Source organism: Bowmanella dokdonensis (assembly GCF_017254865.1).
GTDB lineage: Bacteria > Pseudomonadota > Gammaproteobacteria > Enterobacterales > Alteromonadaceae > Bowmanella > Bowmanella dokdonensis.
Genome location: NZ_JAFKCV010000009.1, coordinates 114345 through 171673, shown reverse-complemented (window position 1 = coordinate 171673; position 57329 = coordinate 114345). Strand labels below are relative to the sequence as shown.

Annotated in this window: 54 protein-coding genes (1 of these 54 only partly in view); 22 read left to right on the top strand and 32 right to left on the bottom strand. The window is 54.4% G+C overall.

All coding sequences use genetic code 11. From position 1 onward, the window contains the following. Nucleotides 1–48: 48 nt before the first annotated feature. Together J0A66_RS15630 and J0A66_RS15625 are read left to right on the top strand one after the other, a co-directional pair. A complete protein-coding gene (locus J0A66_RS15630) occupies nucleotides 49–951 on the top strand; it encodes a DUF350 domain-containing protein (protein WP_206574773.1) in 903 nt (300 codons plus the stop codon). Further along, on the top strand, nucleotides 951–1742 hold the full coding sequence (locus J0A66_RS15625) for a potassium channel family protein (protein ID WP_206574772.1): 792 nt from the start codon (nucleotides 951–953) through the stop codon (nucleotides 1740–1742). The genes J0A66_RS15630 and J0A66_RS15625 overlap by 1 nt, the downstream gene beginning before the upstream one ends. On the opposite strand, the gene J0A66_RS15620 is transcribed toward J0A66_RS15625, so the two are convergent. After that, nucleotides 1721–2020 (bottom strand): GIY-YIG nuclease family protein, encoded by a 300-nt coding sequence (locus J0A66_RS15620; RefSeq protein ID WP_206574771.1) that lies wholly within the window; start codon nucleotides 2018–2020, stop codon nucleotides 1721–1723. The genes J0A66_RS15625 and J0A66_RS15620 overlap by 22 nt on opposite strands. A gap of 46 nt (nucleotides 2021–2066) precedes the next feature. On the opposite strand from J0A66_RS15620, the gene trhA reads away from it, so the two are divergent. Continuing rightward, the gene (gene trhA, locus J0A66_RS15615) at nucleotides 2067–2720 is read left to right on the top strand and encodes a PAQR family membrane homeostasis protein TrhA (RefSeq protein WP_206574770.1); all 654 of its coding nucleotides are present in this window, start codon (nucleotides 2067–2069) and stop codon (nucleotides 2718–2720) included. Between the two features lie 19 nt (nucleotides 2721–2739). On the opposite strand, the gene J0A66_RS15610 is transcribed toward trhA, so the two are convergent. From J0A66_RS15610 to J0A66_RS15605, 3 genes are all read right to left on the bottom strand, one after another. Beyond that, nucleotides 2740–2871: a DUF3081 family protein gene (locus tag J0A66_RS15610; protein ID WP_206574769.1), complete on the bottom strand. Its 132-nt coding sequence runs from the start codon at nucleotides 2869–2871 to the stop codon at nucleotides 2740–2742. Nucleotides 2872–2962: 91 nt separating this feature from the next. Then, nucleotides 2963–3094, bottom strand: coding sequence for a hypothetical protein (locus J0A66_RS23600; RefSeq protein ID WP_277603570.1), 132 nt, complete (start codon nucleotides 3092–3094; stop codon nucleotides 2963–2965). Nucleotides 3095–3134: 40 nt separating this feature from the next. After that, nucleotides 3135–3752, bottom strand: coding sequence for an outer membrane beta-barrel protein (locus J0A66_RS15605; protein ID WP_206574768.1), 618 nt, complete (start codon nucleotides 3750–3752; stop codon nucleotides 3135–3137). Nucleotides 3753–3928: 176 nt separating this feature from the next. Here J0A66_RS15605 and J0A66_RS15600 point away from each other — a divergent pair, with 176 nt between their 5' ends. Then, on the top strand, nucleotides 3929–4096 hold the full coding sequence (locus tag J0A66_RS15600; protein WP_206574767.1) for a ribbon-helix-helix protein: 168 nt from the start codon (nucleotides 3929–3931) through the stop codon (nucleotides 4094–4096). A 78-nt stretch (nucleotides 4097–4174) separates the two neighbouring features. Here the strand turns inward: J0A66_RS15600 and J0A66_RS15595 are convergent, their stop codons facing one another. Then, nucleotides 4175–5542 carry a porin gene (locus J0A66_RS15595; protein ID WP_206574766.1) on the bottom strand — a complete coding sequence of 456 codons (1368 nt, stop codon included), beginning with the start codon at nucleotides 5540–5542 and terminating at the stop codon, nucleotides 4175–4177. 5 nt (nucleotides 5543–5547) lie between these two features. Next, nucleotides 5548–7539: a BCCT family transporter gene (locus J0A66_RS15590; protein ID WP_206574765.1), complete on the bottom strand. Its 1992-nt coding sequence runs from the start codon at nucleotides 7537–7539 to the stop codon at nucleotides 5548–5550. Between the two features lie 204 nt (nucleotides 7540–7743). Between J0A66_RS15590 and J0A66_RS15585 the strand changes: the two genes are divergently transcribed. Then, complete coding sequence (locus tag J0A66_RS15585) at nucleotides 7744–8217, top strand: MarR family winged helix-turn-helix transcriptional regulator (RefSeq protein WP_206574764.1); 474 nt, start codon at nucleotides 7744–7746, stop codon at nucleotides 8215–8217. A 71-nt stretch (nucleotides 8218–8288) separates the two neighbouring features. Beyond that, nucleotides 8289–9245: a universal stress protein gene (locus tag J0A66_RS15580; RefSeq protein WP_206574763.1), complete on the top strand. Its 957-nt coding sequence runs from the start codon at nucleotides 8289–8291 to the stop codon at nucleotides 9243–9245. Nucleotides 9246–9276: 31 nt separating this feature from the next. On the opposite strand, the gene acnA is transcribed toward J0A66_RS15580, so the two are convergent. The 4 genes from acnA to phoB form a co-directional block, all read right to left on the bottom strand. Then, nucleotides 9277–11991 carry an aconitate hydratase AcnA gene (gene acnA / locus J0A66_RS15575; protein ID WP_206574762.1) on the bottom strand — a complete coding sequence of 905 codons (2715 nt, stop codon included), beginning with the start codon at nucleotides 11989–11991 and terminating at the stop codon, nucleotides 9277–9279. Between the two features lie 153 nt (nucleotides 11992–12144). Beyond that, entirely contained in the window at nucleotides 12145–13104 is a 960-nt protein-coding gene (locus tag J0A66_RS15570) for a PstS family phosphate ABC transporter substrate-binding protein (protein ID WP_206574761.1), read from the bottom strand. Next, the gene (gene phoR / locus J0A66_RS15565) at nucleotides 13085–14410 is read right to left on the bottom strand and encodes a phosphate regulon sensor histidine kinase PhoR (RefSeq protein WP_206574760.1); all 1326 of its coding nucleotides are present in this window, start codon (nucleotides 14408–14410) and stop codon (nucleotides 13085–13087) included. The genes J0A66_RS15570 and phoR overlap by 20 nt, the downstream gene beginning before the upstream one ends. A gap of 58 nt (nucleotides 14411–14468) precedes the next feature. Then, nucleotides 14469–15158, bottom strand: a complete 690-nt coding sequence (gene phoB, locus J0A66_RS15560) for a phosphate regulon transcriptional regulator PhoB (protein ID WP_206574759.1) — start codon at nucleotides 15156–15158, stop codon at nucleotides 14469–14471. A 225-nt stretch (nucleotides 15159–15383) separates the two neighbouring features. Here phoB and J0A66_RS15555 point away from each other — a divergent pair, with 225 nt between their 5' ends. Both J0A66_RS15555 and rdgC read left to right on the top strand, forming a co-directional pair. Beyond that, nucleotides 15384–17117 carry a sensor histidine kinase gene (locus J0A66_RS15555; protein ID WP_206574758.1) on the top strand — a complete coding sequence of 578 codons (1734 nt, stop codon included), beginning with the start codon at nucleotides 15384–15386 and terminating at the stop codon, nucleotides 17115–17117. 141 nt (nucleotides 17118–17258) lie between these two features. Next, a complete protein-coding gene (gene rdgC, locus J0A66_RS15550) occupies nucleotides 17259–18161 on the top strand; it encodes a recombination-associated protein RdgC (RefSeq protein ID WP_206574757.1) in 903 nt (300 codons plus the stop codon). Nucleotides 18162–18333: 172 nt separating this feature from the next. Here rdgC and J0A66_RS15545 read toward each other — a convergent pair whose 3' ends face one another. Next, nucleotides 18334–19170 carry an HDOD domain-containing protein gene (locus J0A66_RS15545; protein WP_206574756.1) on the bottom strand — a complete coding sequence of 279 codons (837 nt, stop codon included), beginning with the start codon at nucleotides 19168–19170 and terminating at the stop codon, nucleotides 18334–18336. Between the two features lie 289 nt (nucleotides 19171–19459). Between J0A66_RS15545 and J0A66_RS15540 the strand changes: the two genes are divergently transcribed. Then, nucleotides 19460–21136, top strand: coding sequence for a DUF8614 domain-containing protein (locus J0A66_RS15540; protein ID WP_206574755.1), 1677 nt, complete (start codon nucleotides 19460–19462; stop codon nucleotides 21134–21136). Nucleotides 21137–21198: 62 nt separating this feature from the next. Here the strand turns inward: J0A66_RS15540 and J0A66_RS15535 are convergent, their stop codons facing one another. The 4 genes from J0A66_RS15535 to folB are packed head-to-tail and all read right to left on the bottom strand — an operon-like array spanning nucleotide 21199 to nucleotide 23247. Beyond that, on the bottom strand, nucleotides 21199–21564 hold the full coding sequence (locus tag J0A66_RS15535; protein WP_206574754.1) for a histidine triad nucleotide-binding protein: 366 nt from the start codon (nucleotides 21562–21564) through the stop codon (nucleotides 21199–21201). Between the two features lie 35 nt (nucleotides 21565–21599). Continuing rightward, nucleotides 21600–22400 (bottom strand): undecaprenyl-diphosphate phosphatase, encoded by an 801-nt coding sequence (locus J0A66_RS15530; protein WP_206574753.1) that lies wholly within the window; start codon nucleotides 22398–22400, stop codon nucleotides 21600–21602. Beyond that, a complete protein-coding gene (folK, locus tag J0A66_RS15525; protein WP_206574752.1) occupies nucleotides 22387–22893 on the bottom strand; it encodes a 2-amino-4-hydroxy-6-hydroxymethyldihydropteridine diphosphokinase in 507 nt (168 codons plus the stop codon). Before folK ends, J0A66_RS15530 begins: the two co-directional genes overlap by 14 nt. Beyond that, a complete protein-coding gene (gene folB, locus J0A66_RS15520; protein ID WP_206574751.1) occupies nucleotides 22894–23247 on the bottom strand; it encodes a dihydroneopterin aldolase in 354 nt (117 codons plus the stop codon). A gap of 188 nt (nucleotides 23248–23435) precedes the next feature. On the opposite strand from folB, the gene plsY reads away from it, so the two are divergent. Beyond that, nucleotides 23436–24038, top strand: a complete 603-nt coding sequence (gene plsY, locus J0A66_RS15515) for a glycerol-3-phosphate 1-O-acyltransferase PlsY (RefSeq protein WP_206574750.1) — start codon at nucleotides 23436–23438, stop codon at nucleotides 24036–24038. A gap of 56 nt (nucleotides 24039–24094) precedes the next feature. On the opposite strand, the gene tsaD is transcribed toward plsY, so the two are convergent. Beyond that, a complete protein-coding gene (tsaD, locus tag J0A66_RS15510; RefSeq protein WP_206574749.1) occupies nucleotides 24095–25108 on the bottom strand; it encodes a tRNA (adenosine(37)-N6)-threonylcarbamoyltransferase complex transferase subunit TsaD in 1014 nt (337 codons plus the stop codon). A 212-nt stretch (nucleotides 25109–25320) separates the two neighbouring features. On the opposite strand from tsaD, the gene rpsU reads away from it, so the two are divergent. The 5 genes from rpsU (at nucleotide 25321) to J0A66_RS15485 (ending at nucleotide 30617) form a co-directional block, all read left to right on the top strand. Then, entirely contained in the window at nucleotides 25321–25536 is a 216-nt protein-coding gene (gene rpsU, locus J0A66_RS15505; protein ID WP_062481949.1) for a 30S ribosomal protein S21, read from the top strand. A gap of 74 nt (nucleotides 25537–25610) precedes the next feature. Continuing rightward, nucleotides 25611–26054: a GatB/YqeY domain-containing protein gene (locus J0A66_RS15500; RefSeq protein WP_206574748.1), complete on the top strand. Its 444-nt coding sequence runs from the start codon at nucleotides 25611–25613 to the stop codon at nucleotides 26052–26054. A gap of 72 nt (nucleotides 26055–26126) precedes the next feature. Then, on the top strand, nucleotides 26127–27893 hold the full coding sequence (gene dnaG, locus J0A66_RS15495; RefSeq protein ID WP_206574747.1) for a DNA primase: 1767 nt from the start codon (nucleotides 26127–26129) through the stop codon (nucleotides 27891–27893). A 132-nt stretch (nucleotides 27894–28025) separates the two neighbouring features. After that, on the top strand, nucleotides 28026–29867 hold the full coding sequence (gene rpoD / locus J0A66_RS15490) for an RNA polymerase sigma factor RpoD (RefSeq protein WP_206574746.1): 1842 nt from the start codon (nucleotides 28026–28028) through the stop codon (nucleotides 29865–29867). Nucleotides 29868–30185: 318 nt separating this feature from the next. After that, complete coding sequence (locus J0A66_RS15485) at nucleotides 30186–30617, top strand: hypothetical protein (protein WP_206574745.1); 432 nt, start codon at nucleotides 30186–30188, stop codon at nucleotides 30615–30617. A gap of 48 nt (nucleotides 30618–30665) precedes the next feature. Here J0A66_RS15485 and J0A66_RS15480 read toward each other — a convergent pair whose 3' ends face one another. After that, nucleotides 30666–33776 (bottom strand): efflux RND transporter permease subunit, encoded by a 3111-nt coding sequence (locus tag J0A66_RS15480; RefSeq protein WP_206574744.1) that lies wholly within the window; start codon nucleotides 33774–33776, stop codon nucleotides 30666–30668. Between the two features lie 3 nt (nucleotides 33777–33779). Beyond that, on the bottom strand, nucleotides 33780–34829 hold the full coding sequence (locus J0A66_RS15475) for an efflux RND transporter periplasmic adaptor subunit (RefSeq protein WP_206574743.1): 1050 nt from the start codon (nucleotides 34827–34829) through the stop codon (nucleotides 33780–33782). A gap of 165 nt (nucleotides 34830–34994) precedes the next feature. Here J0A66_RS15475 and J0A66_RS15470 point away from each other — a divergent pair, with 165 nt between their 5' ends. Further along, nucleotides 34995–35492 carry an NUDIX hydrolase gene (locus J0A66_RS15470; protein ID WP_241264236.1) on the top strand — a complete coding sequence of 166 codons (498 nt, stop codon included), beginning with the start codon at nucleotides 34995–34997 and terminating at the stop codon, nucleotides 35490–35492. Between the two features lie 312 nt (nucleotides 35493–35804). On the opposite strand, the gene J0A66_RS15465 is transcribed toward J0A66_RS15470, so the two are convergent. The 7 genes from J0A66_RS15465 to nudF all read right to left on the bottom strand — a co-directional run bounded on the left by J0A66_RS15465 (nucleotide 35805) and on the right by nudF (nucleotide 42533). Continuing rightward, nucleotides 35805–36677 (bottom strand): mechanosensitive ion channel family protein, encoded by an 873-nt coding sequence (locus tag J0A66_RS15465; protein WP_241264235.1) that lies wholly within the window; start codon nucleotides 36675–36677, stop codon nucleotides 35805–35807. A gap of 96 nt (nucleotides 36678–36773) precedes the next feature. Further along, nucleotides 36774–38054 carry a YfiM family lipoprotein gene (locus J0A66_RS15460; protein ID WP_206574742.1) on the bottom strand — a complete coding sequence of 427 codons (1281 nt, stop codon included), beginning with the start codon at nucleotides 38052–38054 and terminating at the stop codon, nucleotides 36774–36776. After that, on the bottom strand, nucleotides 38047–39945 hold the full coding sequence (gene parE, locus J0A66_RS15455) for a DNA topoisomerase IV subunit B (protein WP_206574741.1): 1899 nt from the start codon (nucleotides 39943–39945) through the stop codon (nucleotides 38047–38049). Before parE ends, J0A66_RS15460 begins: the two co-directional genes overlap by 8 nt. Nucleotides 39946–40033: 88 nt before the next feature. Beyond that, nucleotides 40034–40678, bottom strand: a complete 645-nt coding sequence (locus tag J0A66_RS15450) for a YqiA/YcfP family alpha/beta fold hydrolase (RefSeq protein WP_206574740.1) — start codon at nucleotides 40676–40678, stop codon at nucleotides 40034–40036. 16 nt (nucleotides 40679–40694) lie between these two features. Further along, nucleotides 40695–41468, bottom strand: coding sequence for a metallophosphoesterase family protein (locus J0A66_RS15445; RefSeq protein WP_206574739.1), 774 nt, complete (start codon nucleotides 41466–41468; stop codon nucleotides 40695–40697). Next, nucleotides 41465–41920 (bottom strand): DUF1249 domain-containing protein, encoded by a 456-nt coding sequence (locus J0A66_RS15440; RefSeq protein WP_338143902.1) that lies wholly within the window; start codon nucleotides 41918–41920, stop codon nucleotides 41465–41467. Before J0A66_RS15440 ends, J0A66_RS15445 begins: the two co-directional genes overlap by 4 nt. Next, entirely contained in the window at nucleotides 41913–42533 is a 621-nt protein-coding gene (gene nudF, locus J0A66_RS15435) for an ADP-ribose diphosphatase (RefSeq protein ID WP_206574738.1), read from the bottom strand. Before nudF ends, J0A66_RS15440 begins: the two co-directional genes overlap by 8 nt. 232 nt (nucleotides 42534–42765) lie before the next feature. On the opposite strand from nudF, the gene tolC reads away from it, so the two are divergent. The 3 genes from tolC (at nucleotide 42766) to J0A66_RS15420 (ending at nucleotide 46345) form a co-directional block, all read left to right on the top strand. Continuing rightward, the gene (gene tolC / locus J0A66_RS15430; RefSeq protein ID WP_206574737.1) at nucleotides 42766–44070 is read left to right on the top strand and encodes an outer membrane channel protein TolC; all 1305 of its coding nucleotides are present in this window, start codon (nucleotides 42766–42768) and stop codon (nucleotides 44068–44070) included. Between the two features lie 191 nt (nucleotides 44071–44261). After that, nucleotides 44262–45305 (top strand): LacI family DNA-binding transcriptional regulator, encoded by a 1044-nt coding sequence (locus J0A66_RS15425; RefSeq protein WP_206574736.1) that lies wholly within the window; start codon nucleotides 44262–44264, stop codon nucleotides 45303–45305. After that, a complete protein-coding gene (locus tag J0A66_RS15420; protein ID WP_206574735.1) occupies nucleotides 45302–46345 on the top strand; it encodes an MBL fold metallo-hydrolase in 1044 nt (347 codons plus the stop codon). The genes J0A66_RS15425 and J0A66_RS15420 overlap by 4 nt, the downstream gene beginning before the upstream one ends. A gap of 38 nt (nucleotides 46346–46383) precedes the next feature. Here J0A66_RS15420 and J0A66_RS15415 read toward each other — a convergent pair whose 3' ends face one another. Together J0A66_RS15415 and J0A66_RS15410 are read right to left on the bottom strand one after the other, a co-directional pair. Then, the gene (locus tag J0A66_RS15415) at nucleotides 46384–46794 is read right to left on the bottom strand and encodes a PH domain-containing protein (protein ID WP_338143903.1); all 411 of its coding nucleotides are present in this window, start codon (nucleotides 46792–46794) and stop codon (nucleotides 46384–46386) included. 147 nt (nucleotides 46795–46941) lie between these two features. Beyond that, nucleotides 46942–47430, bottom strand: coding sequence for an FKBP-type peptidyl-prolyl cis-trans isomerase (locus J0A66_RS15410; protein WP_206574733.1), 489 nt, complete (start codon nucleotides 47428–47430; stop codon nucleotides 46942–46944). A gap of 186 nt (nucleotides 47431–47616) precedes the next feature. On the opposite strand from J0A66_RS15410, the gene J0A66_RS15405 reads away from it, so the two are divergent. The 3 genes from J0A66_RS15405 to J0A66_RS15395 are packed head-to-tail and all read left to right on the top strand — an operon-like array spanning nucleotide 47617 to nucleotide 51784. Next, a complete protein-coding gene (locus tag J0A66_RS15405) occupies nucleotides 47617–48285 on the top strand; it encodes a hypothetical protein (protein WP_206574732.1) in 669 nt (222 codons plus the stop codon). Between the two features lie 29 nt (nucleotides 48286–48314). After that, nucleotides 48315–50174 (top strand): TIGR00341 family protein, encoded by a 1860-nt coding sequence (locus J0A66_RS15400; protein ID WP_206574731.1) that lies wholly within the window; start codon nucleotides 48315–48317, stop codon nucleotides 50172–50174. Between the two features lie 14 nt (nucleotides 50175–50188). Next, nucleotides 50189–51784 (top strand): L-lactate permease, encoded by a 1596-nt coding sequence (locus J0A66_RS15395; RefSeq protein WP_206574730.1) that lies wholly within the window; start codon nucleotides 50189–50191, stop codon nucleotides 51782–51784. A gap of 60 nt (nucleotides 51785–51844) precedes the next feature. Here the strand turns inward: J0A66_RS15395 and J0A66_RS15390 are convergent, their stop codons facing one another. The 5 genes from J0A66_RS15390 to J0A66_RS15370 all read right to left on the bottom strand — a co-directional run. After that, on the bottom strand, nucleotides 51845–52240 hold the full coding sequence (locus J0A66_RS15390; protein WP_206574729.1) for a DUF3718 domain-containing protein: 396 nt from the start codon (nucleotides 52238–52240) through the stop codon (nucleotides 51845–51847). A gap of 251 nt (nucleotides 52241–52491) precedes the next feature. Then, on the bottom strand, nucleotides 52492–54192 hold the full coding sequence (locus J0A66_RS15385; RefSeq protein WP_206574728.1) for an alpha-amylase family glycosyl hydrolase: 1701 nt from the start codon (nucleotides 54190–54192) through the stop codon (nucleotides 52492–52494). After that, on the bottom strand, nucleotides 54193–55695 hold the full coding sequence (locus J0A66_RS15380) for an MFS transporter (protein WP_439098875.1): 1503 nt from the start codon (nucleotides 55693–55695) through the stop codon (nucleotides 54193–54195). It abuts the gene before it with no gap. A gap of 199 nt (nucleotides 55696–55894) precedes the next feature. Further along, nucleotides 55895–56755, bottom strand: a complete 861-nt coding sequence (locus J0A66_RS15375) for an alpha/beta hydrolase (protein ID WP_206574727.1) — start codon at nucleotides 56753–56755, stop codon at nucleotides 55895–55897. Nucleotides 56756–56764: 9 nt separating this feature from the next. Beyond that, a protein-coding gene (locus J0A66_RS15370) for an alpha-amylase family protein (protein WP_206574726.1) crosses the window boundary here: on the bottom strand, nucleotides 56765–57329 show its end. Its footprint extends 1334 nt past the window's final position; 565 of the gene's 1899 nt are visible here — the last part of the coding sequence; its start codon lies off the right edge, out of view; the stop codon is at nucleotides 56765–56767.

Below are 57329 nucleotides of genomic sequence, written 5' to 3'. Positions count from 1 at the left end.
TAACCTGCTGAATAATGGCCGTTATTGGTTACCCATCCGGGATACTGCATGGAATCTTTTCTGCTCGGACTGCCCCTGTCCTATTCAACCCTGTTGTATCTTGGTATGGATATGGCCATCGGCCTGTTCCTGTTGGCCATGATGCGCTGGGTCTATGGTTTGTGGACCAAAGTGGACAGCACGGCTCAACTGGCAGAAAAAGACAATTTCGCCTTTGGCATCAGTGTCGCTTCGAGCCTGTTCTCCCTGAGTATTGTGCTCTGGAGCGCGGCAGAGCGTGCCTCGGCCGGTGACTATCTGGACAAGTCCCTGCAGATGATAGTCTATGGGGTGGCAGGCATCCTGTTGATCAAAGTGGGCCGGACCATTCATGACAGGTTGATCCTCAACCGCCTGGACAAGCAGGAGCAGATCCTGAACCGCAATGTCAGCATTGCCCTGGTGGATGGGGCCAGTTCTATCGCCATGGCCATCATAGTACGAAGTGTTCTGCTATGGACCAAAGGCTTTGATTTACAAAGCGGCATCGCCGTATTGACCGGTTTCTTTGTTGCCCTGACCGTTATGTTGGTGACCACCCGGCTGATGGAGCGTCGATTCGCCAGAGACAATCAGAATGACTCCATGCAGGAAGTGCTGGTTCGCGGCCAGGTGGCTCTGGCCATTCAACATGGGGGCAACCTGCTTGGCACAGCGCTAGCCGTGACGGCGGCCAGCCAGTTGCTTTATTACCAGCCCGACGCCTATATCAGCAACCTGATTAACTGGCTGTTCCTGGCCCTGCTCTTTACCCTGTTGACCATCCTGCTGTCACGCATAGCGCAAAAACTTATCCTACGGGGTATTAACCTGGTCCGCGAAGTGGATCAGCAGCATAATGTGGGAGTTGCCAGCATTGAAATGGCTCTGACCATAGGGATGGCGCTATTGCTCACCGGGCTGGTGTCCTGATGGCGTTACCCGGCAAGAAACGCATCAAGATAGGTGCCTTCGATCTGGCCATGATGGTATTGTCCATTGTGGCGGTGCTCAATATCTGTGTGATCATCCTGGCCAGACTGCCACCCGATGTGCGTCATTATCTGGTATTTATGGATACCATTATCTGTTTGTTGTTCCTGACCCATTTCTCCTACAGCCTCGCCACGGCAGATAACCGCAGGGACTATTTCAGAACCCACTGGATAGATCTGCTGGCCAGTATTCCACTGATCGAGCCCTTCCGGATCGCCCGTTTCCTGCAGGTTCTGAGGGTCATCAAGCTGCTCAAACAGACCCGTCATCTGGCGTTTCCTTCGCTGAAGGACAGAATCCAGGCCACTCTTGCCACCATGATGGTGACCCTGGTGCTGCTGATCGGCGCGGCAGGACTGTCTATCTACCTGATAGAGCATGACTTGCCCGGCGCCAACATCAAAAGCGCCGAAGACGCCATATGGTGGAGTCTGGTCACTATTTCCACTGTCGGCTACGGAGACTACTACCCGGTTTCCACTGCAGGACGGCTGGTCAGCATGCTGTTGATTATCAGCGGGGTCAGCCTGTTCGGGGTGATTTCTGGTTATATCGCCTCGTTTTTCATCACCCCGGAGGAAAAGGATCAACTGGCCGTGCAGAATCACCGCATCACCAACCTGCAAAAACAGCTCGATCAGGTGCAGGCGTCACTGGAGCAGATTCACACCTTACTGGCAACTCGTTCCCGGTCGGGGTCGGAGGATCAGGAAAGGGACGGCAAATAGCTGTCGGGTGTTATGAGGGTTCCGGCCACCCACTGGCGTTTTTGATCCTTGGAGAGGGACTTTACCCAGCATTCCAGTCGACTCGCTCCGCTGCGATCCCCCGCCCAGCACTGATAGATAAACGTCAATGGACCTTTACCCTTCAGGGCCTTAGCGGCCCTGGGGCCTCCTTGCTGGTGTTCGGCAAAGCGCCGCTGCGGGTCCGGACTGATGCCCGTGTACCAGTGGCCGAGACGGTTTTCGACAATATACAGATACCATTGTTGTTCAGTTTTCATTGTTTTTCAGTGTACAGTTGTACGCTCAATCACTATACTGGACGTCATGAACGCCCTTCAATCTTCTCCAGCGATCCCTTCCCGCCCTTATACTGTGGCCGAGGAATGGCTTAACTCTGTCAGTCACGGGGTTGGCTTTATCATTGCCATCGTCGGCCTGGTATTTCTGCTGCTGCGCAGCCAGGACAGCCTGTCCATTGCGGCATCGGCCATCTACGGCACTTCGTTATTGCTGATGTTCCTGACTTCCACCATTTATCACGCCGTCAGCCACCATAAACTCAAGGGATTACTGAAACTGTTTGACCATAGTGCAATCTATCTGTTGATAGCGGGCACTTACACCCCCTTTATGCTGCTCAGCGTAGGCGGTTGGATAGGCACCCTGGCGATGGTGTTGATCTGGACCATTGCCGTGGCCGGCGTGCTGTTCAAATGGATAGCCCGCCACCGCTTTCCAAGGTTATCCGTGATGACATACCTGTTGATGGGCTGGCTGGCAATTGCCTTTATCTACCCTCTCTACCAGGCTTTGCCTGGCAGCGGCATGTGGCTTTTGGTGGCCGGGGGCCTGTGCTTCAGCATCGGGGTGCTGTTTTATATTGCCAAACGCTTTCAGTTTACCCATGCCATCTGGCACCTGTTTGTAGTGGCAGGCTGCACCTGCCACTACTTCTCTATTTATTATTTCGTCCTGTGAAAAGCCTTAAGGCGAGGTATCAGGCATAATTCTCCATAATATGACGCAGTTTCTTTTCAAACTGCTCCAGATGTTCGGCCTTTTCATATTCGTAGTGGTACTGATTATGGAAACCGAAGCGTAATTGCACATTGGCATCCTCGATAAACACCTAGAGCACCGAATGGTTAAGGCATGCTCACCAGAGCCTGCCTGAAATTCGCTCAGCCAAGGCGCGGCTGCGCAGGAATATCGTCAATCTTTCAAGCAGTCGTAACGCCGGATGAGCGAATTTCAGGCGGCTCCCACAGGTATGCGTTATCCTCGGCTTTGCCACGGGTACGGATGGTTTCAAATACCGACAGGATGAAGCGACTGTCCAGCTCGTTTTTCACTTGATCCCCCATCTGATCTGTTTGCAGCATCGAAACGAATTCAGAAGTTGTATCGAATACCCAACTGCACAATATTGGTCTGTAAATCGTCCTGACCGCGGATGTGCTGGACTTCGGTGCGAAGATCCAGCGAGTCACTGAGCCGGTAGTCAAAGCCCAGGCCAATCACCCCCGCCACCGCAGTATCATCGACACTGCAGGCCAGAGCACTGGTACCACCGCTAAGCACAATCTCAGTGGTATCGCCCTGCTCACAGCTTTGCGAGGCAGCGATAATACTCTGACTCTGCACTTTAACGCTCATTACACCCACCCGGTAGAAAAGCGTCCCGACCCGGGAAGAAGCCTTACCCAGCAGCGCCAGATACAAGGCGTCGCCCTTGAACTCACTGCTGTCATCGCTACCCAGGTTTTGCTCTGAGGCGGCCTGTGCCTCTTCATCCAGCAACTGCTGAAAACCCAACTCCACGAGCCATTGGCGGTCCAGTTCATAACCCATGGCAAAACTGTATCCCACTCCCTTGTTACTGGCCTGTCCTTGTTCTGCATCTGCATAACCAAGGCTGAACAGACCATACATCTGTTGCTTGGCAGCGATACAGGGTGAAGCGGCGAACAACAGCAACAGCGGCAGTGCTGCGAGGCGTTTTTTATTCATGTGGCAGTGTTCCTTGATGTGAAGTCAACCTGACTCAACAAGTTGGCGTTATCTCTTTAGTCTAGCCCTGCAAGCCAATGTTTTACCAGTAAAAAGCATTGTATACCCTGTAACAAAATTGACATGGTTGGGCAGGGCCGGGACAATTGTAACAGTTAAACCAATGCAGGGTGCCCATGGCCGCCAAACAGAAAAAGAACAAGAAAGACAGCCAACTCCTGATTCGCATCGATAAGGAGACCCGCGATCTGTTTCTGGAGCTCTGCGACAAACAGAATACCAAGGCGGCACGGGAAATCCGCCGCTTTATCCAGGGGTATATCGATTCTCATCAGGGCAAGTAAGTATCGGCTGGCGCCAAAAGCACAGACGGCCCGACCCACTTAGCCGGTAACCCGGACTGCGTGGCAGTCCCCGGCCAGTCAGAAGTAATAACCGAAATTGATATTAAAACGGGTATTGGTTTCGCCGGCCTGCCCAGCCAGGGAGCCGCCGATAAAGGGGTGGTTGCGGGCGGATACCAGGTCGAAATAGGTATATAAGCCACCGGCTGTTACTGCCATGCCCAGCACATTCATAAAGCTGTCCTGACCATCACCTGGCTTACCTGTCATCAGGCTGAAGTTATCGTGAAAACGCAGGTTGGAAACCGGCCCCCACACTACCGGAAGATCATAGGCTACATTGGCCGTATACAGCGTTCCGCTGAGGGGGATGGTGTCAAAAAATCCGTAGGAGCCAACCACTATGCCGTCATTAGCCATCGGCAGGTCATAGTCATAGTGGCTGATCATTCCCATCCACTCCCAGGGCCCATCCTTAAAACGGCCATGCAGGCCCACTGTTTTCTGCTCACCAATGTCATCCTTTTCATCATGTAACTGGCCAGCCTGTGCCGACAAACCCAGTTGCAGGCTGGACTGAGCAGCCATCTGCCAGTTGCGGGCCCCACGTACGGCGAAAGTGTTATGCCTGGCCATGGCCAACGTGGGGGCCTGGTAGATTCCTTCCCCAGGCAGCCTCACGCCCACCGCATCCGGCGCATAACGGGCAGTGCGATCTGAGACATAGCCGTCCACCCCACCTTGCTCGTCCGATTTGTAGAAGCCCAGATCCCACTCCCAGTCCTGACTCCGGTAACGGAAATTCACGCCTGCCTCGGGATTGTCCTCAAGTCCCACATAGAAATTCGAACTAAAAAAGTAATTGTGGGAATTATAAGGCAGGTTCCCAAAGGGCAAATTGATGATGCCCAGTTGAGCCTGCCAGTGCTCACTGAGGTTGTATCCCACATACGCTTTCTGCACTGCATCCATATACTGGAACCAGCGATACTGGGCAGCCAGGATCACATCCCCGATCTGGCCGTTAAAGTCGACGCGGAAAATATCAAAATCCAGATCACCGGTACGGTCACGGTTATCCGCGTCATAGTCCTCGAAAGAATACTGAAAGCGGACCGCGCCACCGATACGAATTGGCGGATTTCGGGCTTCAGAAACCTTTTTTTCCAGGGCTTGCAGCCTTTGAACATCGGGTTTCGATAGCTTGGTCGAGATGTCCGACCCGCGCTCCACGCCCTGCTGTGTCTGTTGTTGTCGCGTCTCCTGCGCTGTTTGCTGTGGCTGAGACTTCAACCGTTTTTCCAGTTCCTCGACCCTGGCTTTGAGCACTTCCATCTGTTGCAGTATCTCTGCAAGTTCCTGTTCGGTAACCTGTTGCGCCCGGGCAGGCAGCCCAAAAGCCAGGAACAGGGCAAGCAGACAGGGAACTGATTTGCACTTATCCATTAAGCTCACCTCAATACATGCAAAAAATGCATATGCTTGTGGTACTGGTCAATAATATCGCCGATGACCGCTTCCCTGGACCAGCCCAGCACATCGTAGTCCTGGCCGCCTTCACCCAGGTGGACTTCGGCCCGGTAATAGAGTTTTTCGTCAGATAGTTTGTCCGGATCCGCCTCCTGATCAGGCTGTACAAAGGCCGGCCTGACGTGGGCCCGCAAGCGGATCTCGTACATGAAGTCCACTTCATCACCATGGATTACCTTCAGGCTGATACGATCTTCCCGGCTCTGGTTTAACTCCACATCCAACTGACGGTTGCGCAGTTCCTCGCTGACCTCCCTGAAGGCGGGGATGGCAACCGTTTTGAGGAAACGTTGACCGACCTCCTGGCTTGGAAAATCCATAATAGTCTGCAACCGTTCACGCCAGTTCTTAGCCCCCATGCTGGCAGTACTCAGTTGCGAGTTTTGCAGTGAGTCACGCTTGTGCACGTCAATACTCAATGCCTTGATCAGGCCGTAGGTGGCAATCAACAGCACAATAGTAAAGGGCAGTGCGCTGGCAATGGCCATGGTCTGCAGTGCGCCCAGCCCCCCGGCCAGCAACAGGACAATGGCCACCACCCCTTCACTGCTTGCCCAGAAGACCCGCTGCCACAGGGCTGTATCGTTACGACCATTTGAACAGAGCATATCCACCACCATGGAGCCGGAATCCGAAGAGGTGACAAAGAACACCACCACCATCAGGGTAGCCAGCAGGGACAGGAAGGAAGAGGCGGGAAACTGCTCCAGAAAGGCAAACAGGGCAATGGCGACGTCTTCCTGTACCATTTCAGCCAGGCTTGCCACTCCCTGATTGAGAATCAGGTCGATGGCTGAATTGCCGAAGAAAGTCATCCACATCAGTGTAAAACCTGTGGGAACCAGCAACACTCCCATCACAAACTCGCGAATGGTTCGTCCCCTGGAGACCCTGGCAATAAACAGGCCGACAAAGGGCGCCCAGGACAACCACCAGCCCCAGTAAAATACTGTCCACCCGCCTATCCAATCCGTCTTCTCATAGGCAAACAGATTGAACGTCTTGTCCACTATGTCTGACAGGTAGGCGCCGGTATTCTGTACATAGGCCTGCAACAAAAATACCGTAGAGCCGGAAAACAACACAAACAACAACAGCAATACTGCCAGCAGCATGTTCAACTCAGACAGCCTGCGTATACCCTTGTCCAGCCCCGTGGTAACCGAGACAACGGCCAACCCGGTAATGCCCACGATTAACAAAACCTGAGGCATGGTTCCCACCGGCAGTTCGAACAGGTAGTTCAGTCCGGCGTTGACCTGAGCCACACCATAACCAAGTGATGTGGCGACGCCGAAAAGGGTGCCGATAACGGCGAAGATATCCACCACATGGCCTATGGGGCCGTAGATCCTCTCTCCTATCATGGGATACAACGCCGAGCGCAGAGTCAGGGGCAGATTGTGCCGGTAAGCAAAAAAAGCCAGGATCAGGGCCACCACCGCATAGATGGCCCAGGCATGTAACCCCCAGTGGAAAAAGGTGATCTTCATAGCTTCCCTGGCGGCCTCCACAGTGGCTGGTTCGCCCACCGGCGGTGCCAGAAAGTGCATCACCGGCTCAGCCACGCCAAAGAACATCAGACCAATGCCCATGCCAGCGGAAAACAGCATGGAAAACCAGGTGATTCGGGTGTAGTCGGGGCTGGCATGATCCGGGCCGAGTTTAATACTGCCGTAGCGGGAAAAACCCAGATACAAAACTGTGATGAGGATGGCAGCCACCGCCAGTACATAAAACCAACTGCCATTGGCAATAATAGCGGACTGTACTGACTGGAAGCTCTCATCCGCCAGCTCGGGGGTCAGTACCGAAAACAGCAGGATCAGCAGAATCATCCCGGCTGCAGGATAGAAAACAAAGGGATTAAGTTTGGCGGGGTTGGGATCCTTAATAGTCGATCCTCCTCTCATTCATTGGATGATCACCGTCCAAAAGGCCGAACTGAGTGATCATTTGAACTACTGAGCATAGGCAAGGGCACAGGGTAGTTCAAATTTCACGAACAATTTCACTAACTTGCACCAGCAATCAAAAACAATACCCCGGTCTTGGCAAGGCCTGGCGTTGGTCCGAATCCGGGACTGGGTTACTATGGATTTCTTTGTGAGGCCCCCATGCACAAACATGACGAACTGCTGATCGCACTGCGTAAGGTCATCCGCGCTATAGATCTGCACAGTAAACAACTTGAACGTACCGCCGGCCTGACCGGCCCACAGTTGATGATCATGCGCAGCATCTCCAGATTCGATGGCGCCATGGTCAGGGAACTGGCCGACGTCAATAACCTGAGTCCGGCGACGGTCACCAGTATTCTCGACAGGCTGGAAATCAAGGGACTGATCAGCCGGGAACGTTCGAGCCAGGACAGACGACGGGTCGGCGTAATGCTTACCGAAGCGGGTAAAGCGTTACTGGCAAAAGCCCCCCAGCCCCTGCAGGAGCATTTTACCCGCTGCTTTGACGAACTGAAGGACTGGGAGCAGAGTCAGTTGGTTTCGGCCATGCAGCGCCTGGCCGACATGATGAATGCACAGGATCTCGACGCCTCCCCCATACTGGATGTACAGGGTCTCAACCCGGACTGATTTCTCCCTACTGTGTGGACAAAGACTACAATTTCCTCAAGTTAATACAACCTGGATAATGGAGCCTTGACATGCTCAACTACAAACATATCCTTTTCCTGTCCGATCCGGAGCAGAATCAGGATGCCTGTTTGCTAAACCTTAAGCGCCTGCATGAAGCCACCGGCGCGACGATCACCCTGCTGCAGGTCCTGCGTCCCCCCACTGTCATTGAATGGCTGACCGAGCAGCAGCATGGCGTTGCTGAAATCCGCCAGAAACTGGAAACGGCTTCCAGGCAGGATCTGCAGTTGTTGGCCGGGGAACTGGAGCGCCAGGGCGCCACTGTCTACACCCGGGTCAAGTTCGGCAAAGCGTATCAGCAAGCCATCGAATTGGTGGAAAAGGAGCATATCGATCTGCTGCTGGTCAATGGTCAGGGCGCTCATGGTCTGCAAGACAGATTGTTCGGTAGCACCGCCATGCATCTTATCCGCAAGTGTCCTTGTGCGGTGCTGGCCGTCAAGCCCCATCACCGGGTGCCTCCCAGCAAACTGCTGGCTGCCGTGGATATCAATCCGTCTGAGGGTTTCGAGTCCAGCCGGCGTTCGCTTAATCCCGCCATACTACAAACGGCTCAGTATTACGCTGGCCTGACCGGGGCCCGGATGCAGGTTATCCAGGCATGGCAGCTGGAAAATGAAGGTTATCTGCAAGTCAGAGGTGGCCTGGATACGGAGGTTCTCGACAGAATGCGCCGGGAACTGAAAAGGGAATACCAGAGCAGACTGAAACATTTTTGCGACGAATATCTGGATCCCCCTGCGCCGGAAAGCGCCCTGCATGTGGTGCATGGGATCGCTGCGTCCGTAATTGCCGAACTGGTGGAACAACAACAGATCGATTTGCTGGTGATGGGCACCGTGAGCCGTGAAGGACTGGTGGGGGTGTTGATCGGCAATACTGCCGAGGAGCTATTACAAACGGTGGATTGTTCCGTGTTGGTGATCAAACCCAAAGGATTTAAAAGTCCGCTGAGTGCCAATTGAAAAAAGGCGCCAACCAGGGCGCCTTACGGGGTTATTCGCCAGCCAGTTTACGCAACACGTAATGCAGAATGCCGCCGTTTTTGTAGTACTGGTACTCATTGGGCGTATCGATGCGGACCCGTGCATCAAACTCTGTTTTTTTGCCCGTACCGCTTAGCGCGGTCACTTTCACACGCTTGTCTGCCGCCTTCACCGCCGGTACTGAATAGGTTTCACTACCATCCAGCTCCAATGAAGCGGCGCTTTGTCCGTCAACAAATTCCAGTGGCAAGATGCCCATACCAATGAGATTGGAGCGGTGAATTCGCTCATAACTCTGCGCAATCACCAGCTTAACCCCCAGGAGGGCCGGTCCTTTGGCCGCCCAGTCACGGGAAGATCCTGTGCCGTATTCCCTTCCGGCCAGGACCACCAACGGAGTACCGTCCTGCTGATACTTCATGGCAGCGTCAAAAATAGACATTTCTTCATCTTCCGGAAAATACGTTGTGCAGCTGCCTTCCGTGCCGGGTGCCAGTTCATTACGTAGTCTGACGTTGGCGAAGGTGCCCCGCATCATTACCTCATGGTTGCCACGCCTGGAGCCATAGGAATTGAAATCCTTGGGCTCGATGTCCTGCTCCTGCAGATAGAGCCCCGCCGGGCTGTCGGGCTTGATGGCGCCCGCCGGCGAAATATGGTCGGTAGTAATGCTGTCGCCCACCTTGACCAGGCAACGGGCTCCTTCGATGGCACTCACCTCGCCAGAGTAGGCAGACAGTTCCTCAAAAAAGGGCGGTTTGCGCACGTAACTGGAATCCGGCCAGGCGTAGCGACTGGATTTCTCAACCTTCAGATTGCGCCAGTTGGCGTCTCCTCTGAACACATCCGCATACTGCTCCTTGAAATTCCTGGCACTGACATTGGCCTTGATGGCCTGCTGAATCTCTTCACTGCTGGGCCACAAATCCTGCAGAAAGATATCATTGCCCTTGCCGTCCTTACCCAATGGCTCATGATAAAAGTCGATATCCATCGTCCCAGCCAGGGCGTAAGCCACCACCAGGGGCGGCGAGGCAAGATAATTGGCCCTGACGTCCGGATGGATGCGCCCCTCGAAGTTACGGTTACCCGACAATACCGAACAAACCAGCAAATTGCCTTCTTTGATTGCCTGACTGATGGGTTGGGGAAGAGGTCCGGCATTGCCGATGCAGGTGGTGCAGCCATAACCCACCAGATAAAATCCCATGGCCTGCAGATCATCCATCAGGCCGGCATTGTTCAGATAGTCGGTGACCACCTGTGAGCCCGGGGCAAGGCTGGTCTTAACCCAGGGCTTGGTTTTCAGGCCCAGTTCCCTTGCATTGCGGGCAAGCAGTCCCGCCGCCAGCATTACAGCCGGATTGGAGGTGTTAGTGCAACTGGTAATCGCGGCGATAACCGTGTCACCATGTTTGAGGAAAAATTCCTCTCCCTTGTAGCTGACCTTAACCTCCCCCTGCTCGGACGCGTCTTCATGACCCACGGCCGTGGAGCCCCCTTCTCCCTCGAAGCTGGCGATGGTTTCGGCTCTTTGCTGGTAATATTCCTCCATCATCCGGTGAAACTGCGCCTTGGTATCGGTCAGGGCCAGCCTGTCCTGAGGACGCTTGGGGCCCGCCACCGACGGCACCAGTGAAGCCAGATCCAGTTCCAGCAGATCGGAGTATTCAGCTTCCGGCGAATCGGCATCATGCCACAGGCCCATCGCCTGCATGTAGGTCCGGATCAGTTCAACCTGAGCTTCGCTACGACCAGTCAGCTTCAGGTAATTGAGGCTTTCCTCATCCACCGGGAAAATACCGCAGGTAGCGCCGTATTCGGGCGCCATATTGGCAATAGTCGCCCTGTCCGCCAGGCTGAGCTGGCTCAGTCCCGGACCGAAGAATTCGACAAATTTGCCCACTACCCCCAGCTTTCTGAGTTGCTGAGTCACTTCCAATACCAGATCCGTGGCGGTAATGCCCTGGGGCATGGAGCCGGTGATTTTCACACCAACCACCTGGGGAATCAGCATGCAGATGGGTTGCCCCAACATCGCCGCCTCGGCTTCAATGCCTCCCACGCCCCAGCCGAGGATACCCAGACCGTTAATCATAGTGGTATGCGAGTCAGTGCCGACCAATGTATCCGGATAGAGTTGGTTGTCCTTTTCAAACACCACCCTGGCCAGGTATTCCAGATTGACCTGGTGGACAATACCGGTACCGGGCGGCACTACCCGGAAGTTATCGAATGCCTGCTGACCCCAGCGCAGAAACTGGTAGCGCTCCTCGTTACGCTCCATCTCGATGGCGGTATTCTTCTCGAATGAGTCTGATGTCCCATACACATCGACCATCACCGAATGGTCAATCACCAGTTCCACCGGGGAAAGGGGATTGATCCTTTCAGCGTCCTTCCCCAGGTCCTGCATGGCGTCGCGCATGGCAGCCAAATCAACAATGGCCGGCACGCCGGTAAAGTCCTGCAACAACACTCTGGCGGGAACAAAGGAGATTTCCTTGTCAGGTTCGGACCCGGACTGCCATGTCACCAGGGCTTCAATATCCTGGTCGGAAACGAAGTCCTGATCTGCATGCCTGAGCAGATTTTCCAGCAAAATCTTCAGGCTATAGGGCAAACGGGACAGAGAATACTTTTTGTCCAGCTTGTCGAAGGGAAAGTATTGATAAGACTTTCCCTCATGCTCGAGGGTTGCCTGCTTGGCATAGGTTGATGACATAGTGCCTCCTTCGCTATTGGATTTGACCTGCAGCCTCATAGGGTATGGAGTTGGGATGCGGATTCGAATTTCAAGTCAAAGCATAGCCCAAGGACAGGGAGCTTGACCGATGGATTGAGCGGGAAAAGCCGGCCAACGGACCCGGCATAACAGTCAGTCCTGCTCGACACCTAAACTTCTCAGTTGCTGCCGGATCAGCCGCTTAGGAATGGGAATAAAGCCATCACGCCGGACCAATTCCTGCCCGGCAGGTGAAAGAATAAAGCGGATAAATTCCCTTTCCAGCAGCGGCAGGGGTTGTTGTGGTGGCTTGTTGACCACCAGATAGAGAAAACGGGACAGAGGATAGTCCCCCGCCGCTATGTTCTCCAGCGTGGGGGCCACATAGTCATCTCCACGTCTTGCGATGGACAAAGCCCTCACCCCGGCGGTCTTGTAGCCGAAACCTGCATAGCCCAGCGCGCCCTCAGAATAAGCCACGGACTGAACCACTGAAGCTGACCCGGGCTGTTCGTTAACCGTCGCCAGAAAGTCCCCCTGGCAAAGCGCTTCCTTCTTAAACAGCCCATAGGTACCCGATACAGAGTTTCGCCCGAACAAGCGAATCTTTCGCTGCTGCCATTGCTGTTGCAGGCCCAACTGGTGCCAGAACTGTATCGGCTCAGGCGCACCGCAGTAGCGGGTAACGGAAAATATCGCATCGATCTGCTGCAGGTTCAGGCCGGCGACGGGATTATGCAGATCGACAAACAAAGCGATGGCGTCGATAGCGACCTTCAGCACCGTAGGTTGGTAACCATGGACTTTGCTGAAATAGGCCACCTCGCTGTCCTTGAGCTCCCGACTCATGGGGCCCAGATTTGCCGTGCCCTCCGTCAGCGCCGAGGGCGCAGTGGAGGAACCCGAGGCCTGGATCTGGAATGCCACATGCGGATAGAGTTGTTTGAACTCCTCAGCCCAGAACGTCATCAGGTTGCCCAGAGTGTCCGAGCCAACGGAGGTCACGGTACCGGCCACGCCAGGCTGGCGACGATATTCCTCAGCAGTAGCCGGCATCAAGTTGCCAATAAGGCACAGCAACAAAACCAGTTGGCTAATTCTGATTACTGGCATGACTGTCCACCACTGTCAGTTCTGGAGAAAAATGAAAGGAGAAGCGGCTGCCCTGCCCTACCTCGCTGTCTATCTCGAGCTTGGAATTGTGATGGGTCAGTACGTGCTTGACGATAGCCAAACCCAGTCCAGACCCCCCTGTCTTGCGTGAGCGGGCCTTGTCCACCCGGTAAAAGCGCTCGGTCAGGCGGGATAGGTGCCGCTCGGCAATCCCCTCTCCATTGTCCTGCACGAAGAACTCCGCCCTTTTCTTATCCAGTCGCCATCCCACCTGAATAACGCCGTTGGCCGGCGTGTAATGGATAGCGTTAAATATCAGATTGGAAAAAGCACTACGCAGCTCGGTCTCAATACCGAATACCCGCAAACCGCTATCCACAGTAAATTCGATCTTGTGTTGCTTTTCCTGATTCAGGGTCCTGGCTTCTATTTTAATCGCCGACAACAGTGTGGGCACATCGACGATTTTTTCATACACCCGCTCTGCACTGGCTTCGATACGGGACAGGATCAGCAACTGCTCAATCAGGCTCTGCATACGGCGGGTCTGGGCAGTCATCTCGGTAAAGGCTTTGCCCATGAACGCAGGTGGATAGGCGGTCATGTCGGCATTGAACATCTCAAGATAGCCGTTGAGAACCGTCAGGGGAGTGCGCAATTCATGGGACACATTAGCGACAAAGTCTTTACGCATTTCCTCCAACTGTGTCACCCGGGTCACATCCCTGGCCACCAGCAGCAGATGCTTGTCACCATAAGGCATAATACGGTATTCGAGGATCTTCTCGATATTGGTCGGTGAGGTGACTTCAATGGGGTAACTGAATTCTCCCTGGTGAAAGAACTCCACAAACTGGGGATGGCGGATCAGGTTGTCTATTCGCCTCCCAGCGTCCTCAGGCCAGCACAGGCCCAATTCAATTCTGGCGAGGCGATTGCACCAGGAAATACAGCCATCGGCATCCACCACCACAGCCGCATCGGGCAACGCTTCGGCCCCTTCGCGGAAACGCTTGACCAGCGCCCCCAACTCCTTGCGCTTGTTACGGTTGCGCCGCTGCAGGTAGTAGATCCCTTCATAGATCTGCTCCCACACCCCACGGGCCTTTGGCGGCGTCATCTTCTTACTGTGCCAGAGCCAGCGATTAAGCCGGTAAAGATTCCAGTAATGAAGGGCCAGTAACAGCAGGGTCGCAATGGTCAGGGTAACCGGCAGGCCATCCAGATAAAGACCCAGCAGGATGACCAGCAGAAAGTAGAGCGTCAGCCTGCCAAGGGTCTTTAACCAGGAATAGGGATAATACATGAAGTGGCTTGTCGCCTCCGCTTGCCAGCGCGCCTGATGATCATGTCATTCAGTGCTCTTAAACTTTAGTGGAGAACCGGTATCCCGCCCCTCGTACGGTTTGAATCATAGCATCATGACCGTGACGGGAAATAGCCTTACGCAGACGGCGTATATGCACGTCCACTGTGCGGTCTTCGACATACACATTGGTGCCCCAGACATTATCCAGCAACAGCTCCCTGCTGTAGACCCTTTCGGCGTGGGTCATGAAAAAATGCAACAGCTTGAACTCCGTCGGGCCCATGTCCAGCGGATCGTCATTGGCGGTCACCCTATGGGAAACCGGATCCAGAATCAGGCCGTTGAATTCTATGGGTTCGTCACCGGATGTAGGCGTGACACGGCGGATAACCGCCTTCATCCTGGCCACCAGTTCCTTGGGTGAGAAGGGTTTGGTCACATAGTCGTCTGCACCTGCATCCAGACCACGCACCTTGTCATCCTCCTCACCTCTGGCGGTCAACATAATAATGGGAATATCCCGGGTATGCTCATGTTGCTTAAGCTTCTTGGCGAGCTGCACGCCACTGCCGCCGGGCAACATCCAGTCAAGCAAAATCAAATCCGGATAAGGCTCCTTCACCTGCTCCAGTGCCACATCATAATCTTCCGCTTCCAGGGCTTCGAAACCGGACTGTTCCAGCACGAATTTGACCATTTCACGGATGGGGGCTTCGTCTTCTACCAGCAAGACTCTCTTCGACATGGGTTTAACCTTCTTCATGTAGTCGCCCGCAATTATTGGTGGTCTGTGTGACAGTTTTATTAAAGCCAGTTGACGGGCTGATAATAAAAAATGCTAAACCTTTGTGAATCATCATAATTTTAACCGCTAATAATTGCCAGCCCGACCCTGGCGCCTCTTGTTTAATAGCAGGATTGCGCATATTCTTGATTTTACTGAAGCAGGCAGGTATCAGGGCCATTTTCAATGTCAAAGGTTAAAACGGGGCTGTCGAAAAAGCTTTTGACTCGGGTCCTCTCAGTCTACTTCATCCTGACCCTGATCGTGACCGTTGGCCAGATTTTCACCGAATACCTCAACGCAAAGAATCATATTGAGAGTGAGCTGCAGACACTGAAGAACACCTTCAGCACCAGTCTGACCCGCGCTATCTGGGAATTAAATACCCCCCAGGCCATTTCCATAGCCGAAGGTCTGATGGAACTGCCCATTGTCGATGGTGTGCAGATCCGGGATGAAAATGCCAATTACATCGCCGATTTCGGCAGAACCAATAAGCAACCCATGGAGCCGGTGACCACCGGGGTGATGCGCGACCATGCCGGTGGCACTTTTGGTTACAGTTTCCCGCTGATTTTTGAATTTTCCGGCCGCACGTCCCAGGTCGGCGACGTCACCCTCTATTCCAGCTTCGAGATTATTTTTGGTCGTATTGAGGTCGGGGTATTTTTCCTCATTGGTAACGCCTTTATTAAAACTGCGTTCTTGATCTTCTTATTTCTGAACGCTTTCCGCCGCATGCTGACCGATCCACTGACCGAACTGACCGATCAGATCAGCAAGTTCGATATCGGCCGGCTGGAACAATCCAAACTGCATGTGCGATTTGAGGATGACAACGAGCTCAAGGTCCTGCAGGACGCCTACAACAATCTCATTGATGATCTGATTATCTTTCAGGACAGGCTGCACCACGCACAGGGAGAACTGCGCACAGCCAATGAAAAACTCGATGAGCAGAACATCTCCCTGGAGCAGGAGGTGGCGCGAAAGACAGCCTCCCTGAGCAAGATTATGTTGGACCTGGAACAACAGAAAGACGAACTATTGCATCACCAAAAAGAACTGCGTCAGGAAAATGAAGGGCGTCGACAGGTAGAAGAAGAACTCCGCAAGAAGAATCGCGAGTTGGCCGAGTCCATGAAAACCCTGCAACTGGCCAAAGATCAACTGGTGGAATCTGAACGTATGGCCTCCCTCGGTGGTCTGGTCGCCGGTATCGCCCATGATGTAAACACACCGCTGGGGGTGGGGGTCACCGCGGCCAGCTTCCTGCAGGAACGCCTCAAAGGGCTGCAACAGGCCTTTGACGACAAGACACTGACCTCCAAGACCATGAGCACCTTTTTAAGCGAAGGCCAGCAGACCGCCACCTTGCTGCTGACCAACCTTAACCGGGCTTCGGACCTGATTGCCAGTTTCAAGCAGGTGGCTGTGGACCAAACCAGTGAAGCGGAACGGGAATTTAATCTCAAGGAATACCTGCAGGAAATCATCCAGTCCCTGGCCCCCAGTTTTAAGAAGACCCAGCACAAAATTGAACTTGACTGTCCGGATGACCTGATTGTGCGTTGTGCGCCGGGCGTCATCGCGCAAATTTTCACCAACATGATTATGAACTCATTGATTCATGGCTTTGAGAACAAAAAATCCGGCCAGATTAAAATCAAGGTCAGCCGCCGCGACAGTGACATTTGTATCGATTATCAGGATAACGGCAAGGGGCTGCCCGCTCACCTGCTGAGCAAGCTGTTCGAAGCCTTCTTTACCACCCGGCGTGGACGCGGCGGCAGTGGGCTGGGTACACATATCATGTATAACCTGGTCACCCAGGCCTTAAGCGGTCAGATTGAAGCCAGTTCAGAGGAAGGCAAAGGCCTTCGTTACCAGGTGCAGTTTCCTGCCCGCCGGGGTGAATAACTCCGGTCCCCGTTCGATTTGTCTTCTCAGGTAACGCAGGTAAAAGGTGACTGATAATTCACCGGTCAGGCAGGCAGATGACTGACATCCCCGCCCTTCCCTGTTACTCTTGCCAACCTTTTGACTTCGCCGGAATCTCCCATGTGGTTTAAGAACCTGAAAGCTTACCAATTGACCCAGTCACTGGAGTTCACACCTGAAGATCTGCACGAAAAACTCAGCGAAGCGGTGTTTCGTCCCTGTGGCAACCAGGATCTGGCCACTATGGGTTGGACCGCGCCGCTCAGACAGAGTGAGCAACTGGTGCATGCGGCCGATGGCCGGTTGCTGTTATGCCTGAAAAAACAGGAACGCCTGCTGCCTTCGGCTGTGGTCAACGCCGAGTTGGACAACAAGGTTGAGCAGATTGAACGGGAAACGGGCGCGCCGGTAGGCAAGAAGGCCAAATCCGATCTCAAACAGGAGATCATGCACCAATTGCTGCCCAAGGCGTTTACCAAAGACGGTTTCACCTGGGGATTTATCTCTCCCCGGGATAACCTGGTGGTATTGGATGCCGGGTCGGACGGCAAGGCCGAAACCTTTCTGGCGCACCTGCGCAAATCCATCGGCTCACTGCCGGTCATTCCCCTGGCAAGGCGCAGCCTGGCGGCGGATCTGACCAGTTGGCTGAAGGGTGAACAGTTGCCAAGTGGTTTTGAGCTGCTTGAGGAAGCTGAACTCAAGTCTCCTAACGAAGATGGCGCCGTCATACGTTGCAAGAATCAGCCACTGGATGCCGAAGAGATTCAGTTGCACCTGGAGTCGGGCAAGCTGGTGCAAAAAATAGGGGTGGGCTGGGATGAAACCCTCACCGCTCTGCTACAGGAAGACATGACCATCAAACGCCTGAAGTTCAGCGATGTGCTCAAAGAGCAGAACGAGGATATTCCCAAGGATCAGCAGCTGGCCCGTCTGGATGCAGACTTCTGTTTGATGTCTGCCGAGGCAGTGCGCTTTATCCAGGCCCTGGATCAGGCCTTTGGCTTGTCAGATCAGGCCTGAACCGGCCAGGGCATTTGAGCTGTGCTGCTGATTATTTCCTGCATCACCCCGTATGGAAGAATTGCTTCCTGAAAAATGTCCTGTCTGAGCCTGCGTTCCTTCTGACATCGACCCAAACCAAACAAGCCCGGCAATTGCCGGGCTTGTACATCATACCAATCTGATTAACCTGTCAGGCAAAGACCTGTTTGGCGGTGTTGCGCATTTCCTGGAACTCATCCGAATCCAGTTTTTTCAGGTCGTCAACAATCCCCTTCTGCTGGCAGATGTTCATTACCGCATCCTTTTGCAAACCTGGCTCACCGGCCAGCACTATGCCCATACGCACAAAATCGATATAGGCCACCTGTTCAGGAAGGTACTTAAGATTGCGCCAGCCTTCAGCGACCCGCACCAGGTCCTCATTAAAACCCCACTCGCGCAGTATGATGCCGCCGATGCGACCGGATAGCTTGCTGACAGCCACATTCAGAAAAGTCGGATTGGCGAACACATCGTCGTGCCGCTCGGCTTCGGTAAAGATGGGCAGTACACCGATATTGTGTACCAGCGCTGCCAGTGTCATGGCATCCATATTCAGGCGTTTTTGTTTGGTTTGCGCCGTATGCATTTGCAGCAAAGCCATGGAATTGGCCACCACCTCTACGGTCTTTTCCCATACCCGATTAATATGTTCACGAACAATTTCGTTCTTGGACACGAACAATTGCTCCATGGCCAGGGCAGTTGCGACATTCTTTATCTGCCGCAGGCCGATCCGGGTCACGGCCTGATTGACCGTTTCCACTTTTACCGCCCTGCCCATATAAGCGCTGTTGGCTATCTTGATCATCCTGGCGCTGAGTGCAGGATCCTGAGCGATGACATCGGCCATTTTATTCAGGTTGGATTCCGGATCGTCCGCTGTCCTGCGCACTTTAAGGGCAATGGCCGGCAGGGTAGGCAATACCAGTGTGTCGTTGGTGATTTTCTCGACAAGGATCGTCAACAAGGCATTTTCTGTGGACATTTTCCAACCTTAGTCAGATGAATTTTTATACGGGAAGAATAGCATAGCCCCGGATTGTGGAATGAAGTAGAACACTTCTGAAACGCCTCAAGTATCAACCAAAAGCATTTAAAGTAAAAGCACCCTATGATGACAATTAGCTGTTTCTGCTGGTTAAATCGACGATGCAGGCTTTTTCTCCTTACAGTATCATGACGGCTGCATTGGTACTCTCGTAGACTGAGGGTGAGATACGGCAATAAGTTCCACCCATAAATATGCCCATGACAAATATAAAAAAGGATACCTGATGAACTATTCCAAACTGACCCTATCCGTGGCCTTGTCCTGTGGCCTGCTGATGGCCTGTTCAGAGCCCGCCCCCCTGACTCAGACGCCAGCCAAACAGGAACAGACTGCAGGGCCGAAGCTGGTGGAAGGCATGGAGTCCCGCCTGGACATTTATCATCCTGTAGACCTCACTGCCGATCTGTCCGACCTGTCAGATCGCCAGAAACAAATGATTGGATATTTGATTGAAGCATCCAGGATTATGGACGACCTGTTCTGGAAGCAGGCGTTCGGCGGCAATAAGCAGGAATTTCTGGCATCCCTGGAGCGCAGCGACATCAGGGACTTTGCCGATATCAACTATGGCCCCTGGGACAGACTGAACGGCGACAAGCCGTTTCTGACCGGGTTTGCTGAAAAGCCCCCGGGCGCTCAGTTTTACCCGGCCGATATGAGCAAGGCCGAATTTGAAGCCGCAGAGTTCGACAATAAAACGGGCCTGTATTCCATGGTGGTGCGTAACCCCGATGGAAGCCTTAAGGCCATCCCTTACTCGGAGTATTTCAAATCAGAACTGACTGATGCTGCGGCCCTGCTGAGAAAAGCATCGACTCTCGCCGAAGATGAGAGCTTTGCCGGTTATCTGAATATGCGGGCGGATGCTCTGCTGAGCGATAACTATCAACCCTCGGATATGGCCTGGATGGAAATGAAGAGTAATCCCATTGAGTTGGTCATAGGTCCCATTGAGACCTATGAAGACCAGTTATATGGCTACCGTGCGGCGTTTGAATCTTATGTGTTGTTAAAGGATCTGGCCTGGAGTGAGCGGCTGGCCAAATATGCTGCCTTCCTGCCCGAACTGCAAAAAGGCCTGCCGGTGGAGGACGCCTACAAGCAGGAAATGCCCGGTGCCAACGCCGATCTGAATGCGTACGATGTTATCTATTATGCCGGGCATTCCAATGCTGGCAGCAAAACCATCGCCATCAACCTGCCCAACGACGAACAGGTTCAGTTGGAGAAAGGTACCCGCCGGCTGCAACTGAAAAATGCCATGCGGGCAAAATTCGACCACATCCTGATGCCCATCGCCGACCTGTTGATGGTGCCTGAACAGCGTGGGCATATTACCTTCGACGCCTTCTTTGCCAATACCATGTTCCACGAAGTGGCCCATGGCCTTGGGATCAAGAATACCCTGAACGGAAGCGGCACTGTGCGCGAAGCCCTGAAGGAACATGCCTCTGCATTGGAGGAAGGTAAGGCCGACATCCTGGGGCTGTATATGGTGCAGCAACTGCTGGAAAAAGGAGAGATTACCGAAGGCACGCTGGAGGACTATTATGTGACCTTTATGGCCGGTATCTTCCGTTCCGTCCGCTTTGGCGCCTCCAGCGCCCATGGTAAGGCCAACATGATTCGTTTTAATTTTTTCAAGGAGCATGGCGCTTTCAGTCGCAATGAGCAGGGCCTGTACGAGGTGAACATGGACAAGATGCAGTCAGCCGTGGATGCGTTATCCAATAAAATCCTTACCCTGCAGGGGGATGGGGATTACCAGGGCGTGGCAACACTGGTCGAGGAAAAAGGCCTGATCGGCGAAGAGCTTGCCGCTGATCTGGCCCGTCTGACTGAGGCAGATATCCCGGTGGACATTACCTTTAAGCAGGGTAAGGATGTATTGGGACTGTAATTTGAGTGACAAGCAACAAGTGACGGGAAAATGTTACCCGTCACTTGTTACCCGTCACATATTCAAGCTGTTTTCTGTTTATCCTGGTAAGGGGGCCAGCCAAACGGCTTGCCTGCCAGGACATGCAGGTGAATATGGTAAACGGTCTGGCCTCCATAGGGGTTGCAGTTCATTACCGCCCGATAGCCTTCTTCGGCAAAGCCCATCTCCTTGGCCAGCTTGGCAGCAACCAGGTACAGATGCCCGACCAACTCCCGGTCACTTTCTTCCATATCATTGATGGTGGCAATGGGCTTTTTCGGGATAACCAGAAAGTGCACCGGCGCCTGGGGATTAATGTCCCTGAATGCCAGCGACAGGTCATCTTCATGGATGATGTCTGCCGGGATCTCGCGATTAATGATCTTGCTGAACAGGGTTTCTGCCATAACGGGGCTCCTTGTTATATTGCTCAGAAATCTGGTTAGAGAAACACAAATGCCAGTAGCACTGCACCAAGAATCAAACGATAGATGACAAACGGCAACATGCCAATTCGTCCTATCCAGGCCAGGAATAACTTAATACAGGCATAGGCGGCAAAAAAGGAAAACAGGGCGCCGTAAAACATGGCCTGCCAGTCTACCGGGTCAGCACTTTCCAGCAGATCCAGCGTCAGCAACAGACCGGCACCGAGTATGGTCGGGATCGACAGCAGGAAAGAAAAACGGGCTGCGCTTTCCCTGTCCAGGCCCATCATCAACCCGGCTGTCATGGTGATGCCCGAACGTGAGGTGCCGGGAATCAGGGCCAGAGCCTGAGCCAATCCCACAAACAAGGCACTCTTCCAGGTAAGCTCATACAGGCCCTTATGCTGGCGGGCTTTTACGTCCGCGTACCAGAGCAGAAGACCAAACAGAATGGTAGTGATACCAATGACCAACGCCGAACGGGCGTAGGTTTCTATAAAGGCTTTTCCTGCAAACCCCGCGATAACAGCCGGGATGGTGGCAAGAATCACCCACCAGGCCAGCCGACTGTCCTGAGACTGGCCGCCACCCACCACAGAGCCGCTCCAGGCGACAAGCATCCTGATGATTTCCTGGCGAAAATAAATCATTACCGCCAACAGGCTGCCCAGATGCACCGCCACATCAAACGCCAGGCCCTGGTTAGTCCAGCCAAACAAGGCAGATGGCAGGATCAGATGACCGGAACTGGAAATGGGCAGAAACTCGGTAATACCCTGTATCAGGGCCAGCACTATCACTTCAATCAGGGTCATATTTGGGCTTCCAGGTAAAATCAATGGGTGTCAGGGTCTGGCTCTGTTTATCGAACTGCTGCCACAGACTGGCCAGAGAGTCACCCGTCTGCGGGTGAATAAAGGTGGGAGCCAGTTCAGACAGGGGCCACAGCACAAAGGCGTTATACAGTATCTCTTCCCGTGGCAGGACCACGGGTGCGCGGGTAACCAGCGCATCGTATAACAACAAATCCAGATCCAGGGTCCGGGGGGCAAACTTCTTGTCGCCGGGGCGTCTGCCGTTGGCAGACTCGATACCCTTCAACAGGACCAGAACCTGTTCTAGGGCCAGCTTTGTATGCCCCTTGATCACCATATTGTAAAAGGGGCTGCCGTCAAAACCTATTGCTTCGCTTTCAAAAAGTCGGGACAGGGTCAGCGGATTGAAATATCTGTGTAATGCATCCAACCCGGAACGGGTGTGAATCTCCCGGTCGACATTGGAACCCAGGCTGATATAGACAGTGGCCATCTAGCTGCGGCGCCGGCTGATTTCCACCGCCACATTGCTGGCGTTGGGCAGAATATCGGGTTTGCTCATTTTCAGCCTGGCTGCCTGGACGGGAAAGTCCCTGAACAATGCATCCAGCATGGCCAGGGTCAGGGCTTCAAGCAGCTCAAAATCAGATTCCAAAGCCACTTTTTCCAGCAACCCGGCCACCTTGGCATAGTCAATGGTGTCGTTCACGTCATCAGTCCGGGCAGCGATCCCCAGGTCGGTTTCCAGGCACAGATCGATCAGGAGTGGGCGGGGTGCCTTGCGCTCCCATTCATACACCCCAATCAGGGAGTGAACTTTAAGCCCTTCGATGTAAATTTTATCCATAAGATGTCAGGCCAGTTGAATGGATGAGAAAAGACAGGATTTCAGGTACCCTATGCCTGTCTTTGGCCCGGCACTTTTTGATTCAAAGCAAAAGTGCCTGAACGGATACAGATAATGCCAGCAACCCACAATGCCAGACAAGGCCGGGCCAAGGCGGGCAAGTTTACACAAGGGATCGCACAAAGCAAATGACAGCCTTAATCATACTGATGATAGCCCTCGCTTATCTGGCCGGCTCCGTATCCAGCGCCGTGCTTGTATGTCGTCTGTTTTCCCTTCCCGACCCCCGCACCCAGGGCTCCGGCAATCCCGGCGCGACCAATGTCTATCGTCTCGGGGGCCGTTTTCCCGCCATCCTGACCCTGGTATGTGACGTGCTAAAGGGCACCATTCCGGTTTGGGGCAGTTATTTCCTGGGGATTGAGCCCTTCTATCTGGGAATTATCGCCATCGCCGCCTGTCTGGGTCATATCTATCCGCTGTTTTTCGGTTTTAAGGGTGGCAAGGCCGTCGCAACGGCCCTAGGCGCCATGTTGCCCATCGGTCTGGACCTGTCCGGTTTGTTGATTCTGACCTGGATCGCGACCGTTTTTATCAGTGGGTATTCCTCCCTGGCAGCCCTGGTAACAGTCGGTCTTGCCCCGGTTTTCACTTGGTTTATCAAGCCGTTATATACTATTCCCGTCACGATGCTGGCGATCCTGATTATCGGCCGCCATCGCAGCAATATTGTCCGGCTTATCAAGGGTAAGGAAGGGCGAATCTGGGACAAGGGCAAGACACTGGAGTGATGAACAGAACAACTTGACCCTAGGTTAAATCAAGTTGTTCTGCCGCCTGCCAATTACTACACCGGTACCAGCGACTCCAGCGGCCACCGGGGCCTGGCCTTGGCGCTCAGGGCTTCGTGCTGCCCCGCCTTCAATCTTTGCAGACCGGCATAGGCGATCATGGCGCCGTTGTCGGTACAAAATTCCAGTCGCGGATAAAACACCTGGCCGCCGGATTTTTTCATCAACTGTGCCAGCGCTTCACGCAGCGACGTATTGGCACTGACTCCCCCGGCAATCACCAGCCGTTTGAGTCCGGTCTGCTCCAGTGCGCGTCGGCACTTGATCACCAGGGTATCCACTACGGCCTGCTGAAACGCCCTGGCAATGTCGGCTCGGGTCTGCTGGTCCTGGCCCTGATCCCGTATGGTGTTGGCCGCAAAGGTCTTCAGGCCGCTGAAACTGAAGTCCAGGCCAGGCCTGTCTGTCATAGGTCTTGGAAAAACAAAGCGACCCGCTTCGCCGGACTCGGCCAGTCTGGCCAGCAGGGGACCGCCGGGATAATCCAGCCCCAAGAGTTTGGCGGTCTTGTCGAAGGCTTCTCCTGCTGCATCGTCCACGGATTCCCCCAGGGTTTCGTAACGGCCAATGCCTTCCACCCTGACCAACATGGTGTGGCCGCCTGAGACCAATAAGGCCACGAAGGGAAACTCAGGGGCCGGATCATCGAGCATGGGAGCAAGCAGGTGCCCTTCCATATGATGCACCCCCACCGCCGGTACCCCCCAGGCATAAGCCAGGCTGCGTCCCACCGAGGAACCCACCAATAGGGCCCCTACCAGACCCGGCCCCTGGGTAAAAGCCACCCCATCTATCTGTCCCGCACTGGTGTGGGCATCCAGCAGCGCTTTTTGAATCAAAGGCACCAGCTTACGCACATGGTCGCGGGAGGCGAGTTCCGGCACTACGCCGCCATAGTCAGCATGTAGTTTCACCTGACTGTAGAGTTCATGGGACAACAGCCCCATTTCATCATCATAAATAGCCACTCCTGTCTCATCACAGGAAGTTTCAATGCCCAACACCCGCATAGCAATTATCCGCAAAGCCGAAACTGGCGCGATTCTAACCGCATCGGGAAGATTTCTCCACGCAAGGACGGCGATTTACAAAAAGACTCATAATTAAAGCCTTTACCGGCCTTTACAATCACTGAGGATATGATTAAAATTCCGCACCATTTTTAACCATGCCGGTCATTTTTCGAGCTGGTAACAAGCAGTTATTTTGAGGTGAGATTTTAATGCCAATTGTTAAAGTTAAAGAAAACGAGCCGTTTGACGTAGCTCTGCGCCGTTTCAAGCGTTCTTGTGAAAAGGCTGGAGTCCTGTCTGAGGTTCGTCGTCGTGAGTTCTTCGAGAAGCCAACCTGGGAACGTAAGCGCAAGAAAGCCGCTGCCAAAAAACGTCACCTGAAAAAGCTGGCTCGCGAAAACGCACGCCGCATCAAGCTTTACTAAGATCTCACCAAAGGCGCTGTGATGCGCCTTTCGTTTTTCAGATCCTGCCCGATTCAATCGCCGAGTGCATATCCATGAGTTTGATTGACACGCTAAAAGACGCCCAGAAAGACGCAATGCGCGCCAAGGACAAAGTTCGCCTGGGTGCCATTCGTATGGCGTTGGCCGAGGTCAAACAAAAGGAAGTCGACACCAGGCAGATCGTGACTGACGAAGAGGTGATCGCCATCCTTACCAAGATGGTGAAGCAACGAAAAGATGCCCATAGCCAGTTTGAAGCGGCCGGTCGTCAGGATCTGGCCGACAACGAAGCGGCGGAGATTGAAGTGCTGCAGGACTTTTTGCCCAGGCCGCTGAGCGAAGAGGAATTACAGTCACTGATCGAACAGGCCATGCAGGAAACCGGTGCTTCGAGCATGCAGGACATGGGGAAAGTCATGAATTGGCTGAAACCCCAGGTCCAGGGCCGCACCGACATGGGACAGCTAAGCGGCAAGATTAAGGCCCGGTTGAGCTGAAGCCCAATTCCCTGTTTCGTTTTGTGCCAGGTCCATGGCATGATTCCATTCTGATATTTCATTGTTGAACCCATGGCAGGATTGATCCCGCGCGACTTTATCGACGATCTGCTGGCCCGCACCGACATTGTCGAGTTGGTGGACAGCCGTGTCAGATTGAAAAAAGCCGGGCGCAATTATCAGGCCTGCTGCCCTTTTCATAACGAAAAAAGCCCATCCTTTACCGTCAGCCAGGACAAGCAGTTCTATCATTGTTTCGGTTGTGGTGCCCATGGCAACGCTATCTCATTTTTAATGGAATACGACAGGCTCGAGTTTCCAGAAGCCATCGAAGAGCTTGCCCGTTACCAGGGCCTGGAAGTGCCCAGGGAAGACAATCAGACGCCACAGCAAAGCCGTGAGAAACGTCAGCAACGGGAAAATGACTACGAACTGATGGAGAAAGTCGCCCGCTTTTTTGCCCATCAGTTGAAAAACCACAAAGAGGGTCCTCAAGCCGTGGCGTACCTGAAGGGCCGCGGCCTGTCCGGAGAGGTGGTGAAGCAGTTTGATATCGGCTATGCGCCTTCCGACTGGGATGCGGCATTGAAGACCTTTGGCCGGGACAAAGGGGTTCAACAACAGTTGCTGGACCTGAAAGTCATTACGGAGAATGACAAAGGTCGGCGATTCGACTTCTTCCGCCAGCGCATCATGTTCCCCATACGTGACCGGCGAGGCCGGGTAATAGGTTTTGGGGGAAGGGTGATGGGCGACGGCGGTCCCAAGTACCTCAACTCGCCAGAAACCCGGATCTTCCATAAGGGGCAAGAGCTTTACGGATTCTTCCAGGCCCGTCAGGCCAATCGTAAGCTGGAGCGGCTCATGATAGTGGAGGGCTACATGGACGTGGTGGCCCTGGCCCAGTTCGGCATTGACTACGCAGTGGCCTCTTTGGGTACCGCCACCACAGGGGATCAGATCCAGATGCTGTTTCGCGCTGCTCCCCAACTGGTGTGTTGCTATGACGGGGACAGGGCCGGCCGGGAAGCCGCGTGGCGGGCTCTGGAAAACGCTTTGCCTTATTTGAAGGATGGCGTGGAGATGAAATTCCTGTTTTTGCCTGAAGGAGAAGATCCCGACACCCTGGTGCGCAAGCTCGGCCGCGAGGCTTTCGAGCAGAAGCTGGAAGAGGCCGTGCCCCTGTCGAAGTTTTTCTTCGATAACCTGTTGTCAAGGCACCATACCGGCAGTACAGAAGGCAAGGCCGCACTAAAAGCTGAGGCCTTCCCTTTGCTTGGTCAGATTCAGGGTGAACATCAAAAAGCGCTGCTCGAGCAGGAGCTCAGCCGCTTCACCGGTGAAATGGATCAGCACCAGCGCAACAGGGACATTGCCCGGGCCAACAGCAGTGGAAAGATGCGCAGGACGGACGGCAGCCAGCCACTGAAAAGCAAGTTGTCACCAGTCAGGGTGATGCTCCGTTTGTTGCTGGAGGAGCCAGCCATCGCAGGTCAGTGCCCGGAAGTGGATCTGTCCCTGGTGGACGATTTGAGCCTGCCGGGACTGGAATTGCTGCTGGCGGTGCATGAATACTGTAAACAACAACCCAGCAGGCGCACCCCTCAGGTACTGGAGGCTTTCAGGCAACATGCACAGTCAGCCAGCCTGGCAAAGTTGCTGATAATGGACTTTCCGGTTGATGAGGAAAATCGCCTGAAACTTTACCGAGACAGTTTTGCCAAACTTTTAGATTGGTATTGTGCCAATCGCATCGAACAGCTCTTGTCTAAGTCCAGATTAGGCACCATATCCAAGCTGGAAAAACAGGAGTTGAACAGCCTGATGAAAGCGAACTGACGTTACCTGAACAGCAGGACGACAACCAGGAAATGGGCTAGCGGGCGGTATGCTGAATCTGCTATACTGCCTAATTCTCTGCGCGTCGGTTCAGAACAGATTTAAATCTATTTTTTGAGAAGTGGAAGGTATATGGCGTCGAATAAGCAGTCTCAGATTAAACTCCTCATCGCAAAAGGTAAAGAGCAAGGTTACCTGACCTTCTCTGAAGTCAATGACCACCTCCCACAGGATATCGTCGATTCGGATCAGATCGAAGACATCATCCGCATGATCAATGACATGGGAATTCAGGTGTTTGAGTCCGCCCCGGACTCCGATGAGCTGCTGATGCAGGAGACTTCCACCGATGAGGACGCTGCCGAGGCAGCGGCTCAGGCACTGGCCACTGTCGAGAGTGAAATTGGCCGCACCACCGACCCGGTGCGCATGTACATGCGTGAGATGGGTACGGTAGAGCTGTTGACCCGTGAAGGCGAAATCGATATTGCCAAGCGCATCGAAGAAGGCATTAATCAGGTTCAGTGCTCGGTGGCCGAATACCCTGAAGCCATCACCTATCTTCTGGATCAATGGGATCAGTTCGAGGCAGAAGAGATTCGCCTGAGTGATATCGTCCTTGGCTTTATCGATCCCAATGAAACCGACGTAGCCCCTACGGCAACCCATATCGGCTCCGAATTGTCCCAGGAAGAACTGGACGATGAAGATGACGACGATGATGATGACGATGACGACAGCGAAGACGATGGCGATTCCGGTGTCGATCCTGAGCTGGCCAGGCAGAAATTTTCCCTGCTGCGCGAGCAGTACAACAAAACCCGCGATGCCATTTCCAGCAAAGGCCGGGATCATGCCGATGCCAAGACCGAAATTGCAGCCTTGAGCGAAGTCTTCAAAGAGTTCCGCCTGGTACCCAAGCAATTTGATCGCATGGTCAAAAACATGCGCAACATGATGGACAGGGTGCGTGTGCAGGAACGCATTGTGATGAAGCATTGCGTGATGAACGCCAAAATGCCCAAGAAGGACTTTATCAAGGCGTTCGCCGGTAACGAAACGGACAATGCCTGGCTGGAAAAACTGCTCAGCTCCAAGAAGCCCTATGTGGAGCAACTACTCGAATACAAAGAGGAGCTGGAGCGCTGCATCGCCAAGATGAATCAGGTGGAAGAAGAAACCGGCCTGACCATAGCCGATATCAAGGATATCAACCGTCGCATGAGCATCGGTGAAGCCAAGGCCCGCCGTGCCAAGAAGGAAATGGTGGAAGCCAACCTGCGTCTGGTTATCTCCATCGCCAAGAAATACACCAACCGTGGCCTGCAATTCCTCGATCTGATCCAGGAAGGCAATATCGGTTTGATGAAAGCGGTGGACAAGTTCGAATATCGCCGTGGCTATAAGTTTTCTACCTATGCGACCTGGTGGATTCGTCAGGCCATTACCCGTTCTATTGCGGACCAGGCCCGGACCATTCGTATCCCTGTGCATATGATAGAGACCATCAACAAACTGAACCGTATCAGCCGTCAGATGTTGCAGGAAATGGGCCGTGAACCCACTCCTGAAGAGCTGGCCGAGCGCATGCTGATGCCGGAAGACAAGATCCGTAAGGTGCTGAAGATTGCCAAGGAGCCAATCTCGATGGAGACCCCCATCGGTGATGATGAAGATTCACATCTGGGTGACTTTATCGAGGATAACACCATCATCCAACCACTGGATTCCGCCACCTCGGGCAGCCTGAAGAGCGCCACCCAGGAAGTCCTGGCCGGGCTGACTGCCCGTGAGGCCAAAGTATTGCGGATGCGTTTCGGTATCGACATGAATACCGACCATACGCTTGAGGAGGTGGGCAAGCAGTTTGACGTGACCCGTGAGCGTATCCGTCAGATTGAGGCCAAGGCCCTGCGCAAGTTGCGCCATCCTAGCCGCTCCGAACAGCTTCGAAGCTTCCTCGACGAACAGTAACCAAATAAGCCGGCTGACAACGCCGGCTTTTTCTTATCTCAAACCGATCAATCTTTCGGACCGGTGGCTACCCATTTGACTGCCTGCTTTGCCAAAGCCAGAGTCGCTTACTAACCTAGAAGACAGCTCCCCTGCTCGCGAATAAGGCATATGTGGTGGTTTTCACAGCCCTGTGCCTTTGAACGGATGGGATATTAAGAAGGACAGGCTTGTACCGGGAGTGGATTTTTACTCAATTCTGGATAGCTGTGCCGATACACAAACAGAGGTGGTGGTTATCGGATGCTGTTCCAAGTATCAGGTTTGAGGAATCAGGTTATGTCTTATCGAAATATTGAATGCTTAATGATCAATGCACTGGAGTGGGTCGAACAGTGGGATCCCATGAAAGGGGGCAGCTTTAACCGGACATCTGCCGACGGTGGGGAAGTCAGTCTGAGCGTCGGTGACATTCAGCATGACGGCCTCTTTTACCGGGCACTAAAGATCAGGCAGGTCACCATTCCCTCCCAGAAGCGTGAAAACGGCCTCTACTCCTTTTTTGTTCACCGACTGGAAGACACTGCTTACGACTTTGGCGCCATCTGGCACGAAACAGTGGACTGTCGCATTCTTATTGACAGGCATATTCGCTACAAGCTGCATCGGCGCGGGAAATCCTTCTTCAAGATTACCGGCTCCCCACATCCCAGAAGCCTGACTTGTGGGATGAGCTGGCTGCACGCCATACCCATGCGCACGTTTCAGTGAGTGAATCCCAGGCCTGACGGCCTGGGATTAAGAGCTATACCAACCGGATTAGTCCAGTTCTCCTTTTCTGTAGGGTATCTGTTCTTCCAGTTCTTCCAGCTTATGGGTTAACTGCATGGGTGAACCTGTGTGTCTGGCCAGCCAGTAGTAGGCAGTGGGCACCACAAACAGCGTCATAAAGGTTGCCACGATCACACCGGCGAAGATCACCATGCCAATGACCATGCGACTCTCAGAGCCAGGTCCGCTTGCCAATACCAGGGGCAACGAACTGAACACTGTGGTAAAACCCGTCATCACTATGGGTCGCAGGCGTTGTCTGGCCGCCTGCTTCAATGCCGTTTCAAACTCCATGCCCACATCCCTGAGCTGATTGGCAAATTCGACAATCAGGATACCGTTCTTGGCCGCCAGGCCGATCAGCATCACCATGCCTATCTGACTGTAGATATTGATCGACATACCGAACAGATACAGACCGGCAAACGCCCCAAGCAGAGCCAGAGGAACGGTCAGCATGATCACCAGGGGATGTATCCAGCTTTCAAACTGGGCCGCCAGCACCAGATAAGTGACTGCCAAAGCCATGGCGAAAATAAAGAGTATCGAACTGCCGGATTCCTGAAACAACTGGGACTCTCCCCGATAGTCCACGGCAATGGTTTCATGGACTTCTTCATCCACCACCTTGTTGAGGAAAGCCAGCGCCTCTCCCAGGGTATACCCATCGGCCAGGTTGGCGCTGATGGTGATGGCGCGCATCCGGTTGTAGCGGTTCAGCGTCGAGGAAGAGGCACTCTCCTCGAATGTCAGCAGGTTATCCAGAGGGATCAGTTTGTTGCTGCGCTGTGAACGCACATACAGGTTATCTATGCTCTGTGGACTGCGATAGTCGGCTTTGTTGCCCTCCATAATCACATAATATTCCTGGCCTCGGTCGAGGTAGGTGGATACCCGCCGCTGTCCGAGCATGGTTTCCAGGGTACGCCCGATATCACCGATGGAAACGCCAAGGTCGGCGGCCCGGTCCCGGTTTATCTTCACCAGAAGCTGGGGCCAGGTCTCCTTGTAGTCACTGTCGATACGAACCAGGCCCGGATTTTCCGCAGCCCGTTTCATCACGATATCCCTGGCGGTGACCAGTTCCTCATAGGTGTTCCCCTTGAGCACAAACTGTACCGGTCGGCCCAGACCCCGTCCGCCAATGCTGCTGCGCATAATGGCAAACGCCCTGACATCGGGAATGTCGGATATCTTGGCGCTGATCTCATCCATCAGTTCGAAAGTGGATCGCGTACGCTGATCCCAGCCAACTGTGCCGACGATGGCAATGCCGGCCGACCCACCAAAACCAGGCGTTCTGACCAGCACCCTGTCTACCTCGTTCTTATCGATATAGGGCAACAATATCTGTTCAATCTTGGTGATATTACGGCTGTTACTCTCAAAACTGGCTCCCTCGGCAGCCTGCATCAGGATAAAGAAATTTCCCCTGTCCTCCTTGGGAACAAACTCACTGGGTATTTTCTGGCTCAGTCCATACAGGGCGACCAGACTGATCAGGATCAACAGGGCGCTGACCCAGGGTTGGTGCAGGCTTTTGCCCAATGACTGAAAGTAGCGGCTCTCCACCCTGGAAAATCCGCGGTCAATCATACGTCCGAACCAACTGCCACGTTCCCGTTTTACCAGGATCTTGGAGCACATCATGGGAGAGAGGGTCAGGGCGGTAAAACTGGAGAAGGCCACTGCCGCGGCAATGGCGATGGAAAACTCGGTGAACAGGCGTCCGATGTTGCCCTGTAAAAATACCAGCGGCAAAAACACGGCAATCAACACCAAGGTGGTGGCAATGACGGCAAAGCCCACTTCCCTGGCACCACGATAGGCCGCCAGTAGCGGCGGCTCGCCCATTTCCACCCGGCGATAGATGTTTTCCAGTACCACGATGGCGTCATCCACCACCAGGCCTATGGCCAGCACCAGCGCCAGCAGGGTCAGCAGGTTAATGGAAAAATCCAGGCTGTAGAGCACCATAAATGCCGCTACCAGCGAGATGGGCACCGTCACGGCCGGAATCAGGGTTGCCCTGACATTACCCAGAAACAGATAGATAACGATCACCACCATCACCATGGCAATGGCCAGGGTCTCATAGACCTCGTTAATGGAGTCTTCGATAAACACCGAGGAATCATAACTGGGCACGATAAAGATATTGGCCGGCAGATTGCGCTCTATGTCCTCGATGGCCTCACGGGCGGCTCTTGCCACATCCAGGGTGTTGGCCTTGGACTGCTTGATAATGCCAAGGCCTATCATATTCACGCCATTGCCACGAAACTCGGTTTCGTCGTCCTCAGCGGCGAGCTCTACCCGGGCCACCTCTCCCAGGCGCACCAGGTATCCGTCTTCACCAGCTTTGATAGTCAAATCGGCAAAGTCGCGGGGGGTGAGGAAGCTACGAGCCACCCTGACCTCAAAATCACGCTCGTCGGATTCTATGACCCCAGCCGGTAACTCTACGTTTTCGGAGCGAATAACCTGCTCAATGTCGGTGACGGTGATATTGCGGGCCGCCATAGCATTGCGGTCCAGCCAGACTTTCATGGCATAGGTGCGACCACCGCCAATCTGCACCCTGGCAACGCCATCGACTATGGCCAGCCTGTCGACCACGTATCGGTCGGCGTAATCGGTCAACTCCATCACCGACATGCTGTCACTGCGCAGGTTATACCAGACCACGGCGTCTTCATCCGAATCCGACTTGAACACCTCCGGCGGATCGGCCTGCTCAGGCAGATTATTCAGGGCCCGGCTGACCCGTTCCCGCACATCGTTGGCTGCCGCGTCGATGTCCCGGTAGAGTTCAAACTCGATACTGATGGACGAACGGCCGTTCCGGCTGCTGGAGCTGATATTCTTGATCCCTTCAATACCGCTAATCCGGTCTTCCAGCAATTGGGTAATCCGGCTTTCGACTATGGTGGCCGAGGCGCCGGGATAGTTGGTGTTGATAGAGACAATCGGGGAATCCACATCCGGATATTCCCGCAGGGACAGCATGCTGACCGCCACCACGCCGAACACAATCAGCAGCAGATTAATAACGGATGCAAAGACGGGACGTTTTACGGACAGATCAGACAGCAACATGGCTTATTGCTCCAGCACTTTGACTGCAACGCCATCACTGAGTTTTAGCGTGCCTTCCACCACCACCAGGTCACCCTCTTCGATACCGGAAAGAATCTGCGCCAGACCCGGTTTGCGTCGGCCTACCCTGACTTCAACCTGGCGGGCCTTGTCATCTTCCACCACATAAACGAACTGTTTATCCTGAACCGGGGTCAGGGCCCCTTCCGGCAGGACCAATGTATTGAGCACCTGCTTCTGCAAGTTAATTTGCAGCAACATGCCGGGCCTAAGCTTGTAACCCGGGTTGTCAATCAGCGCTCTCACCTGCACTGAGCGGGTAACAGGATCGATTCTGGAATCGATACTCATGATCTTACCGCGAAACGTCTGTCCCGGATAAGCCACTGTCCTGGCCACCACCAGTTGTTCGGTAGCCACATCAGGCAGGTGGGCTTCTGAGATACTGAAATCGACTTTCACCTGTTCCAGATCATCCAGGGTGGTAATCACGTCGCCCGGCCGTACCAATGCGCCTTTGCTGATGCGCCTGATCCCCAGCTTACCGGCGAAAGGGGCACGGATTTCCAGTTCGGCCAACTGCGCATTGGCCACTTCCAGCTGCGCCGCCAATGCATCAACCCTGGCATCCTGGGCATCCAGTAACTGAGCTGAGGTGGCGTTTTCCCTGGCCAGGTCCCGGTAACGCATCAACTGGCGCTTGGCCTCCTGCAGGTTGACTTCCAGTTCATTGACCCTGGCCCGCTCTTCACGGTTGTTGAGGCTGACCAGCAACTGACCCTTTTCCACCAGATCACCATCGTCAAAGGCCACCCGGTCGACTATCTCACTCTCCAGGGCGGTGATCTCCACGGCCTCATTGGCCCGGGCCGTGCCCAGCGCCTCGATTATCACGGCAAATTCCTGTTTACTTGCCGGCAGGACGGTCACCGGGATGACTGGCATTGTCCTCGCTTGCTGCTCCTGTGATTCGCTGCTGTACAGGTAGACCGTCAGGCCGGTGACCAGCACCAGCAGGATTAACACGGGGGACAGATAGAATGTCTTCTTCATAAATGCCAGATGCCTCTAGTTAGTCTCGTTTGCCCGCCCCGTGTAAAAAAACAGGGGAGAGCAAAATTGTTACCCTACCCAGTATGGCCACGGAGCTAGTGATTGACACACTTTCCCCCATCGTCCTTAATAGGCTACCGTCACAACCAACGAAACATTGAAAACTTGCGAATAAGAATAATTGTTGCCTGCAGCCTTGTCCTGCTGGCCTGTACGGTGGAACCGCCGGCCCAGCCCATGTGCAGGGTCAATGAACAAGCCAGAGAGGCTACCCCTGGAAATGCAGCCTGCCTAATCAAAATCGACAAGTGGCTGGTTACAATAGGCCACCGACATTCGGGCCGGCTGGACCTGCCGGGGGGCTTATCCAACGGGGACGAAAGCGCCCAATGCACGGCCCACAGGGAGACCTGGGAAGAGACCGGCTTCAACGTTGAGGTGGGGGAATACCTCGGCCGGAATGCTGAAGGCTTTCGCTTCTATCAGTGCCAGTTGCAGGGAAATTTTGGTAAGGAATTCATGGAATTCCCCGTCCCTGAATGGGCAAGCTCAGAAGTCAGCAGTATTCAGTTGACCGACCCTTACGAGATACAACTTCAGGACTGGCGCTTCGAAGATGAGCTGTTGCAGATCCGCGCCCTGTTCAATCAGATAGAGCCTTAGGAAGGCTTTTCATCCTCTCAGATGCTGATTCCTGTCAAACAATAGATTTTTACGATAGTTTGTTGAAAGTTTTGTGGCTTTCTCAAATAAATTAATTGAAGTGTTGTGAAAAATAAAAACTATCTTACTGAAAAAAATAACATTTCTCTTAGAAAGAGCTACTCAATAAGGCCTGTCGGGAACTCGTCAAGCTGGGTGAGAAATAACCAACATGGAAATTTTCTTTCCACAAAGAGTCCGCATTAGTGATTCTGACTATTGTTTTTACCAGCTTGATACAAATTGTTACTCCTGAGCTCCAACAGGCCCGGTTCAGCTCTTGCCTACGCTCGGTTTTCCGCCTGCGCCGGTCAGTAATTGTTTCTTTTCATACCATAGCCGCATAAAGTCCCGGGTAATTTTCTGTTCGATGTCAATGACCTGATCGGTGGGGCAAAACACCTTGATGTGGGTCTCCGTATCGCCCAGATGATTGGTCGTAATACGGACTTCAGGATCCGGGCCGGCTATCGCCACATCCAGACGTTTCTGGATCAAACTGTTGTATCGTTGCGCCACCTCATGAAAATGCTCACAGTGCTGTTTGGCAAGCGCCAGCAGCTCATCCTGAATGGCAAACACATTGATGCTCTGGTCCCTGACCAGGGTGAAACTGTGGCTCGAATAGCGCTTGAGGAAATTGAGGTTTTTAACCACCTGGGTCATGAGCATATTGTTTGGCAGGTTCAGGGTCTTACCTGAGTATTCGTAGCTTGTCATATCCACTTCCAGCAGGGTCAGGGTAAACCAGTCCGACTCCATGACTTCGCCGCAATAATCCCCCACCTGCACCCAGTCGCCCACCCGAAACATCCGCGAACTGGTGGCATAGACGAAACCCGTCACACATTGAATAAACTCCCGGGTCGCCAGCACGATAGCCACCATAAAGGCCGCGATAGACAAAGCCAGGTGCTGGATTTCGGCCGACCAGAGCAACAGCAGAAAGATCACCACGGCCAGGTTGACGATGTTCTTTACCGCATTCACCACATGGCGTTTGTCTTCGGCGCGACGTTTGGCCCGCCTGCGGATGGCGCGTACAATCAGACGTCTGATGGTCAGAAACACCAGGATAAGCAGGATCGACATCACGAGCTTCTGCTCGAACATGAAGGTCAGTGTCCTATCCAGCCAGATTTCCAATTGCTTTTCTCCTTTGTGTTAGGTTGCTGAAACTATCGCCGTTCCTCTTCCTGTCAGCCCGACGATTTGCAGTAAAAGACGGATCATCCGTCTCTGTCAGCGATAGATTGGCAATGCCTGAATGGTCTGCTCGATGGCCTTCACCTGGGCCTGGTAGGCTGGGCTGTCAACCTTATCAAAGGCGGCCTGGAAGTCGTCCTTGCTCAGCCCCTCAGGAAGGTGATGCACAGGGGGAAAGTAGGCTGATTCGTCCGTTACCCCCGCCAGCCGGTGCGCCATCTCCGCTGCACCCGGCTCACCGGTTGACCGCAGGGCCAATTGAATGCCTGCCATATCGGCAGCCAGATCGGCAAAACTGAAGCCACTGCCGCCCCTGGCCCTGTCCATCAGCTCCTTGAATTCACCGATTGCCAGGCTGATTCCCTGCTCTGACAGCAACTTGATGGCAGCCGAATAGATAAAATGCAACGCAAGATCTTCCCGGCCTGCCAGTTGCAGTGGCACATTAGAGGTTGGAATCACCCCCACCTCGTCCCGCAACCCGGAAATAAAATGGGCAAATCTATAGTTACCCGCATAGATGGCAAGCGCCAGCAAAGCCGCCTCATTTTCCCTGACCGGTTCGGCGCCCTGGCTGATGGCCTCCACGACTCTTGTAAACAGGCCATTCAGGTAGGGGGTCAATCGCTGATGGTCGGGCTGGGCAGCCAGCCAGGTCAGATGTCCGGCAATCCTGTTGACCTGTTGCTCGTCTTCCAGGGAGAGGGCTTCCCTGGGGATGCTTTTGAGCCGCGACAACAGGTCCGCCATGGGCGACAAGTGAACAGTCAGGCTCTGCCCGTTCATCTCTACCCTGTCGATACGTGTCAGCAATTCTTCGCCAATATCCGTGCCCAGCCGCCAGTCAACCAACCAGGTCAATAACTTGGTGAAGAGTGCATCCGGGACACTAAGACTACCCAACTGCAGCCCCCCCAGTGATAACCCCGGACCCGGGAACAGTTCCGCCTTGATATTCAGATAAGCGCCCAGGGGGTTATCCGGAAGCTGGATGCTCAGTACCAACAGGCTCAGTTCCTGATGCAGATTCACTTGGCCCTGTACAGCAGGCCAGGCCCGTTGAAGCAGACCAACCAGGCTCCCCATCTGCTCCTCAGTCAGGGTCACTGTCTGTTTTCTGTGGCTTCTGGCATGGAGATTCTTGATCTGCGGCAAGAGTCCACTGAGGGTCTCAGCCCTGTCTACCTGCTCGGCGCTGTCGGCCCTTACCCAGGCCTGGTCCTGCACCGTCAGAAATACCAGTGCCACGCCGGCTGCCAGCAGCAAGGAAAGCAGTAACAGGGCTAAAAGGGAAAGTCGCCGGAAAAAATCAGACATCGATGATGGCCAGATTACCTTTGCTTTCCAACCAATCCTTGCGATCAGCTGAGCGTTTCTTGGCCAGCAGCATGTCCATCAGTTCCAGGGTATGCTGGTCGTCATCGACGGTCAGTTGAACAAGACGGCGGGTATTGGGATCCATGGTGGTCTCCCGCAGTTGCAGGGGATTCATCTCGCCCAACCCCTTGAATCGCTGCACATTCACCTTGCCGCGTTTGTTTTCGGCGTCGATCCTGTCCAGGACTCCCTGTTTCTCACCTTCGTCCAGGGCATAGTAAACCTCCTTGCCCACATCGATACGAAACAGCGGCGGCATGGCCACATAGACGTGGCCCTGGTTCACCAGGGCGCGGAAATGACGGATAAACAGGGCACACAGCAAGGTGGCAATATGCAGACCATCCGAATCGGCGTCTGCCAGGATGCAGACCTTACCGTAACGCAGGCCGGACAGATCGCTCGAATCCGGATCGATCCCCAGCGCCACGGAAATATCGTGGATCTCCTGAGAGCCCAGTACCTGGCTGGACTCCACCTCCCAGGTATTGAGGATCTTACCGCGCAGGGGCATCACCGCCTGGAATTCCCTGTCCCTGGCCTGTTTGGCCGAGCCCCCTGCCGAATCCCCTTCCACCAGGAAAAGCTCCGAGCGACTGTTGTCCTGAGTAGAACAATCGGTGAGCTTGCCGGGCAACGCCGGCCCCTGGGTCACTTTCTTGCGTTCCACCTTCTTGATTTGGCGCAAGCGGCGCTGGGCATTGTTGATGCACATCTCCGCCAGTTGCTCGGCAATGTCCGTATGCTGGTTCAGCCACAGGCTGAAGGCATCCTTGACCACGCCTGACACAAAGGCCGCGGCCTGACGTGAGGACAGCCTTTCCTTGGTCTGCCCGGCAAACTGGGGATCCTGCATTTTGGTGGACAGAATATAGCTGCATCTGTCCCAGATATCCTCAGGCGTCAGCTTGATGCCTCTGGGCATCAGGTTGCGAAACTCACAGAATTCGCGCATGGACTCCAGCAGGCCCTGGCGCAGACCATTCACATGGGTGCCTCCCTGGACCGTCGGGATCAGGTTCACATAGCTTTCGGTCAGCAGCTCGCCACCTTCCGGCAGCCAGATCACCGCCCAGTCGGCAGCCTCATGGTTGCCGGCAAAACTGCCCACAAACGGGCTGTTCTGGGGAATACTGACACTCTCGCCCACTGACTGGAACAGATAATCTTTCAGGCCGTCTTCGTAATGCCATTCGTGAGACTGTTGAGAGACTTTATCTTCGAAGCGAATGCGCAGCCCCGGGCACAGTACCGCCTTGGCGCGCAAAATATGCAGCAGCTTGCTGACGCCGAACCTGGGCGAATCGAAATACTGTGGATCGGGCCAGAACCTTACCCGGGTGCCGGTATTACGTTTACCACAACTGTCGATGACCGCCAGCTCTTCCACTTTGTCACCATTGGCAAAGGCCATCTGGTAAACCTGACCGTCCCGACGGATGGTCACCTCCACCCTGGTGGAAAGGGCATTGACCACAGAAATCCCAACCCCGTGCAACCCCCCGGAGAACTGGTAATTCTTATTGGAAAATTTGCCGCCCGCATGCAGCTTGGTCATGATCAGCTCCACCCCTGATATGCCATGCTCGGGGTGGATGTCCACCGGCATACCGCGGCCGTCATCGATGACCTCAAGGGACTGATCTTCGTGCAGTATGACTTTGATGCTGCTGGCATGCCCGGCCAGAGCTTCGTCGACGCTGTTGTCAATGACCTCCTGGCTCAGATGGTTCGGCCTGGTGGTGTCCGTGTACATACCCGGACGACGTTTGACCGGGTCCAGACCACTTAAGACCTCAATGGCTTCGGCGTTATAGCTTTGATTCGACATGCTGCTTCTTTGAATTGGGGTTGATGTCGCACAGATTATCCGGCCGGGATCTATTCGGGACGGGTTCTGTTGTTTTGTTTGGATGTTATCAACTCATGTGGTGCCCGGCAATTATCTCCCCACCCGCCCTGTTTGTCGCCTGCTTTTGCGGCCCGAACAAAAACGTCACCAGTTCCGGCAGATACCGGTCAAAACCGGTAAAGGCATGATTACCGCCTGGTTCGACGGTCAGCCGTCCCCCGGCATAACGCTTTGCTGCCAGACGGTAATCTAGGGTTTCGTCACCTTCTTGCAACAATACCCAGAACCGGTCCGGCTCTGTTGGTCTACCCAGTGAGAGTGCCTGCAATTCCTCCACATGGGGCGGTCCAAGGACAAACTTTTCTTTGGTGTAAGGATTTTGATGTTCGCCCAGCCAGTCGCACAGCAGAAGGTGGGGATCCACGGCAGGGTTAACCAACACCCCTTTGCCGCCAAACTCGTTGACCAGATGGGTGACCAGAAAGCCGCCCATGGAGCTGCCGATAAAGCCCAGATAGGTATCCTGATAGCGCTTCACCAGCTCTCTGGCCTGAGCCAGAGCCGCCGCGGGGAAATTGGCCAGTTGGGGTACTTCAAGGCGAATATGCGGATACTGGCTTGCCAGGTACTGCCTGACCTGGGTCGCCTTGACGGACTGAGGTGAACTGAGAAAACCGTGCAGGTAGATCAGAACAGGTTGTGCTTTTTTCATCGTTGCGCCCGATTGACTATGGCCAGAAAGAGGCTGCATCCAGTCTTTCCACCCGGGTTTCAAAAGTGCCGTCGGCGGAAAGCTCCAGGAGCCGCAGACCCGCCGTTTCATCGGCCAGACTGAAATACTCAGACTGTTGCCACTGCCAGCAGGTCGAAGGACAGGCCAGGATTGCCGTCTGGCCAACCTGCCAGCGCAAGTCCGCATGCACATGACCATGCAAAACCAGCCTGATGCCCTGCTGTCGCTCCAGCAGGGCGAGAAAATCCTCACTGTTGGTCCAGGGATGGTTGTCCAGCCAACTGTTGCAGGGCTTGGGGTGATGGTGTACCGCCACCAGATGAAACAGGTCGGGCCGCCTCATGATATGTTGTTCAAGCCTGCTCAACTGAGGTTCCCCCACGCGCCCAAGGGTTCCCTCATGCTGACTGTTCAGTCCATGCAGACACCAATTCCCCATCACAACCGGTTCATCTAACCAGGTCATGTGACGGGAAAACAGCTCTTCAAACAGAGTTGGCTCATCGTGGTTGCCAGGCACTATATCCAGAGGTGCAGAAACCCCGGACGCCAGCCATAGCCCCTGCAGGTGCAGGTAGCTCTGGCGACTCAGATCGCTGCTAAGATCCCCGGTCAACAGCACCCGGTCCGGAGCAAAACGTGCAGCCATACTGAGGACGGATTTCAGGCTCTGGTAAGGGTTGATATCCCCATGGCTTTGGGTGTCGACATCGGCAAACAGATGGCAGTCGGTGATTTGCACCAGACGCAACGGTTTGACCTGGGTCATGGTGGCGAATCTTCACTGACAGATGATTGAGAACGCTGTTTCAGGCAAAATCCCAGCCACTCTGAGAGGAAATGATTTACCAGTTCTTTCTCGTTTTTCTGATGCATCAGGCGGTTTGGGTAAGGGTAACTTGGACGGAACCTGCCCATATGCTGAAAACCCAGTACTTCAGCCATCCTGGCATCATGGTACAAGCGGACCTGCATGACAGGTTGCAGATAGCCGGGCAAGGCGTCAGACAACTGGCGCATTTCCAGGGTTGTGGTGTAGGGCTCGCACAACTGCACGGCAATACCAAAGCTCATCCCCTGTCCGGCAGCAAAACGATACTCGAGACTTTCCTGATCCAACTCGGGCAGCAGTTGCAGCAGACGGCCGTAATTGGCCGAGCAGATGGCCTGCAGGCTGGCCAGTCGGGGCACATATTTTTTCAATAATCTGTGTTCAGTCACACCAGTTCTCAATCACTTTGGCTTTGTTCATCGCAAACCACTGCAGGGAAATTACCGTGGCTGCATTATCTATCTGTCCGGCCTGCAGCATTTTCAGAGCCTGACTGGCTGGCATCCTGTGCACCCTTATATCTTCCGCTTCCTCATCCAGGCCATGAATACCGCCAGCCTGGCTGGCATCACATTCGCCCACATACAGATACAGCCTCTCTGTGGTTCCTCCCGGACTCGACAGATAACTGAGCATGGGATAAAGCCGGCCTATCTGCAATCCCGCTTCTTCCAAAGACTCGCGACGGCACACATCTTCCGCCTCTTCCCCCGGCTCAATAATGCCGGCAACGCATTCGTACAGCCAGGGATGCGGGGTGGTTGCCATGGCCCCCACCCGGTATTGCTCGATCAATACTACCTCATCCAGTGCCGGATCATAAGGCAGGACAGCCACCGCGTGACCTCGCTCAAAGATTTCCCTTTGCAGTGGCTCACTCCAGCCGCCGGCAAATAATCTGTGCCTGAGACGGTACTTGAGCAGGGTAAAAAAACCCTGATACAGGGATTGACGTTCGAGTATTTCCACATCGGCATGATCAAATTGTTGCATCTTTGTCATTGGCTTCACTGTACTGACTTCGTCTATTCACTTAGCATAAAGCCTCCAAACGTCGCTTGCCATCGCTACAACCCTTTCCAGGTGCTACTGACCGAATAGGTGAATTAATATTCTGTTACACTTGGACACTCGGTGTTACCCTAAATAGGTTACAGTTAGCGCTTGATTTACTTAGACTTTGCCGTACTGGATAAGACCAAATAATCGGTACATTCTTTTGTTAGGAACACACATGAAAAAATCACTTCTGTCTTTGCTTGTGGGTTTTAGCGTGACCACACAAGCCTTTGCAGATGATCTCTACCAGGTATATCAACAAGCCCTGCAGAAAGATCCTGTTCTCCTGGCCGCCAAGGCCCGTCGTGATGCTGCGCATTCTTCCATTGGCCTGAGCCGCGCCAGCCTGCTGCCGCAAATCGACCTGTCGCTGGGTGCTGAGTTTGGCCGGGGCGATGGCCCTGACACCGATTCCAACAACGCCACCTTGTCCCTGAGTCAATCCATCTATGATCACAGCTACTGGCAGCAACTGGACCGGGCCGAACTGGTGGCCACCCAGGCCGATGCCAACTATGCCCTTACCTACCAGAGCCTGATCGTACGAACTGCCAGCGCCTATTTTACCGTATTGCAGGCCCTGGATGACCTGGAGTTTGCCCAGGCAGAAAAACGTGCCATCGAGCGGCAGTTGGAGCAGACCAAACAACGTTTTGCCGTGGGTCTGACGGCCATTACCGATGTGCATGAGGCCCAGTCACTGTATGACAATGCGGTAGCCCGTGAAATTACCGCCCAGAATGACGTTGAAATCAGCCGTGAAGCCCTGCGCGAAATCACCGGCCAGTACCACAGCAATCTGGCCGTATTGAATACTCAAAGCTTCAGCACCAATCCACCCTCTCCTGCCAATGTTGAGGGCTGGTTGAAAATTGCCGATGACCGCAATCTGGATCTGACCATTGCCAAACTGGGCGTTGATATCGCCAGGGAAGATATTGAGATTGCCAAGGCCGGTCATTATCCCACCGCCGGGCTGAGTGCCAGTCTGTCCTCATCAGATGTGGAAGAAGACGGTATCAGCATGGATGACAGGATTAATACCAGCAGCATAGGTATCAGCATCAATGTGCCTATTTATTCCGGTGGCTTTACCAGTGCCAATACCGAGGTGGCCCGCAACACCTTTATCGCCACCAGTGAGGAACGCGAGCAGGTATACCGGGGCGTGGTACGCAGCGTGCGGTCCAACTACTACGATGTCACTGCCTTTATTTCACGCATCAAGGCCCTGGAGCAGGCTGTGGTGTCTGCCGAAAGCGCTCTGAAAGCCACCGAAGCCGGTTTTGAGGTGGGCACCCGAACCATAGTGGACGTGCTCAACAGCACCAGTAACCTCTATGATGCCAGACGCAACCTGTCCATCACCCGTTATCAGTACATCCTGAGCAATCTGAACCTGGAACTGGCAGCCGGCACACTGGATGAGGAAGATATTCAGGGCATCAATCGTGGCCTGAAACCTCCCGCCACTTCCTGATTTTTGGTCACTTCAAAGCCCCTGCTCCAGGGGCTTTTTACATTTTACAATAAACAAATCTGACTGCCCCCTCAGCCTGAGGCGGGGCGGAAAGTGAAGTATCCGTAGCATTTCCCAATCCCGCCAAGCTGGTGTATAAACGATACAATTCGTTGTTCCTAGGCCTGCCATCCCACTGGCGGGGAGATGTGATGAAAGATAAGGCGACCTCCTTCGATATTGCCCACCTGGCCGGCGTATCGCAATCCACTGTGTCCAGGGCCTTGCGCAACAGTCCCCTGGTTAATCAGGAAACCCGCGACAAGGTGCAGGCCATTGCCCGTGAGCTAAATTACAAGGTGGACAAGAATGCCAGCAGTCTGCGCCAGCAACACAGCCGCACCATCGCCCTGCTGCTGTTCGAGGATCCCACCTCCGACGATTCCATGATTAATCCGTTTTTTCTCTCCATGCTCGGCAGTATCACCAAAGCCTGCGCCCAGGAGGGCTACGACCTGCTGGTTTCCTTTCAGCAGTTTAGTGACGACTGGCACGCAGACTATGAGGACACCAACAAGGCTGATGGCATTATTCTGCTGGGTTATGGCGATTATGTGGACTATCAGGACAAACTGACCAAACTGGAGCAGCAGCAGACGCACTTTGTACGCTGGGGTGCCGTGGACAATGAACATCCTGGCCTGTCCATCGGCTGTGACAACTTTCAGGGGGGATACAAGATCACCCAGCATCTTATTCGTCATGGTCGCAAACATTTTGCCTTTATCGGCGGTGCCGACAGTCACTGCCCGGAGTTTTTTGAACGCTTTAAAGGAATGAGCCATGCCTTGCAACAGGCAGGCGCCGGCAAACCGCCGATACAGATCGATGCCATAACCAAGGAAGACTCGGGTTACCAGGCGGCAACCGAGCTGCTCAGCCGCAATGCTCCCCTCGACGCCATTGTCTGCGCCAGCGATTTGATTGCCATTGGCGTCATGCACGCCTTGCATGACAGCGGCAAGCGGATTCCGGAGGATATTGCGGTGGTGGGCTATGACAATATCCTGGCCGCCAGCTTTACCAACCCCCCCCTGACCACAGTGCATCAAAACACTAAGCTGGCCGGGGAAATGCTGGTCAAAACGCTGGTCAGGATGATTCAGGGGGAGCCCCAACAGGCAGGATTATTACCGGCTGAGCTGGTGATTAGACAATCCTGTGGACGTAAACATGATCAGGACGTCAGCGCATGAAAAAAACGGCCTGGGTGGGACTCGCTTTTCTGTTGATTGGCCCGGCAGCGCTGGCTATCGACATACAAGCTGTAAGTGAAGGGGTCTGGGCTGCTGTGCAACCCGCCCACCGGGCTTCCAATGACAGCAATTCGCTGATAGTAGAAGGGGACACCGGTGTACTGGTGGTGGACAGCCAGGAGAGCAGCGCCGATGTGAAGGAGATCATCCGCTTTATCGGCACCCAGATCGGCAAGCCCGTGGTATACCTGGTCAACACCCACTGGCATGGGGATCATACCCAGGGCAATCATCTCTATCGCCAGGCTTACGGGGACACACTGACCATTATCGGTCACAGTACCCACAGGGAAGATGTGCCCAACCGGGCAGAGAAGCGCATCAGGGAACAAGTGGCCTCCCTGCAGGCGGAATTGCCGGCTGCCTGGCAACGACTGGAGCAGGGGATCAAACGAGACGGCACGGCCATGACCGACCAGGAAAAGCAGACCTTCAGGGATGAACTGCACAGGTATACGGCCTGGGTGGAAGAGCATCAGGGGTTTACTTTTACCCTGGCTGATCATTTTCTGGATTCCCCCCTGGCTATCGAGGAGGCCGGCTTCAATGTTGAAATTCTGCCGGTAAGCGGGCACACCCGCGGCGATTTACTGGTCTACCTGCCTAAACAGGAAATTATCGCCAGCGGCGACATGCTCGATACCCTGCCTTACGCCGGGCACGGCTATCCAAGAAAGTGGCTGGTCAATTTGCAGTCCTTCGACAGCCGGGCTGTTTCTGTGTGGCTGCCGGGCCATGGCGAGATTGCCCGGGATCGCCTCTTACTGGAAAACGTACGCTTCTACCTCAATAACCTGGTGGAACAGGTGAGCCTTTATCTGGATGAGCCCATGCATGTGATCCAGCAAAAGGTCGACCTTTCCGCCAGTCGCCAACGATTGACCGGCGGTGACGCAGGCCGCCAGAGATTTTTCGACCAGGTTCAGAAGGAGGCAGTGGAGCGTGCCTATCTGGAGCTGACCGAATCAGCCTCCCACTGAACAGGCCTTCCTGGCAGCACTGCCCTCTTCCTGTTTACTCATTGATCGGCTACTTCGCTGCCACCGCCGGTCTCCTGCGAGGTCAATTCGTAGCGACCATGCATGCGCAGCGTCAGTTCCTGAATAAATTTTTTTCGATTTCGTGGCGAAATCAGCACCTTGCCCTGCTGACTTTCAATTTCCAGTCGGCGAAGCGACAGCGCAGGGGAAGCCGCCGGGGCATTACTCGGATTGATCTTGCGGATCGCCCGGTAAGGGATCTCCATGCGCAGCAGACCACAACGGATAAACAACTGGTCCTGCAGCAGGCAGTAATAGCAGGGGAAGAGATAGCGTAGAATGAAAGCGGCCCTGATCAGGCCCAACAGGACTGCAGTGGCGCCGATCCAGGCGGACTGGGGCAGAAAATAGAGGCCGATCAGGACGGCAAGGGCCGGACCGGCCAGCACGGATGGCAAAAGCCCTTTGTCCGTCCGCGATGGATAAAGGGAGAGTGGCGTTTTCAATTATGACGGCCCCGTGAAATACAATGGCATTATGACGCTATCGGAGCATGAGGTTCAAGGCGCCGGGCACAGTCAGCGCCCGGCCTGTCATCAATGATGGTGACCGCCCTCGCCATGGGCGTGTCCATGCTCCATTTCCTCCTGCGTGGCGGCCCTGACATCCATGACTTCCAGTTCAAATGTCAACGTCTTGCCGGCCAGAGGATGATTAAGATCCACCGTGGCCATAAACTTGCCCACCTTCTTTATCAGTACCTGCCGCTGACCATGTTCAGTATGCACCAACGCCAGCATACCAGGCTTCCACTTATCCGCACCGGAAAGATGTTTAAGGGATACCCGCTGTTCAGCCCCCTCCTGATATTCACCATAGGCGTCTTTGGGATCCAGGGTCACAGACAGGGTGTCACCGCTTTGCTTCCCGGCCATGGCCTCTTCCAGGGCAGGCATGATATTACCATGGCCATGCAGGTAGGCTACGGGATGTCCCTCATCGTCCCGACTGCTGTCGACCACGTCGCCACTTTGTTCTTTGACCTGATAATGAAATTGTACGACTGCGTTTTCGCTGATTTGCATGGATAGTTTCTCTGTAGATTCCAGTTGGCGGGAAATTACCACAAGTCATTTATCCGTGCCGCAAAATCTTCGCAGCATGACCCCCTCCTGATACTGTCCCTCGTCGTGCCCCCACATAAGGTAAGTCGTGGATCACAGAATTTTTGCCTCTCAACTTTTGCACCAGTAATAGTTGGGAGGGGTATTATGCTAGGCTTCATTGAAAATTCCGCTACCGGTGCACTGTCCATGCAAAGACTCTGTAAGCCTCTGGCTTTTCTGCTGATAATTTTAAGTAACGGCTTACAGGCCCATGACTACCATGGGGTTCACGGCATGGTAATATTCACCGGACAACAAGCCCTGTATGCCTCCCACTTGCCTCTTTACCATCCTCCCCATGATTACCAGATTCTCTATCGCATTCGTCTGGTCGGAACCGACCCCAAGCAGGTACAGAGTAAACTGGCCACTCACAGTTTGCTTACACTCAAGCCCACCCCCTTCGATCTGAATCGCCTGATCCGTAAGGAATCGTTCAGTCAGACGGCGACACTCTATGATGGACATTTTGAAAGGGACGGCGAGCCGCTGGGCGAGGTTACTGTACATTTCGAACAGGCGCTGTTGGTGGAAAGGCTGGATCCATCAATCGGCCAGCAGAACCAGTATATGGTGGTCAGTCAGGATGAGGACCATTTTTTGTTGCACCGGATCGCCTCCCGACCCAGCTTTGACCATATTGTTTATTTGGCCGCGCCCCTCAAAGAGCCCCCTCAGCTTACAGATGGCAGTGCGGAGACTGTTCGGCAACAATTAGTCAGACAATTACCCGACAGTCAGCAACTGTACTGGGAAACCACAGATTTCAAATAGTCATTTTGTCCATTATTCCAGGAATTCCAATGAACCAAGCTTTTCTGCTTCACGACGGCACCCTGAATCTGGATCCACTGCTGGAGGCTTTCCCGGACCTGCATGCACTGAGATTTGGCCAGGATCCCCTGCCAGACAATGCCGCCAGGGTTCTGGTCTATCTGAACGACGAAAACATCAAGCAGGTATGGGCAGAGGTACAAAGCAGGGACTGGGAGCTGGGACTGCTGCCTCATCCTGAGAGCAAATATGCCGCCAGGGCGTTTTCAGCACCGGGAGGCAAAATTCCTGAATTGATCGCCCAGTTACTGGAGGCCAAACCCGTGGCCATCGACAGCCTGAGTTGCAACGGCACACCGGTATTCTCCAGCATTATCATCGGCGAACTGCTGGTATTCAATCTCAAGGATACCTCCCATGCACTGTCCCGCTGGCATGCCCTGACCACCATGGTGGCCAGGTTTCGTCAATTGCAATTGCATGCCTATGAACTGATGACAGCCACCGAACAACGCCTGCAGGTGGCGCTGCTGGGCATGATGCTGATGGAACAGAACCACAAGCCCATGTTTGGCCGGGGGCTGCAGGACATTCTGGACGCCGGTGACCGGCGCCTTTCCCTGGTCGCAGTGGCACCGCGCAGCGTCACCGCATTTTTGTGGTTGCTGTTAAAGTTCCTGTTCAGTGGCAGATTCAGCAGCCGAAACCTGCCGGACAGTATCGGCGTATTAAGAACACAAAAGCTGACCATCGCCAGTGGCAAAGGCATCAACTATCAGTTGGACGGTATAGCCCTGGGCGCCAAATCCCTGCAGTGTGAAGTACAGGAAAAGTCCGTTCGCATGCTGCAATTGCAGAATCGGGAACGGGGAAACACAGATATCCGCAAAGATCAGATAAGAATGGCCCATCTCCCCTGTGGCTCGGCAGTGATGGAGTTGGCCGACAAGCCCCTGCCCATGTTCCACCATGCCTCGGAGGATGAATTCCGCGAACTGTTCCGGAGTCTGCGGGAAAACGCCATCGCATCACCGGCATTCCTTATGCTGATGGTGCTTAGCGTGCTGCTGGCCGTTACCGGCCTGTTCGCCAACTCGGCGCCTGTGATCATCGGCGCCATGATCCTTGCGCCGTTGATGTCGCCCATTATTTCCCTGGCCATGGGCCTTGCCCGTGCCGATACAGGCCTGGTGCAGAGTGCCAGCAAAACCCTGCTGGGCGGCGTGTCGCTGGCACTGCTCTGCGCCATCCTGGCCACATGGATGATTCCACTCACCACCCTGACCAGTGAAATGCAATCCAGAATGACTCCCACCCTGCTGGACCTGGGGGTGGCGGTCATTTCGGGCATCGCCGGGGCCTATGCCAATGCCAAGGAGGAAGTGGCAAGGAGTCTTGCCGGCGTGGCTATCGCAGTGGCGCTGGTTCCACCGTTGTCTGTGGTGGGAATAGGGTTGGGCTGGGGCGATCTGGCCATGGCAGGCGGGGCCATGCTGTTGTTCACCACCAACCTGGTTGGCATTGCCCTGTCTGCCGCTCTGACGTTTCTGGTGCTGGGGTTTGCGCCTTTTCATCTCGCACGTAAAGGCATGGGGGTCTCACTGGGTTTTCTGGCCATTATCGCCATTCCCCTGTTCCTGTCATTTGACGACCTGGTGGAAAAAAGCCGTATCTACAGGGTACTGCCCCAGGGCAAGGTGCAGTTGCTGGAACAGGAAGTGGAACTGACGCCATTGGATGTGACCCTTGGCCAGTCTCCCAGAATCAGCTACAAACTGGTTTCGCCCACGCAGTTGAACGATCGGCATCTGGATGCCCTGAAACAGATTATTCAGGATAAGATTGAAACCGAGGTTGAGCTGGAAGCCGAACTCAGATTGCGTCGTTAACACCGTTAGAGCTTATGGACGAACTGCAACTTCTCGCCGCCCTCACCCCGGTAATCAGTATTTTTCTGCTGTTGGTCATACTGCGTATGCCCGCTTCCCGGGCCATGCCCCTGAGTCTGGTGATGTGTGCCCTGAGCAGTTTTTATATCTGGAAGGTCGGCATCAGACAGATGGCGGCAGCCGTGCTTGAAGGCTGGATGATTGCCCTGTCCATCCTGTGGATAGTGTTCGGCGCCCTGCTTCTGCTCAATACCCTGAGACAAACCGGCGCCATGCAAACCATCAGAACCGGCTTTATGCGACTCTCCCCAGATCCCAGGGTGCAGGTGATCCTAATCGCCTGGCTATTTGGCAGTTTTCTTGAGGGAGCCGCAGGTTTTGGTACCCCGGCGGCAATCTGTGCACCCTTGCTGGTTGCCCTGGGCTTTCCTGCCCTGGCCGCAGTAGTCGTGGCGTTGGCAGCCAATTCTACCGCGGTGTCATTTGGCGCCGCCGGCACACCTGTCCTGGTCGGTCTGGCTCAGGGCTTGCCTGGCAGCACACATGAGACCCTTACCAGCGTTGCCCTAAAAGCAATCACTTTGGATTTGCTGATTGCCAGCCTGATCCCTTTAATTCTCTGTGTACTGCTGACCCTGTTCTTCGGTGACAGGCGTGATTGGCGTGCAGGCCTGGCCATGTGGCCTCTGGCTCTGGCCAGCGGCTTCAGCTTTACCGTACCAGCCTGGCTGGTGGCCTACTGGCTCGGGCCTGAATTTCCCTCCCTGCTGGGGTCCCTGACAGGTCTGATACTGATGACCTGGCTGGTAAAGCATCACCTGCTGTTGCCGGCCACGCCCTGGCGCTTTTCAGGCCAGACTCTGCCTGAGGAAGCGGCAGATATGCCTTCAATGAGTCTGTTGGCCGCCTGGTCACCCTATCTGCTCGCAGCCTTCTTACTCCTTATCAGCCGCCTGAGCAGTCTGCCATTCAGGGCCCTTTTGCAGTCCTGGTCGTTAAACTGGCCTGCTATTCTGGGCACGGATATCTCAGTGCAGCTACAACCGCTGTATTTACCCGGCACCCTGTTCATGCTGGCGGCCTTATCTGCCCTGTTCATGCAAAAGGCCAGGATGACTGAACTATGGCGGGCCGGGTGCAACAGCCTGCAAACTCTCAAGGCGGCAACGCTGTCGCTGGCAGCGGCGGTGCCCATGGTACGGCTTTTTCTGCACTCTGGTGAAAACCAGGCGGACCTGGCCAGTATGCCGGTAGCCCTTTCCCAATGGCTGGCAGCGATGCTGGCCGACTCCTGGTATCTGGTTGCCACCTTTGTCGGAGCACTGGGCTCCTTTATCGCAGGTTCTGCCACTTTCTCCAATATGATGTTTGCCTCCGTGCAACAGTCGGTAGCCATGCAGGCAGGTCTTGACGAACAGTGGGTGCTGGCACTGCAGATGATCGGGGCCAATGCCGGTAACATGATTTGTGTGGTGAATGTGGTGGCAGCCGCAAGTGTGGTCAAGCTGCAGGGACAGGAAGGCAGGATTATCCGCTATACCCTCTGGCCGATGCTCTATTACTGTCTTGCTGCAGGATTGATGGTGTCCTTGTTATACCAACCGGACTAATCTGCAGCAGATAGTAAAACGCCCGGCAAAGCCGGGCGTTTTATCGGATTATTACTCTGTTTAGTCGATACGAGCCAGCAGTTCCTGGCCGATGGGGCTGGCCATATGACCGTTGGCTTCTGCCCAGGCCTTAAGCGGCATACCGTCTTTCTCGGCGGCTTCCAGATCGGAGCGGCCCATTTTCTTGATCATGTAGGTGCCGGTCTCAACCGAACCATTTTCCATGGCGTAACGGATCAGGCTGTTGCCACCACAGGAGATACCACTGTAGTAGTCGCCCAGACGCAGGCGATAATCATCCTGTACACTACGCATTTTCTTACGCAGCTCTGATTTGTCGTCGTTCTTGACGATGGTGCAGATGTTCTGCAGGGCGTCATTGATATCCGCAAAGCTGGCGGGAGCGAAAGTAAAAGCAGATACCGCACCGAACAGGATTAAGGTAGATTTTTTCATGTTGTTTGCCTCTCTTTAGGTGTCTTGACGGTTAGTAGGCTAACAAATGAACAAATCCCTCTTACAGGCCCTGATTCAGTACCTGATTATACAAAACAATACCTAAAGACCGTTCCGGTATGCTTTTTAAATCCCTGTAGCTCAGAAAACAAGCGGCCTTCAGCGATTCGGGACGCCACAAGAAAAACCGGCCATACAGCCGGTTTTTCTCTCCATCCTGGGTAATAATCCCTTTCTGATCAGCTTGATAGCTATTTGTGCGCCATCAGCAAGCCAAGCTTGCGCTCCAGTTCTGCATGCTTAACCGGCCCCTCCCGGACCCATACCCTGATCCCGTGAGCCGGCACCTGATCCTCAAGATGCTGCCCCGGTTCCAATTCCTGGGTCTCACCACTTTGTGCTTCCTGCCAATGACCGGCCTGCAGATACTGGTCGATGGCAAAAGTGGTGGTTTCGTCACCTTTGTTCAGCAGCACCAGTGCCGTTTGCTCAATCCCCTGGTGCTGCAATACCCGGTAGAAAGCCGCCCGTTGGCCCTCCAACAGTACATTCACCTGCAGCCCCCGCTGCAGGGCCGGCAGTTGCTGTCGCAGCGCCGCGACACGGGCCAGATTCCGGCGGATAGGATGCTCTCTGGCCATTTCGATATTGTCCTGGCCATAGTAGTTACGGTTGCCCTGATGCTCCACCGTACCGCGCATATAGCCCATTTCAGATCCCATGTAGATAACCGGAATGCCCCGGCTGGTGAACAGCCAGTTGTGGGCATCGATAAACCCTTCATCGGTGGCATCCATCCTGGCCATATCATGGTTATCGTAAAAGGTGGTCAGCTCATAAGGGTTGGCATAGGGGCCGTGGGTGAGATGCAGATAGCCTTGCAGTTCGGCAAAACTGCTTGCCGGCTCGGAGAATACTTTGCTGATCGCCTGCTGACCGGGAAAATCCAGCACGCTGATGTTACCGTTTTTCTCCAGGGTATGCTGGGCGATAAAATTGGCGTTGTAGTCGTAGCTTTCACCGAACATAAAAAAGTCCGGATACCTGGCGCGGATCCTGTCACTGAAGGCTTTCCAAAAATGATGGGGGACATGCTTGATGGTATCGATACGAAATGCCGCCGCGCCCTGCTCAATCCAGTAACTGTAGGCATCGACAAAATAATCCAGTACTGCCGGATTGGTGTCGTCCAGATTGGACAATTGCATAATATCCGGCTGGGTATGGAAAAACTGGTGTAATGGATTGGCCGGATCCAGTTGTTCCGGCGCCATATTCTGGTGATCGGCGATCAGCTTCCCCTGCCGATCATATATCTCACCAAACTTGGGCTGGTCCAGCGGCATGCTGAACGACGGAGAGCCATGATTGGTGACAATATCCAGCACCGTCTTAATACCATATTGCTCTTTGAGGGCCCGGGTCAGTTCCCTGTAGTCCAGCCCCTCAGAAGGGTAGTGTTCGTCCACCTGAAAGAAATTCACTCCCCAGTAACCATGGTAACCGGTTTTCCCGCCGTCTTTGAAGGCACCGCCAAATTCGATAGGCTCACCACCGGCAAAGGCCTCATCGGGATTATCCACCACAGGCGTCATCCAGATAGCGGTGAAGCCCATCTCCCGGATAAAGCCGGCGTTGTCCAATACCCCTTTGAAGTCGCCACCCAGATAGCCCACATTGGCCTGACGGCCATCCCCGGCTACCAACGGCAGATCGAAGGTGGGATACTCGCCGCCCTGATCTTCATGGTTGTTCGAGGGATCCCCATCGACAAACCTGTCCGTCATCAGGAAATACACGGCTTCGGCGGCAAAGGGGTGGGTGGTGCCTACATATTCAGGCGTCGGTCCCGCAGTTTGAGACACCAGGGGTTGCGCCTGCTGCTGCACCTGCTGGCAGGACGCGAGGGCTAACAACACGGGCAGAAAGAGCGTTTTCAGGGAAGCGGCCATCTATACCTCCTGGATCTTAACGCGCAGCGTCATCAGCCCTGCGACTAGCATACTCACTCCGCCAATCACCAGTGCATAGACCGGCTGGCCGTCGAAGATGCGGGTGACGAAAAAGCCCAGGATACTGGCGGCCAGGATCTGCGGTATCACGATAAAGAAATTGAAGATCCCCATAAACACGCCCATTTTGGCAGTCGGCAGGGCATTGGACAAAATCGCATAGGGTACCGACAGGATGGATGCCCAGGCAAATCCGACCCCTACCATGGGCAACACCAACCAGGCGGGATCATCGATGTACAGGAATGAAATAAAGCCTAATCCCCCCAGGGCCAGGTTAAACAGGTGGGTGATGCGCAAATTGCTGAATTTGACCATCAGGGGGATGAGAATGGCGGCCAGGATGGACGTTCCGTTATATACGGAGAACAAAACCCCGACCCAGTCGGCGCCCTGATTATATAGCACCGAGCTGGTGTCGGTGGCACCGTAATGGTGGCTGGTCACCGCCGAGGTGGTATAGATCCACATGGCGAACAGGGGAAACCAGGAAAAAAACTGCACTACCGCCAGTTGGCGCATGGCAATGGGCATGCTGAACAGATCGTTGATGACCTGGGAAAAGCCGTTTGCGGTGCGCTCACGCGCCGCCAGCCAGCCGGCAACCAATTGTGCCAGCCCAAAGGCCAGCAGACCGCCGGCCAGTAAATAGAGGTTCTTATCCAGCCGTTCAATATTCTGATGAATCACAAAGCCCAGAATCGTCCCTATTGCCATCCAGGTCAGGCCGCCACGGTTATATTGCCCCGCACTTCGCGAAACGCTGCCGCGTAAAGCCCCCTCCCCTTGCGGTTGGCTGTCCTCAAAAGCGGCCAGTTGATCGGGAGAGTATTCCCGGGTGGACAGTACGGTCCACAACACCGCCAGAAAGAACACTGCACCACCGGCGTAAAAGGCCAGCCTGACAGACTCGGGAACCTGTCCGCTCGGCGCCACATTACTGATATCGAACCAGTTGGTCATCATCCAGGGCAGGGCCGAGGCCACCACAGCCCCAACCCCGATAAAAAAACTCTGCATGGCGTAACCCAGTGCCCGCTGGCGCCTGGGCAACATATCCCCGACAAAGGCGCGGAACGGCTCCATGGACACATTGATGGAGGCATCCATGATCCACAGCATGCCGGCAGCTATCCAAAGGGTGGGGGAATTGGGCATGATAAACAGGGCAAGGCTGGCCGCCAGAGCCCCCCAAAGGAAGAACGGCCGCCGCCGTCCCATCCGTCCCCAGGTTTTATCGCTCCAGTATCCTATGATTGGCTGAACGATAAGGCCGGTGATAGGCGCCGCCACCCACAGCAGGGCCATGTTGTTATAGTCTGCCCCCAGAGTCTGGAAAATCCGGCTGACATTGGCGTTTTGCAGGGCAAAACCAAATTGAATACCCATAAAGCCGAAGCACATGTTCCAGATCTGCCAGAAACTCAGGGCCGGCTTTTGCATCGGCAGGGCCGTCAGGGTCGGCTGATCCTCAAGGGGGGACGCACTTTTTACATTCTGCATGGCATTTTCTCTGACTGGACAATCACAGGGCGACAAACGGGCGCGGCTGATTGTAATCCAGTTGTTAATGGCGACAAGCCTGTGATGTTACAAAATCCCCGCCCTGCCCACGAGCGATTTAGCCCCATTACATACGTATTCAGTGTCCTGCTACTGGACTGCCATCCTGAGATTGCTCAAACAGCCAGAGGATGGCGGTCTTGAAGTGTCTGCGCCAGAACGCTTCATTGTGCTCACCCTGGGGATCCAGCAGGACTTTCATTTGTCCTGCGGCCCCTTTCTCCCCCAGAGTCCGGCTCATGGCCTGGAACTTGCCCACCATCTGTTCTCCTTCTTCGCCGCCCATCAACAGATACAACCTGGCATTCTCCGGTAGCGGGCGTGCCAGGGAGTAATCGAACAGGGACCCGTCCGCTATCCAGTAGGCCGGTGAGAAGATACCGGCCGCCCCGAAGGTTTGCGGATAGCGGTATATCAGATAGTGGGACATCAAGCCGCCCATGGAACTGCCCATCACAACCGTATTCGACCTGTCCGTCAGGGTCCGGTAGCGGCTGTCCACCCAGGGTTTAAGGTCGGCATGGACAAAGGCCGCATATGCCTCTCCCATGGCTTCTCCATATTCTTCAGGCAGCCAGGGGGTGAGCTCGTTGACGCGCTGTTCCCCGCCGTGGTCGATACCCACCACAATCAGCTCCAGGCCCTGGACCGCCAGCTCGTTCAGGGACTCGTCCACACCCCATTCACCCGCATAGGAGGTGGCATCGTCGAACAGATTCTGGCCGTCGTGCATATAGAGTACCGGGTAATGTTTATCGGTCTGGTCGTATCCCGGGGGCAGATAGATCCGCAGGGTCCGGGACTGCTCGATACCCGGGATCCAGATGGCCTGTTCAAGCACCTGCACATTGTCGGTGGCTGAGGGCATGCGGGGCGCTTCGGCCCGCTCACAACCGGATAACAACAGTACCGACAGGATTGCAATACAAGGTTTCAACATGGTCAGTCCTTACAGATGCTGAACTTTCAATACCAGTGACTGATAAGGCGCCAGGCTTACGGTCAGGCTGCCCTCCCCCTTGCCGACCACGAGCTGCCCAGCAACCCGTTCTGCCAGTAAATCCCGCAGTCCATACTGGCCCTGGGTCAGTCCCATACCTGCCAGTACCCCAGCCGGGATCCTCAGTTCCGTCTGCTTACTCTGTTTGTCGAAGTTGGCCACCACTATCACCCTGTGCTGGTCCAGAATCCGTACAAAGCTGTACAGGTTCCCCTCGTATCCCCTTTGTCTGCGATTGACCTGATGCAAGTCGGCAAATTCACCCTGAAAAGCCGGTTCCGTGGAAGCCAGGTTCAGCAATCTGGCGTAGAAATCCCGCAGTGACTTTTCCTCCTGAGTCAGCAGTCCGCCGTCAAACCTGCCACCGTTCATCCAACGTTGGTGCGCCGGGACACCCCAGTAATCGAAGATGCTGGTGCGGGTAGCCTTGCCGAAGCCGGCATCACCTGCAGCCGGTTCGCCCACCTCCTGACCGAAATAGACCAGGTTGGCGCCACCCGCCACCAGGCTACTG

Excerpts from the sequence above, each read along its gene's own strand:
- J0A66_RS15460 (WP_206574742.1), bottom strand. The coding sequence starts at position 38,054 with ATGTCTGATTTTTTCCGGCGACTTTCCCTTTTAGCCCTGTTACTGCTT.
- tsaD (WP_206574749.1), bottom strand. The coding sequence starts at position 25,108 with ATGCGGGTGTTGGGCATTGAAACTTCCTGTGATGAGACAGGAGTGGCT.
- J0A66_RS15500 (WP_206574748.1), top strand. The coding sequence starts at position 25,611 with ATGAGTTTGATTGACACGCTAAAAGACGCCCAGAAAGACGCAATGCGC.
- J0A66_RS15555 (WP_206574758.1), top strand. The coding sequence starts at position 15,384 with ATGTCAAAGGTTAAAACGGGGCTGTCGAAAAAGCTTTTGACTCGGGTC.
- J0A66_RS15475 (WP_206574743.1), bottom strand. The coding sequence starts at position 34,829 with ATGAAGAAGACATTCTATCTGTCCCCCGTGTTAATCCTGCTGGTGCTG.
- J0A66_RS15395 (WP_206574730.1), top strand. The coding sequence starts at position 50,189 with ATGGACGAACTGCAACTTCTCGCCGCCCTCACCCCGGTAATCAGTATT.
- J0A66_RS15410 (WP_206574733.1), bottom strand. The coding sequence starts at position 47,430 with ATGCAAATCAGCGAAAACGCAGTCGTACAATTTCATTATCAGGTCAAA.
- acnA (WP_206574762.1), bottom strand. The coding sequence starts at position 11,991 with ATGTCATCAACCTATGCCAAGCAGGCAACCCTCGAGCATGAGGGAAAG.
- dnaG (WP_206574747.1), top strand. The coding sequence starts at position 26,127 with ATGGCAGGATTGATCCCGCGCGACTTTATCGACGATCTGCTGGCCCGC.
- J0A66_RS15605 (WP_206574768.1), bottom strand. The coding sequence starts at position 3,752 with ATGAATAAAAAACGCCTCGCAGCACTGCCGCTGTTGCTGTTGTTCGCC.
- J0A66_RS15450 (WP_206574740.1), bottom strand. The coding sequence starts at position 40,678 with ATGAAAAAAGCACAACCTGTTCTGATCTACCTGCACGGTTTTCTCAGT.
- nudF (WP_206574738.1), bottom strand. The coding sequence starts at position 42,533 with ATGACAAAGATGCAACAATTTGATCATGCCGATGTGGAAATACTCGAA.
- tolC (WP_206574737.1), top strand. The coding sequence starts at position 42,766 with ATGAAAAAATCACTTCTGTCTTTGCTTGTGGGTTTTAGCGTGACCACA.
- J0A66_RS15600 (WP_206574767.1), top strand. The coding sequence starts at position 3,929 with ATGGCCGCCAAACAGAAAAAGAACAAGAAAGACAGCCAACTCCTGATT.
- J0A66_RS15485 (WP_206574745.1), top strand. The coding sequence starts at position 30,186 with ATGTCTTATCGAAATATTGAATGCTTAATGATCAATGCACTGGAGTGG.
- J0A66_RS15385 (WP_206574728.1), bottom strand. The coding sequence starts at position 54,192 with ATGGCCGCTTCCCTGAAAACGCTCTTTCTGCCCGTGTTGTTAGCCCTC.
- trhA (WP_206574770.1), top strand. The coding sequence starts at position 2,067 with ATGAACGCCCTTCAATCTTCTCCAGCGATCCCTTCCCGCCCTTATACT.
- J0A66_RS15420 (WP_206574735.1), top strand. The coding sequence starts at position 45,302 with ATGAAAAAAACGGCCTGGGTGGGACTCGCTTTTCTGTTGATTGGCCCG.
- parE (WP_206574741.1), bottom strand. The coding sequence starts at position 39,945 with ATGTCGAATCAAAGCTATAACGCCGAAGCCATTGAGGTCTTAAGTGGT.
- J0A66_RS15405 (WP_206574732.1), top strand. The coding sequence starts at position 47,617 with ATGCTAGGCTTCATTGAAAATTCCGCTACCGGTGCACTGTCCATGCAA.
- folB (WP_206574751.1), bottom strand. The coding sequence starts at position 23,247 with ATGGATAAAATTTACATCGAAGGGCTTAAAGTTCACTCCCTGATTGGG.
- J0A66_RS15530 (WP_206574753.1), bottom strand. The coding sequence starts at position 22,400 with ATGACCCTGATTGAAGTGATAGTGCTGGCCCTGATACAGGGTATTACC.
- J0A66_RS15630 (WP_206574773.1), top strand. The coding sequence starts at position 49 with ATGGAATCTTTTCTGCTCGGACTGCCCCTGTCCTATTCAACCCTGTTG.
- J0A66_RS15620 (WP_206574771.1), bottom strand. The coding sequence starts at position 2,020 with ATGAAAACTGAACAACAATGGTATCTGTATATTGTCGAAAACCGTCTC.
- rdgC (WP_206574757.1), top strand. The coding sequence starts at position 17,259 with ATGTGGTTTAAGAACCTGAAAGCTTACCAATTGACCCAGTCACTGGAG.
- J0A66_RS15380 (WP_439098875.1), bottom strand. The coding sequence starts at position 55,695 with ATGCAAAAGCCGGCCCTGAGTTTCTGGCAGATCTGGAACATGTGCTTC.
- J0A66_RS15400 (WP_206574731.1), top strand. The coding sequence starts at position 48,315 with ATGAACCAAGCTTTTCTGCTTCACGACGGCACCCTGAATCTGGATCCA.
- J0A66_RS15585 (WP_206574764.1), top strand. The coding sequence starts at position 7,744 with ATGCACAAACATGACGAACTGCTGATCGCACTGCGTAAGGTCATCCGC.
- rpsU (WP_062481949.1), top strand. The coding sequence starts at position 25,321 with ATGCCAATTGTTAAAGTTAAAGAAAACGAGCCGTTTGACGTAGCTCTG.
- J0A66_RS15625 (WP_206574772.1), top strand. The coding sequence starts at position 951 with ATGGCGTTACCCGGCAAGAAACGCATCAAGATAGGTGCCTTCGATCTG.
- J0A66_RS15445 (WP_206574739.1), bottom strand. The coding sequence starts at position 41,468 with ATGACCCAGGTCAAACCGTTGCGTCTGGTGCAAATCACCGACTGCCAT.
- phoR (WP_206574760.1), bottom strand. The coding sequence starts at position 14,410 with ATGTATTATCCCTATTCCTGGTTAAAGACCCTTGGCAGGCTGACGCTC.
- J0A66_RS15595 (WP_206574766.1), bottom strand. The coding sequence starts at position 5,542 with ATGGATAAGTGCAAATCAGTTCCCTGTCTGCTTGCCCTGTTCCTGGCT.
- J0A66_RS15540 (WP_206574755.1), top strand. The coding sequence starts at position 19,460 with ATGAACTATTCCAAACTGACCCTATCCGTGGCCTTGTCCTGTGGCCTG.
- J0A66_RS15375 (WP_206574727.1), bottom strand. The coding sequence starts at position 56,755 with ATGTTGAAACCTTGTATTGCAATCCTGTCGGTACTGTTGTTATCCGGT.
- J0A66_RS15425 (WP_206574736.1), top strand. The coding sequence starts at position 44,262 with ATGAAAGATAAGGCGACCTCCTTCGATATTGCCCACCTGGCCGGCGTA.
- plsY (WP_206574750.1), top strand. The coding sequence starts at position 23,436 with ATGACAGCCTTAATCATACTGATGATAGCCCTCGCTTATCTGGCCGGC.
- J0A66_RS15580 (WP_206574763.1), top strand. The coding sequence starts at position 8,289 with ATGCTCAACTACAAACATATCCTTTTCCTGTCCGATCCGGAGCAGAAT.
- J0A66_RS15390 (WP_206574729.1), bottom strand. The coding sequence starts at position 52,240 with ATGAAAAAATCTACCTTAATCCTGTTCGGTGCGGTATCTGCTTTTACT.
- J0A66_RS15480 (WP_206574744.1), bottom strand. The coding sequence starts at position 33,776 with ATGTTGCTGTCTGATCTGTCCGTAAAACGTCCCGTCTTTGCATCCGTT.
- rpoD (WP_206574746.1), top strand. The coding sequence starts at position 28,026 with ATGGCGTCGAATAAGCAGTCTCAGATTAAACTCCTCATCGCAAAAGGT.
- folK (WP_206574752.1), bottom strand. The coding sequence starts at position 22,893 with ATGGCCACTGTCTATATCAGCCTGGGTTCCAATGTCGACCGGGAGATT.
- phoB (WP_206574759.1), bottom strand. The coding sequence starts at position 15,158 with ATGTCGAAGAGAGTCTTGCTGGTAGAAGACGAAGCCCCCATCCGTGAA.
- J0A66_RS15590 (WP_206574765.1), bottom strand. The coding sequence starts at position 7,539 with ATGAGAGGAGGATCGACTATTAAGGATCCCAACCCCGCCAAACTTAAT.
- J0A66_RS15535 (WP_206574754.1), bottom strand. The coding sequence starts at position 21,564 with ATGGCAGAAACCCTGTTCAGCAAGATCATTAATCGCGAGATCCCGGCA.
- J0A66_RS15570 (WP_206574761.1), bottom strand. The coding sequence starts at position 13,104 with ATGCCAGTAATCAGAATTAGCCAACTGGTTTTGTTGCTGTGCCTTATT.
- J0A66_RS15545 (WP_206574756.1), bottom strand. The coding sequence starts at position 19,170 with ATGTCCACAGAAAATGCCTTGTTGACGATCCTTGTCGAGAAAATCACC.